At 74.2% G+C, this 42,548-nt stretch carries 35 protein-coding genes and 1 pseudogene; 21 read left to right on the top strand and 15 right to left on the bottom strand.

The window, feature by feature from the left end; genetic code table 11:
* The coding region (locus AB0N76_RS27960) for a serine/threonine-protein kinase (RefSeq protein ID WP_363561624.1) at positions 1 to 1,152 on the bottom strand (1,152 nt) is incomplete at its 3' end.
* A 286-nt stretch (positions 1,153 to 1,438) separates the two neighbouring features.
* Here AB0N76_RS27960 and AB0N76_RS27955 point away from each other — a divergent pair.
* The 3 genes from AB0N76_RS27955 to AB0N76_RS27945 all read left to right on the top strand — a co-directional run bounded on the left by AB0N76_RS27955 (position 1,439) and on the right by AB0N76_RS27945 (position 4,487).
* A complete protein-coding gene (locus AB0N76_RS27955; protein WP_363561622.1) occupies positions 1,439 to 2,017 on the top strand; it encodes a TetR/AcrR family transcriptional regulator in 579 nt (192 codons plus the stop codon).
* Positions 2,018 to 2,162: 145 nt separating this feature from the next.
* Entirely contained in the window at positions 2,163 to 3,197 is a 1,035-nt protein-coding gene (locus tag AB0N76_RS27950) for an agmatine deiminase family protein (protein ID WP_363561620.1), read from the top strand.
* A 99-nt stretch (positions 3,198 to 3,296) separates the two neighbouring features.
* Complete coding sequence (locus AB0N76_RS27945) at positions 3,297 to 4,487, top strand: agmatine deiminase family protein (RefSeq protein WP_363561618.1); 1,191 nt, start codon at positions 3,297 to 3,299, stop codon at positions 4,485 to 4,487.
* Between the two features lie 120 nt (positions 4,488 to 4,607).
* Here AB0N76_RS27945 and AB0N76_RS27940 read toward each other — a convergent pair whose 3' ends face one another.
* Positions 4,608 to 5,183: a helix-turn-helix domain-containing protein gene (locus AB0N76_RS27940; RefSeq protein WP_363561616.1), complete on the bottom strand. Its 576-nt coding sequence runs from the start codon at positions 5,181 to 5,183 to the stop codon at positions 4,608 to 4,610.
* A gap of 169 nt (positions 5,184 to 5,352) precedes the next feature.
* On the opposite strand from AB0N76_RS27940, the gene AB0N76_RS27935 reads away from it, so the two are divergent.
* The 11 genes from AB0N76_RS27935 (at position 5,353) to AB0N76_RS27885 (ending at position 18,713) form a co-directional block, all read left to right on the top strand.
* Positions 5,353 to 6,561 (top strand): agmatine deiminase family protein, encoded by a 1,209-nt coding sequence (locus AB0N76_RS27935; protein WP_363561614.1) that lies wholly within the window; start codon positions 5,353 to 5,355, stop codon positions 6,559 to 6,561.
* Positions 6,562 to 6,649: 88 nt separating this feature from the next.
* Positions 6,650 to 7,654: an agmatine deiminase family protein gene (locus tag AB0N76_RS27930; protein ID WP_363561612.1), complete on the top strand. Its 1,005-nt coding sequence runs from the start codon at positions 6,650 to 6,652 to the stop codon at positions 7,652 to 7,654.
* Between the two features lie 38 nt (positions 7,655 to 7,692).
* Entirely contained in the window at positions 7,693 to 9,324 is a 1,632-nt protein-coding gene (locus AB0N76_RS27925; protein WP_363561610.1) for an ABC transporter substrate-binding protein, read from the top strand.
* Positions 9,321 to 10,280 carry an ABC transporter permease gene (locus AB0N76_RS27920; protein ID WP_363561608.1) on the top strand — a complete coding sequence of 320 codons (960 nt, stop codon included), beginning with the start codon at positions 9,321 to 9,323 and terminating at the stop codon, positions 10,278 to 10,280. The genes AB0N76_RS27925 and AB0N76_RS27920 overlap by 4 nt, the downstream gene beginning before the upstream one ends.
* On the top strand, positions 10,277 to 11,131 hold the full coding sequence (locus tag AB0N76_RS27915; RefSeq protein ID WP_363561606.1) for an ABC transporter permease: 855 nt from the start codon (positions 10,277 to 10,279) through the stop codon (positions 11,129 to 11,131). Before AB0N76_RS27920 ends, AB0N76_RS27915 begins: the two co-directional genes overlap by 4 nt.
* Positions 11,128 to 12,189 (top strand): ABC transporter ATP-binding protein, encoded by a 1,062-nt coding sequence (locus AB0N76_RS27910; protein WP_363561604.1) that lies wholly within the window; start codon positions 11,128 to 11,130, stop codon positions 12,187 to 12,189. The genes AB0N76_RS27915 and AB0N76_RS27910 overlap by 4 nt, the downstream gene beginning before the upstream one ends.
* Positions 12,182 to 12,994: an ABC transporter ATP-binding protein gene (locus AB0N76_RS27905; protein ID WP_363561602.1), complete on the top strand. Its 813-nt coding sequence runs from the start codon at positions 12,182 to 12,184 to the stop codon at positions 12,992 to 12,994. Before AB0N76_RS27910 ends, AB0N76_RS27905 begins: the two co-directional genes overlap by 8 nt.
* A 106-nt stretch (positions 12,995 to 13,100) precedes the next feature.
* Positions 13,101 to 14,294, top strand: coding sequence for an agmatine deiminase family protein (locus AB0N76_RS27900; protein ID WP_363561600.1), 1,194 nt, complete (start codon positions 13,101 to 13,103; stop codon positions 14,292 to 14,294).
* Positions 14,295 to 14,429: 135 nt separating this feature from the next.
* Positions 14,430 to 15,125, top strand: coding sequence for an RDD family protein (locus AB0N76_RS27895; protein ID WP_363561598.1), 696 nt, complete (start codon positions 14,430 to 14,432; stop codon positions 15,123 to 15,125).
* A gap of 194 nt (positions 15,126 to 15,319) precedes the next feature.
* Positions 15,320 to 17,407 carry an AAA family ATPase gene (locus tag AB0N76_RS27890; RefSeq protein ID WP_363561596.1) on the top strand — a complete coding sequence of 696 codons (2,088 nt, stop codon included), beginning with the start codon at positions 15,320 to 15,322 and terminating at the stop codon, positions 17,405 to 17,407.
* A gap of 133 nt (positions 17,408 to 17,540) precedes the next feature.
* Positions 17,541 to 18,713 (top strand): serine hydrolase domain-containing protein, encoded by a 1,173-nt coding sequence (locus AB0N76_RS27885; RefSeq protein WP_363561594.1) that lies wholly within the window; start codon positions 17,541 to 17,543, stop codon positions 18,711 to 18,713.
* 54 nt (positions 18,714 to 18,767) lie between these two features.
* Here AB0N76_RS27885 and AB0N76_RS27880 read toward each other — a convergent pair whose 3' ends face one another.
* The 4 genes from AB0N76_RS27880 to AB0N76_RS27865 form a co-directional block, all read right to left on the bottom strand.
* Positions 18,768 to 20,333, bottom strand: a complete 1,566-nt coding sequence (locus tag AB0N76_RS27880; protein WP_363561592.1) for a multicopper oxidase family protein — start codon at positions 20,331 to 20,333, stop codon at positions 18,768 to 18,770.
* A gap of 105 nt (positions 20,334 to 20,438) precedes the next feature.
* Positions 20,439 to 20,939, bottom strand: a complete 501-nt coding sequence (locus tag AB0N76_RS27875; protein WP_363561590.1) for a hypothetical protein — start codon at positions 20,937 to 20,939, stop codon at positions 20,439 to 20,441.
* Positions 20,940 to 20,947: 8 nt separating this feature from the next.
* Positions 20,948 to 22,585 carry an apolipoprotein N-acyltransferase gene (lnt, locus tag AB0N76_RS27870; RefSeq protein WP_363561588.1) on the bottom strand — a complete coding sequence of 546 codons (1,638 nt, stop codon included), beginning with the start codon at positions 22,583 to 22,585 and terminating at the stop codon, positions 20,948 to 20,950.
* Between the two features lie 72 nt (positions 22,586 to 22,657).
* On the bottom strand, positions 22,658 to 23,050 hold the full coding sequence (locus AB0N76_RS27865; RefSeq protein WP_363561586.1) for a hypothetical protein: 393 nt from the start codon (positions 23,048 to 23,050) through the stop codon (positions 22,658 to 22,660).
* Positions 23,051 to 23,172: 122 nt separating this feature from the next.
* Between AB0N76_RS27865 and AB0N76_RS27860 the strand changes: the two genes are divergently transcribed.
* Positions 23,173 to 23,976: a DUF2182 domain-containing protein gene (locus AB0N76_RS27860; RefSeq protein WP_363561585.1), complete on the top strand. Its 804-nt coding sequence runs from the start codon at positions 23,173 to 23,175 to the stop codon at positions 23,974 to 23,976.
* A 43-nt stretch (positions 23,977 to 24,019) separates the two neighbouring features.
* Here the strand turns inward: AB0N76_RS27860 and AB0N76_RS27855 are convergent.
* Both AB0N76_RS27855 and AB0N76_RS27850 read right to left on the bottom strand, forming a co-directional pair.
* Positions 24,020 to 24,686, bottom strand: a pseudogene (locus AB0N76_RS27855) (DUF1326 domain-containing protein).
* Between the two features lie 194 nt (positions 24,687 to 24,880).
* Positions 24,881 to 25,342, bottom strand: coding sequence for a DUF5990 family protein (locus tag AB0N76_RS27850; RefSeq protein ID WP_363561583.1), 462 nt, complete (start codon positions 25,340 to 25,342; stop codon positions 24,881 to 24,883).
* Between the two features lie 199 nt (positions 25,343 to 25,541).
* On the opposite strand from AB0N76_RS27850, the gene AB0N76_RS27845 reads away from it, so the two are divergent.
* The 4 genes from AB0N76_RS27845 (at position 25,542) to AB0N76_RS27830 (ending at position 30,906) form a co-directional block, all read left to right on the top strand.
* On the top strand, positions 25,542 to 26,414 hold the full coding sequence (locus tag AB0N76_RS27845; RefSeq protein WP_363561581.1) for a nuclease: 873 nt from the start codon (positions 25,542 to 25,544) through the stop codon (positions 26,412 to 26,414).
* A gap of 35 nt (positions 26,415 to 26,449) precedes the next feature.
* A complete protein-coding gene (locus AB0N76_RS27840) occupies positions 26,450 to 27,370 on the top strand; it encodes a carbohydrate kinase family protein (RefSeq protein WP_363561579.1) in 921 nt (306 codons plus the stop codon).
* An 86-nt stretch (positions 27,371 to 27,456) separates the two neighbouring features.
* Complete coding sequence (locus tag AB0N76_RS27835; protein ID WP_363561577.1) at positions 27,457 to 29,604, top strand: trehalose-6-phosphate synthase; 2,148 nt, start codon at positions 27,457 to 27,459, stop codon at positions 29,602 to 29,604.
* A 42-nt stretch (positions 29,605 to 29,646) separates the two neighbouring features.
* Positions 29,647 to 30,906 carry a phospholipase D-like domain-containing protein gene (locus tag AB0N76_RS27830; protein WP_363561575.1) on the top strand — a complete coding sequence of 420 codons (1,260 nt, stop codon included), beginning with the start codon at positions 29,647 to 29,649 and terminating at the stop codon, positions 30,904 to 30,906.
* A 37-nt stretch (positions 30,907 to 30,943) separates the two neighbouring features.
* Here AB0N76_RS27830 and AB0N76_RS27825 read toward each other — a convergent pair whose 3' ends face one another.
* The 3 genes from AB0N76_RS27825 to AB0N76_RS27815 all read right to left on the bottom strand — a co-directional run bounded on the left by AB0N76_RS27825 (position 30,944) and on the right by AB0N76_RS27815 (position 36,526).
* A complete protein-coding gene (locus AB0N76_RS27825) occupies positions 30,944 to 32,506 on the bottom strand; it encodes a hypothetical protein (protein WP_363561573.1) in 1,563 nt (520 codons plus the stop codon).
* Positions 32,507 to 32,604: 98 nt separating this feature from the next.
* On the bottom strand, positions 32,605 to 32,907 hold the full coding sequence (locus AB0N76_RS27820; protein WP_363561571.1) for a hypothetical protein: 303 nt from the start codon (positions 32,905 to 32,907) through the stop codon (positions 32,605 to 32,607).
* A gap of 184 nt (positions 32,908 to 33,091) precedes the next feature.
* Positions 33,092 to 36,526 carry a sialidase family protein gene (locus tag AB0N76_RS27815; RefSeq protein WP_363561569.1) on the bottom strand — a complete coding sequence of 1,145 codons (3,435 nt, stop codon included), beginning with the start codon at positions 36,524 to 36,526 and terminating at the stop codon, positions 33,092 to 33,094.
* Positions 36,527 to 36,706: 180 nt separating this feature from the next.
* On the opposite strand from AB0N76_RS27815, the gene fabV reads away from it, so the two are divergent.
* Positions 36,707 to 37,933 (top strand): enoyl-[acyl-carrier-protein] reductase FabV, encoded by a 1,227-nt coding sequence (fabV, locus tag AB0N76_RS27810; protein ID WP_363561567.1) that lies wholly within the window; start codon positions 36,707 to 36,709, stop codon positions 37,931 to 37,933.
* Between the two features lie 31 nt (positions 37,934 to 37,964).
* Here the strand turns inward: fabV and AB0N76_RS27805 are convergent, their stop codons facing one another.
* A complete protein-coding gene (locus AB0N76_RS27805) occupies positions 37,965 to 38,993 on the bottom strand; it encodes a hypothetical protein (RefSeq protein ID WP_363561565.1) in 1,029 nt (342 codons plus the stop codon).
* A 26-nt stretch (positions 38,994 to 39,019) separates the two neighbouring features.
* A complete protein-coding gene (locus AB0N76_RS27800; RefSeq protein ID WP_363561563.1) occupies positions 39,020 to 40,120 on the bottom strand; it encodes a hypothetical protein in 1,101 nt (366 codons plus the stop codon).
* A 163-nt stretch (positions 40,121 to 40,283) separates the two neighbouring features.
* Between AB0N76_RS27800 and AB0N76_RS27795 the strand changes: the two genes are divergently transcribed.
* Positions 40,284 to 41,513: a benzoate/H(+) symporter BenE family transporter gene (locus AB0N76_RS27795; protein ID WP_363561561.1), complete on the top strand. Its 1,230-nt coding sequence runs from the start codon at positions 40,284 to 40,286 to the stop codon at positions 41,511 to 41,513.
* Positions 41,514 to 41,535: 22 nt separating this feature from the next.
* On the opposite strand, the gene AB0N76_RS27790 is transcribed toward AB0N76_RS27795, so the two are convergent.
* Together AB0N76_RS27790 and AB0N76_RS27785 are read right to left on the bottom strand one after the other, a co-directional pair.
* Positions 41,536 to 41,829: a putative quinol monooxygenase gene (locus AB0N76_RS27790; protein ID WP_363561559.1), complete on the bottom strand. Its 294-nt coding sequence runs from the start codon at positions 41,827 to 41,829 to the stop codon at positions 41,536 to 41,538.
* A 69-nt stretch (positions 41,830 to 41,898) separates the two neighbouring features.
* A partial coding sequence (locus AB0N76_RS27785; protein ID WP_363561557.1) for a DUF5937 family protein occupies positions 41,899 to 42,548 on the bottom strand: 650 nt, incomplete at its 5' end.

The raw sequence follows: 42,548 nt of genomic DNA, 5'->3' as shown, positions 1-42,548 counted from the left end.
CGGGGCGGCGGTGGGGGCGGGCGTCGGCAGGGGTGTGGGCAGGGGCGTGGCGGCGACGACCGCGGTCGGGGCCTCCAGCCGCGCGGTCGCGGCCGGCACCAGGAGCGTCCGGGCCTCGCCGGTCTGCGTCCACGCCTGTGCCTGTGCCTGCGACGGCGACGGCGACGGCGACGGCGACGGCGTGGGGAAGCCGGACGGGTCCGCGAGGTCCGCGAGGTCCACGTGGCCGGCGAGCTCGGCGTGCCGGGCCAGGTCGGCGCCGATCTGCCGGGGCAGCCAGTCGTCGCTGAACCGCAGCCGCCCGCCGACCGCGGGGTGCCGGTGGACCGCCTCGATCAGCTGGGCGGTGCTGGGCCGCGCCTCGGGCTGCTTGGCGAGGCAGTACCCGACGAGCTCGGCGACCCCCGGCGGCAGCAGGTCGAGGTCCGGCTCGGTGTGGACGGCCCGGTACAGCGCACCCGCCTCCGGCCCGTCGCCGAACGGCGGGTTGCCGCCGGCGATGTAGGTGGCGAGCGCGCCGAGCGCGAAGATGTCGGTGGCGGCGGTGGCGGGCAGGCCGAGCGCCTGCTCCGGGGCCATGAAGCCGGGCGAGCCGACCCGCAGCCCGGTGCCGGTCAGGGCGACCGCGTCGGCGGCCCGGGCGATCCCGAAGTCGATCACGCGCGGGCCGTCGGGGGCGAGCAGGACGTTGGCCGGCTTCAGGTCGCGGTGGACCACCCCGGCGGCGTGGATCGCCTGGAGCGCCTCGGCGATGCCGGCGATCAGCAGCAGCACGGTGCGCTCCGGCAGCGGGCCGTACTGCCGCACCACCTGCTGGAGCGAGGGACCGGCCACGTACGCGGTGGCGAGCCAGGGCACGGCGGCGTCCACCCCGGCGTCGACCACCTGGGCGGTGTACAGCCCGTGGATCAGCCGGGCGCTGGCCACCTCCTGGGCGAAGCGGTCGCGGAACTCGGGGTCCTCGGCGAGTTCCGGGCGGACCACCTTGAGCGCGACGGGCCGGCCGCCCGGGGTGTAGGAGAGGTAGACCCGCCCCATGCCGCCCGCGCCCAGCCGCGCGTGCAGGCGGTAGCCGCCGACCTCGGTGGGGTCGTCGGCGGTGAGCGGCTGGAGGCTCTGCGGCGGCACGGTGCCGGCCTGGTCCGGGGACATGAGGTGCTCTTTCGGCGGAGGGTGGTGCGCGCCGACTGCGGCACCCGACACGGGACGCGTTCCCGACCGAGGGCGCCTTCCGGGCGACTGGGTACCGGGTAGTTTATAGAGAGCGTCAGGCTCTGCCCACCGCCGCCTCCCCTACGGAGCGTGACGAACGCCGGATCCGGGGCCGTTCCCGGGCGGTGCGACCACGGAGCAGTGGGACGCGGACGCGGCCGGGCTGAGGGTCGGATCAGGAGGGCGGCCTGATCTTGGTGGCGGTACCCGGGTAGGGTGATGCCTTGTGGCCAGTCGTAAAACGTCAATTCTGGAAGCGTCCGCGCGGGTGATCGCCCGGCGCGGGGTCCGCGGGCTGCGGGTCGAGGAACTCGCCGCCGAGGCGGGGGTGTCCACCGCGCTGATCTACTACCACTTCAAGGACCGCACCGGGATCCTGCGGCAGACGCTGGAGTTCATCAACGACCGCGCCGAACGGTACACCACCGAGCGTGACCCGGACGCCGATCCGCTCACCCCGGGTGAGGAACTGGAGCAGACGCTGCTGCTGGAGCTCCAGGACACCGTGGAGGTGCGGGAGAACAGCACGGCCTGGGGCGAGCTGCGGGCGAGCGCCGTCTTCGACGAGACGCTCCGCGAGGACCTGGCCCGGGCCACCCTGGTCTGGGTACAGGAGGTCGCCGATCTGCTGGGCCAGGTCCGGCCGATGTCCTCGGCGGTGGCCCTGGCCGGCGCGGCCGAGCGGCTCACGGCGCTGCTGGAGGGCCTGAGCACCCGCTGGCTCAGCGGCACCCTGCCGCTCACCCACGCCCGCGCGCTGATGGCCGAGGCGATCGAGGGCGAAGTGGCGCGGCTCGGCCGCTGACCCGGGCCGCCGCACGGCGGCCCGGACCCCCTCCCCCGACGGAGGGGGTTCGTGTCGTCTCAGATCTTGACTGAATATTCAGTTAGTGTGACTCTTGGCCCCGGCGGAAGGAACCGCATTCCGCCGCTCGATCTGGAGACGCACCATGAGCCACCACCTTCACCCGAGCCACGACGACGGCCCCTGGGTCCCCGCGGACGACGTCCCGCACGCACGCACCTGGATGTCCTGGCCCACCCGCCGGTCGGTCTGGGGCCTGAAGCTCGGCGGCGTGCAGGAGGACATCGCGCTGATCGCGCAGACGATCGCCCGCTACGAGCCGGTGGTGATGTGCGCGCCGGACGACCACACCGCGAAGAAGGCCCGGTCCTGGTGCGGCCCGCAGGTGGAGGTGATCACCGCGATCCCGACCGACGACCTGTGGATGCGCGACATCGCCCCGGTGTTCCGCCGTGACGGCCGCGGCGGCCTGGAGGCCGTCGTCCTCAACTTCAACGGCTGGGGCAACAAGCAGGTCCACGACGACGACGCGCTCGCCGCCGAGCGGATCGCGGTCCGCCGCGGCCTGCGCTACAGCTACGCGGACTTCGTCGGCGAGGGCGGCGCGGTGGAGACCGACGGCGACGGCACGGTGATGGCCACCGAGAGCAGCCTGGTCAACAAGAACCGCAACAAGGGCATGAGCCGCGACGAGATCGAGGACGCCGTCCTGGAGGCGTACGGCGCCGACAAGATGATCTGGCTGCCCGGGATCAAGGGCGAGGACATCACCGACGACCACGTGGACGTCACCTCGCGGTTCATCCGGCCGGGCGTGGTGATGGTCCAGCTGCCGCCGCCGGACCGCAACGACGTCTGGGCCCGCGACGCCCGCGAGCAGTTCGCGATCCTGGCCGCCGCCACCGACGCGCACGGCCGCCGGCTCCAGGTCATCGCGGTGCACGGACCGGACACCGTCCGCTCCCGCAGCTCGACCTTCGTCGACTCCTACCTCAACTTCCACGTCGTCAACGGCGCGGTGATCACCGCCCAGTTCGGCGACCACGCCAAGGACGAGGCCGCCCGGCAGACCCTCGCCGCCGCCTTCCCGGGGCGCGAGGTCGTCCAGCTCGACGTCGACCGCCTGATGGGCGGGGGCGGCGGCATCCACTGCTCCACCATGCACGAACCGCTGCCCTAGCGACACCGCCGCCCCGGCGGCACCGCCGTCCCGCGACCGCACCGCCGGGCGGCCCCGAACCACCCGCTCCACCCGCACCACGTCAGGAGAACCACCCTCGTGCTCACCCCTGCCACCTCCCGCCGGACCGTCCTGCGCTCGCTCGCCGGCGCGGGCGTCCTCGCGCTCGGTCTGACCGCCTGCACGGAACTCGACGAGGTCCTCGACGATCCCGCCCAGCCCTCGCAGCAGCCCGGCACCCCGGGCACCCCGGGCGCCACCGGCAACCCGGCCCCGTCCGGCGCCCGCCGGTTCGGCGCCGAGTGGGACCAGCACGCCCGGACCTTCATGTGCTGGCCCGCCTCGGAGAACGTCTGGGGCGAGATGCTCGGCGACGTCCGCAAGGACATCGCGGGGCTGGCCGCGGCCATCGCGGCCCGCGAGCCGGTCACCCTGCTGGCCCGGCCCGAGCAGAAGGACGCGGCCCAGAAGGCCTGCGGCTCGGCGGTCGAGGTCGTCCCGGTCCCGGTGGACGACCTGTGGGCCCGCGACACCCTGCCGGTCTTCGTCGAGGAGGGCGGCAAGGTCAAGGGCGTCGACTTCAACTTCAACGGGTGGGGCAAGAAGCAGCAGCACGGCAACGACGGCAAGCTGGCCCGCGCGGTGCTGGCCAGGACCGGCGCCGAGCGGATCGAGACCCGGCTGACCGGCGAGGGCGGCTCCTTCGAGACCGACGGGCTGGGCACGCTGCTGGTCACCGAGAGCTCGGTGGTCAACGACAACCGCAACCCCGGGATGACCCGCGACCAAGTCGAGGCCGAGCTGAAGCAGGCGCTCGGCGTCACCAAGGTGATCTGGCTGGCGGGCGTCAAGGGCAAGGACATCACCGACGCGCACGTCGACTGCCTGACCCGCTTCGTCGCCCCCGGTGTCGTCCTGCTCGACCAGGCCTTCCCCGACTCGCCGGCCGACGTCTGGTCCCGCTCGGCCGACCAGGCGCGCGGCGTCTTCAAGAACGCCACCGACGCGCGCGGCAAGAAGCTGGAGGTCATCGAGCTCCAGCAGCCCGACCCGGACAAGATCACCGGGCGCGGCGACGCCTTCGTCTCCTCCTACATGAACTTCTACATCGGCTCGAAGGGCGTCTACCTGCCCAAGTTCGGTGACGCCAGGGCCGACGACCGCGCCCAGCAGATCATGAAGGAGCACTTCCCCGACCGGGAGATCGTCCCGGTCCGGATCGACGCGATCGCCGCCGGCGGTGGCGGCATCCACTGCGCGACCCACGATCTCCCCGCGACGGCGGGGTGAAACCACCGGGAGGGGGTCGACTCCGCTGCCCTGAGCCGACCCCCTCCCGGTGTCGACCATGACGTCGAGCACGGCGTCGGCCGACGTGCCGGCCCGGGCCGCGACGTACCGGCCCGGGCCTCAACGCGGCGTCAACTCGGCCTCGACCGCCTCCCGCAGGACCCGTTGCGCCTGCTCCAACGGGAGCGAACCACTCAGCCAGCGCACGCTGAGGCCTTCGAGCAGCGTGGTCAGCCGTTCGGCGGCGGCCGCGTGCGCCGGGGCGGTGCCGGCCGGGTCCGCCTGGCCGAGGAGCATCGCGATCTCGTGCACCCAGGCGTGGGTGGCCCGGGCCAGGTCCTCGCGCAGGTCCCCGTCGAACACCGCGCTGGCCCGCAACTCCCCCCAGGCGGTGCTGTTCTCGCGCACCTCCGGGGTGTCCTGGAGTTCCAGCAGCAGGGCCTGCACCAGGTCGTCCCGGGGGTCGTCCGGACGGCACTCGGCGGCGCCGCGCTCGGTGGTGTAGCGCTCGGCGCGGTCGCCGATGAATCCGAGGGTCTCGCGCAACAGCGCGGCCCGGTCGGCGAAGTGGTAGTAGATCAGCGCGGCGGAGACGCCCGCCTCCGCCGCGAGTTCGCCGACCCGGAGCCCGCGCACACCGCGCCGGGCGATCACGCGGGTCGCCGCCGTGAGTATCTCTGTTCGTCGATCCGACACGAGCGACCACCCTACCTCGGATTCTGACCGAAAAGTCAGCAAGCTCTCCACTTCCTCGCTGCGACCTCCAGCTCTTCAACACATCCAGTCCGATCTATTGACTGAATTTTCAGTTCGGTGGAGGATGCGGGCTACCCCCCACGCCTCCCACCCGATCCAGGGAGACCACATGACCACCCCGAACACCCCCACCGGCTCCACCAGCTCCACCAGCCCCACCCGGCGCCGGATCCTCCAGGTCGGTGCCGCCGCGGTCCCCGCGCTCGCCCTCGGCGCGGCCCTGCCCGGCACCGCCCGCGCGGCCACCGGGCAGAGCGCCGACGCGGCCGCCGCCCCGGCGACGCTGCGGATGCCCGTCGAGCACGACCGGCACGTGCGCACCTTCATGGCCTGGCCGGCCCTCTCCAGCGTCTGGCGCGACGGCCTGCGCGCCGTGCGCAACGACATCGCCCGGGTCGCCTATGAGATCTCCCGCTACGAGCCGGTCGTCATGCTCGCCCGGCCCGGCCAGGCGGCCGACGCCCGCTACCGGCTCGGCGGCGGCGCCTACCACCGGATCAGCGTCGTCGAGATCCCCAACGACGACCTGTGGATCCGCGACTTCGGCCCGACCTTCCTGGTCGCCCCCGGCCGGATCGCCGGCCTGGACACCAACTTCAACGGCTGGGGCAAGAGCGGCACGGACTACTACCAGCCCTACCGCAACGACGCCGCGGCCGCCGCCTCCCTGCTCTACGACTACGGCGTCGACCGGATCCGGGCCCCGTTCGTCGGCGAGGGCGGCTCCCTGGAGACCGACGGCCAGGGCACCCTGCTGGCCACCGTCAGCTCGCTGGTCAACCCCAACCGCAACCCGGGGATGAGCCAGGACGACGTCGAGTGCGCCCTCAAGCAGTCCCTCGGCGTCGACAAGGTGATCTGGGTGCCCGGGCTGGCCGGCAAGGACATCACCGACTGCCACATCGACTGCCTGGCCCGCTTCATCGCCCCCGGCCGGGTCATGCTCGACCAGCCCGGCCCCGGCGCCAAGGCCCCGTGGACCGACGTCTACGAGGAGACCAAGCGCATCCTGCGCTCGGCGACCGACGCGCGGGGCCGCCGGCTCACCATCACCGAGCTCCCCGGCCCCGACCGTGCGGAGATCCGCGGCCGCGGCAAGGAGTTCCTCTCCAGCTACACCAACTACTACACCCCCAACGGCGCCGTCCTGGTGCCCCAGTTCGGCGACTACTACGCCGACGCGAAGGCCTACTCGATCCTCCAGGCCGCCTACCCGGACCGCGACATCGTCCAGGTCAACATCGACACCATCGCGAGCGGCGGCGGCGGCATCCACTGCGCCACCCAGTCCCAGCCCGCCGTTCCGCCGGCCGTCTGACCTCCCGCCGGCCGGGCGGCCGACCGTCCGGCCGGCCCCTCGGCCGACACCCCCTCCCGAACCCTCCCGAACCAGGAAGAGAACCACCATGACCTACCGCATGCCCGCCGAGTGGACCGAGCACCAGGGCTGCCTGATGGCCTGGCCCACCCGCCCGGAACTGTGGGGCGCCGTCCTCGCCGAGGCCAAGCAGGAGTACGCCGCCGTGGCCCGGGCCATCGCCGCGTTCGAGCCGGTGACCATGGTCGCCCCGCCCGGCCACGGCGAGGAGGCCCGCGAGCTGTGCGGCCCCGGCGACATCACCGTGCTGGAACTGCCGATCGACGACTCCTGGTTCCGCGACTCCGCGCCGATCTTCGTGCTCGACGAGACCGGCCGCCGGGCCGGCGTCGACTTCCGCTTCAACGCCTGGGGCGGCAAGCACCACCCGTGGGACGCCGACGACCGGATCAGCTCGCTGCTGCTGGAGCAGCTCGACGTCCCCGCCGTCCGCTCCGAGATGATCCTCGAAGGCGGCGCGATCACCGTCGACGGCGAGGGCACCCTCATCACCACCGAGCAGTGCCTGCTCCACCCCAACCGCAACCCGGGGATGAGCCGCGAGGAGATCGAGGCCGAGCTCAAGGCCCGGCTCGGCGTCAGCAAGGTGATCTGGCTGCCCTACGGCGGCCTGCTGGACACCGAGACCGACGGCCACGTGGACGGCGTCTGCGCGTTCGCCGCCCCCGGCCGGGTCGTGGTGCAGCTCCCGGCCGACCCCGCCCACCCCGACTACGCCCGGATGCGGGCCAACCGCGCCGTGCTGGAGGCGAGCACCGACGCGAAGGGCCGCCCGTTCGAGATCGTCGAGGTGCCGCAGGCGGCGTTCGTCGAGATCGGCGGCCAGGAGGTCGAGGTCGGGTACCTCAACCACTACCTGGCCAACGGCGCGGTCATCGTCCCGGTCGCCGACCACCCGGAGGACGAGGGCGCCCTCGCCGTCCTCACCGCGGCGTACCCCGACCGCAAGGTGGTCGGCGTCCGGGCCCGCGCGCTCGCCTGGGGCGGCGGCGGCGTCCACTGCATCACCCAGCAGCTCCCCAGCGCACGCTGAGCCCACGCCGGTCCCGTCGAAACGGAACTCCCACCCTCATGCACCGCACCCCCACCCGCAGACGGCGGCTCCTCGCCACCGCGCTGCTCGCCACCGCCGCGCTGGTGGCCGCCTGTTCGGGCCCACCACGCGGCGGCTCGGACACCGCCACCGTCGAGCTGTCGCCGGGCACCCCGCCGGCCAAGGGCGAGCTCGACTCCTTCAGCTGGGCCCTGTACGCGGAGCCGCCCACGCTGGACTACACCGCCGCCTTCGACTACCCGCAGAACACGGTCCTCTCCAACGTCTGCGAGAGCCTGATGCGCTGGACGCCCCAGCTCACCCTGGCCCCCGGGCTGGCCGAGAAGGCGAGCAGCCCCGACCCGACCACCTGGGTCTACGACCTGCGCTCCGGCGTGCGCTTCCACGACGGCTCGGTGATGACCGCCGACGACGTGGTGTACAGCCTGGGCCGGCAGACCAACCCGGACAACGCGGCCGCCTGGGCGCAGGTGTTCCAGAACGTCGACACGATCACCAAGACCGGCCCGCTCCAGGTCACCGTCAAGCTCAAGCAGCCCGACTCCCAGTTCCCGCAGTACATGGCGACCGCCGCCGGGGTGGTCGCCGCCAAGGCGGGCGTCGAGGCGGCCGGCCGGGACTACGGCACCAGCGGCGGCCTGGACTGCACCGGACCGTTCAAGCTCGGCGCCTGGAACAAGGGCCAGTCGATCGAGCTCCAGCGCTTCGACGGCTACTGGGGCGCCAAGGCGAAGTCCGCCAAGGTCGTGTTCAACTTCCTCACCGACCCGTCCGCGCGCACCAACGCCCTGCTCAGCGGCGAGGTCGACGGCGGCTACCTGATCCCCACCGAGAGCTACGAGCGGCTGCGCCGAAGCGGCGTCGGCACGCTCTACTTCGGCGAGGGCCTGAGCACCGTCAACGTCAACGTCACCAACCTGCAGGGCCCGCTCGGCGACGTCCGGGTCCGGCGCGCGCTGTCGCTCGCTCTCGACCGCTCCGGCTTCGTGCGCACCGGCCTCGGCGGCGCGGGCACCGTCACCGGCTCGCTCACCACCCGGGCCGCCTGGGCCGGCGCCCCCGAGCACGTCCGCTCCGACGCCTTCACGCACCTGACGCCGACCGCCCAGGACATCGACCAGGCCAAGGCCCTGGTCCAGGAGGCCGGCGCGACCGGGCGCACCCTCACCATCGCCACCAGCACCATCGGCCAGGACGTCGCGCTGCTCGCCACCGCCGTGCAGGCCGCGGGCGCCAAGATCGGCCTGGACGTCCGGCTGAAGACGATCGCCCCGAACGCCTTCACCTCGCTGTTCACCGACCCCAAGGCGCGCGAGGGCCTGGACATGTTCCCGGAGACGTACTACGACTCCATCACCGACCCGCTCGACCTGCTGGCCAACTTCAAGACCGGCGCGTACCAGAACTTCGGCGGCTACAGCGACCCGGCCTACGACGAGCTGGTCGACCACGCCATCGCCGCCACCGACTCGACGGAGCGCGCCGTCGTCGAGGCCAAGCTGCAGCGGACCGCGTCCGAGCAGCTGCTGTGGATCCCGGTCGCCGAGTGGCCCACCGCCGTCTTCCTCGGCAAGCGGATCACCGGTGCCCCGACCACCATCTCCTACCTGTACCACCCGTGGGCGGCCGATGTGGGGGCCGCCCGGTGAGCTTCCTCAGATTCGCCGGCCGACGGCTGCTGGAGATGGCCGTCACCCTGCTCGGCGCCTCGTTCGTGGTCTTCGGCGCGCTCTACCTGGCGCCGGGCAGTCCGGCGAGCTTCCTGCTCTCGGGGCGGTCCGCCTCCCCGGCCGCCCTGGCGGCGATCAACGAGCAGTACCACCTGGACGACCCGTTCCTGGTGCGCTACCTGCGCTGGCTCGGCCAGGTCGTCCAGGGCGACTTCGGCCGCTCGATCACCTACCGCACCGACGTCTCCCGGCTGCTCGCCGACCGGCTGCCGGCCACGCTGCTGCTGGTCACGATGGCCCTGGTCGTGGTCGCGGTGGTCGGCCTGCTGCTCGGCTGGATCGGCGCGGTGCGCGGCGGCGCGGTGGACTCCGCCATCCTGGTGTCCACCACGGTAGCGGTCGGCACCCCCTCCTTCGTCGCGGCGGTCCTGCTGCAGGGCCTGTTCGCGGTGAAGCTGGGCTGGTTCCCCAGCGGCGGCGCCGGGGACGGCCTGCTCGACATGGTCTGGCACCTCGCGCTGCCCTCGGTCGCGCTCGCGCTCTACCTGATCGGCATGCTGGCCCGGGTCACCCGGGCCGCCATGCTGGAGGCGCTCGACGGCGAGCACGTCACGGTGGCACTCAGCCGGGGCGTCCCGGAGCGGGAGGTGATCCGGCGGCACGTGTTCCGCAACTCGCTGGGCACCGTGCTGACCGCCGGCGGCCTGATCGTCTCCACCCTGCTGGTCTGCACGATCCTGGTGGAGTCCGCGTTCAGCGTCGGCGGGATCGGCCAGCTCCTCGAACTGGCCACCACGACCAAGGACTTCCCGACCGTCCAGGCCGTCTCGCTGCTGATCGTCGCCCTCTTCATGGTGGTGAACCTCATCGTGGACCTGCTCCACCCGCTGGTCGACCCCCGGGTCACCCTCGGTGAGCGGAGGGCGGACGCATGAGCGCCGTCCTCACCCGCCGGCCCGGCCTCGGCCGGATCCGCACCGCCCGCGCCCCGCTGTACGCCGCCTGCCTCGGCTTCGCCGTCCTGGTGGTGCTCGGCGCGCTGCTCGCCCCCTGGCTCACGCCCGCCGACCCGAACGCCGTCGACCTCGGCAACGCCCTGGCCGGCCCCTCGGCGGAGCACCTGTTCGGCGCGGACGCGGCCGGCCGGGACACCCTGGCCCGGCTGCTGACCGGCGCCCGCACCTCGCTGCTCGGCCCGCTCGGCGTCGTGGTCTTCTCCACCGTCGCCGGGGTGGCCGTCGGCCTCGCCGCCGGCTGGCGGGGCGGTCGGCTGGACGCGGTGCTCTCCCGGGGCACCGAGCTGGTCTTCGCCTTCCCCGGCATGCTGCTGGCCATCCTGATCGTCTCGGTGTACGGCGAGGGCCTGCTCGCGCCGGTGCTCGCCCTCGCGGTCGCCTACCTGCCCTACGTCAGCCGGCTCACCCGCTCGCTGGTGCTGGCCGAACGCCGCCGGCCGTACGTCAGCGCGTACCAGGTCCAGGGGCACTCCGGGCTGCAGATCTGCCTGCGGCACGTACTGCCGAACATCGCCCCGATCGTCCTCGCCCAGTCCACCGTCAACTTCGGCTACGCGCTGATGGACCTGGCCGGCCTCTCCTTCCTCGGCCTCGGCGTCCCGGCGCTGACCCCGGACTGGGGCCGGATGGTCTTCGACGGCCAGACCGCCGTCCAGGCCGGCTACCCGCTGTCGGCGATCCTGCCCTGCGTGGCCATCGTGCTGACCGTGGTCGCCTTCAACGTCGTCGGCGAGCGCTGGGCCGACCGGGTCGCCGGGAGGAACCAATGACCGAACCCACGGGTGCCCCGTCCACCGACGCGTCCACGGACGTGTCCACCGCCCTGGAGATCCGCGGCCTGCGGCTGCGGCTCCCCGGCGCGGCCCGCCCGGTGCTCGACGGGGTCGACCTCGACGTCGCGCCCGGCGAGACCGTCGCCCTGGTCGGCGAGTCCGGCTCGGGCAAGAGCCTCACCTCGCGCAGCGCCCTCGGTCTGCTGCCGCCCGGCGCCGCCACCGAGGGCACCGTCCGGGTGGCCGGCGAGTCCGTCCTCACCATGAACGGCGAGCAGTTGCGCGCGCTGCGCACCGGCCGGGCCGCGATGATCTTCCAGGACCCGCGCGCCGCCATCAATCCGCTGCGCCGGATCGGCGACTTCCTCACCGAGAGCGTCCGCCTCACCGGCGCGATGAGCCGCCCGGACGCGGAGCGGCGCGCCGCCGAGCTCCTGACGGCCGTCGGCCTGGACCCGAAGGTGATGCGCAGCTACCCCGGCAAGCTCTCCGGCGGCATGCTGCAGCGCGTGATGATCGCCGCCGCCCTGATGGGCGACCCGGTCCTGCTGCTCGCCGACGAGCCCACCACCGCGCTCGACGTCACCAGCCAGGCCGAGGTGATCGCCCTGCTGGACCGGCTGCGCGAACGCTTCGGCACCGGCCTGCTGTTCGTGACGCACGACCTCGGGCTGGCCGCCGCGATCAGCGACCGGGTCTGCGTGATGTACGCCGGCCGGATCGTCGAGACCGGGCCCGCCGCCGAGCTCTTCGAGCGCCCCCGCCACCCGTACACGGCGGCCCTGCTGGACTCCACCCCGCGGCTGGACTCGCAGCCCGGCCGGCTCGCCGCGATCGACGGCCAGCCGCCGGACGTCCGGGTCGAGCTGACCGGGTGCGCGTTCGCCGAGCGGTGCCGGTTCGCCACCGACCGGTGCCGGACCGAGGCCCCCGCGCCGCGGCCCGCCCCCGGCCGGCCCGGGCACCTGGCCGCCTGCCACCACAGCGAACTGCTCGAAGGGAGCGCCGCCGATGCCGCCGATGAACCCGACGCACCCGACGCCCGCGATGTCTGAGGCCCCGGCCGCGAGTCCGGTCCTGGAGGTGGCCGGGCTCTGCCGGTCCTTCGGCGCCGTCCGGGCGGTGGACGACGTGTCGTTCACGCTGGCGGCGGGCGGTTCGCTCGGCATCGTCGGCGAGTCCGGCTCCGGCAAGACCACCACCGCCCGGATCGTCGTCGGTCTGGAGCAGGCCGACGAGGGGCGGGTGCTGTTCCGGGGCCAGGCGCGCACCGGCCGGGTCCGGGGGCGCGCCGAACGGCTGGCCCGGGCCCGCGAGGTGCAGATGGTCTTCCAGGACCCGTACCTCTCGCTCGACCCGCGGACCAGCGTGGCGACGGTGCTGCGGGAGACGCTGCGGCTGCACTTCCCGGGCGGCGACCACGCCCGCCGGATCAAGGAACTGCTGGACCAGGTCGGTCTCGGCACCCGGGCCGCGGAGGCGCTGCCCCGGGAGCTGTCCGGCGGCCAGCGCCAGCGCGTCGCGATCGCCCGGGCGCTCGCGGTCGAGCCGGCCGTGATGGTGCTGGACGAGGCCGTGGCCGCGCTGGACGTCTCGGTCCAGGCACAGGTGCTCAACCTGCTGGACGGGATCCGCGCGGAGACCGGTATCGGCTACCTGTTCATCACCCACGACCTCGGTGTGGTGCGCTGCGTCACCGACCGGGTGGTGGTGATGCGGCACGGCCGGATCGTCGAGGCGGGCGCGACGGCCGAGGTCCTCGCCGCGCCGCAGCACCCGTACACCCGGCTGCTGCTGGAGTCGGTGCCGCGCCCGGGCTGGGACCCGGAGCGGATCGCGGCCGCACGGCGCGCGCTGTAGGACGCGGTTTTTTCACCCGGACGGCGGCGTGCGCCACGCCGCCGTCCGGGCGTTTTGTCCGTATCGTGCGGACTCGTCCCTCACCAGCTCCCGGGAACGAGGTCCCATGACGAACCGTCCGCTGCCGTCCCGCCGCTCCCTCCTGCGCTCCGGGGCCGGCCTCGCCGCGCTGGCCCTGGCCGCCGGCTGCTCCTCCGCCGACGATTCCGGCTCCGGCGAGCCCGAGCCCGGTCCGAGCACGGCCGCCGGCACCGCCCCCGCGAGCCCCGCCGGCACCCCGTCGGCCGCCGCCCGGGCGGCCATGCCGGCCGAGTCCCGCCCGCACACCCGGACCTTCATGGCCTGGCCGGCCCTGGAGGAGGTGTGGGGCGACCAACTCCCCGGCGTCCGCCAGGACATCGCCGGCCTCGCCCAGGCCATCGCCGGCTACGAGCCGGTCGTCCTGCTGGCCCGCCCCGACCAGGCCGAGCAGGCCCGGCAGCTGTGCGGCTCCACCGTCGAGGTGCTCGACCTGATGGTGGACGACCTGTGGGCCCGCGACACCGGCCCGACCTTCGTCCTCGGCCCGCAGGGCCTGGCCGGGGTCGACTTCAACTTCAACGGCTGGGGCAACAAGCAGACCCACGCCAACGACAGCCAGGTCGCCCGCAAGCTCCTGGAGCACTACGGCATCCCGCGCGTCCAGGCCCCCGTCACCGGCGAGGGCGGCGGCATCGAGGTGGACGGCGAGGGCACCCTGATGGCCACCGAGAGCTCGTGGGTGAACGACAACCGCAACCCCGGGAAGACCCGCGACCAGATCGAGGCCGCGTTCAAGGAACTCCTCGGTGTGGAGAAGGTCCTGTGGATCAAGGGCGTGGCCGGCCAGGACATCACCGACTGCCACATCGACGCCCTCGCCCGCTTCGCCGAACCCGGCACCGTCGTCCTGCACCGGCCCTTCCCCGGCACCCCGACGGACGTCTGGACCACCGCCGCCGACCAGGCCCGCGGCGTCCTCGACGCCGCCACCGACGCCAAGGGCCGCAAGCTGCGGATCGTCGAGCTGACCGAGCCCGACCCCGATCAGATCGAGGGCTACGGCAAGGACTTCCTCGCCACCTACCTCAACTACTACGTCGTCAACGGCGGCGTGATCGTGCCCCGGTTCGGCGACCGGGCGGCCGACGACCGCGCGGCCGGGGTCCTCGGCGAGCTCCACCCCGGCCGGAAGGTCACCCAGGTGAGCATCAATCACATCGCCGCCGGCGGGGGCGGCATCCACTGCGCCACCCAGCAGCAGCCCGCCGTCCCGTCCTGACCCCCGCCGCCGCCGCTGCCGTCGCCGATTGTTGCCGCTGCTGATCGATAACGATTGCCCCCTCGCCTTCCGGCGGTCGGTGCCGTCTCGGTAGAACAGCAGTATCACCATCGCCGAGGCAGGGAACCACTCACGATGAGCACCAACGACCCGTCCGGATACGGCCAGAACCCGTACGGCCAGCCCAACCAGCCCAACCCCTACGGCCAGCAGCCGTACGGCGGCCAGCAGCCCCCGCCCCCGTACGGCCAGCAGCAGCCGCAGTACGGGCAGCAGGACCCCTACGCCCAGCAGCAGCCGGGCCAGCCCGGGCAGCCCGGCTACGGCACTCCCCCGCCGCCCTACGGCCAGCAGCCCCAGGGCCCGTGGCCGCACTGGCTCCCCCAGCCCGGCCCGTACGCCGGCCCGCCGGTGCCCGGCAGCCGGCAGCTGGCCCCGATCGGGGAGCGCCTGCTGGCCCGGCTGATCGACGTCGGCGTCCTGATCATCCCGACCATCCTGGTCTTCGCCGTCCTCGGCGCCTCGCTGCTGTACTACGTCGTGGCCGGTCTGCTCGCCTTCGGCTACGAGGCGGCGATGCTGCTCACCCAGAACGGCCAGACCGTCGGCAAGAAGGTGATGAAGCTCCGCGTCGTCGACCTCGCGCACGGCGGCAAGCCGGCCGACAACTCGCTGCTGATCCGCGCGGCGATCTACACCCTGCCGAACGCGGTCTACTGCATCGGCTCGCTGTTCGCCCTGCTCAACGTCCTGTGGCCGCTGTGGGACAAGCCCCTCCAGCAGTGCCTGCACGACAAGCCCGCCCGCACCATCGTCGTCAAGGAGTCCTGACCGGCCGCCCCGCGCTTCCTGACCGGCCGCCGCCGGACGTCCGCCCGCCGTCAGGACGCCGCGCGGACACCGATCCGGCGGCCGACGTCCGGTCAGGAAGCGGGGCGGGGACACGATTCGGGCCCGAACGTCAACATTTACATTCCGCGCGCACCCTCGCATAGTGGCAGGCCGAACCAGGAGGAGGGCATCCCTTGCCGCAGGCCGAGGACAACGTGGTACGCCAGATCGAGCTGGAGCGGACGGAGGTCGACGCCGTCGTCGCGCTCTTCGACGACCGGCTGGCCGACACCCGGGCCCAGCTCGCCGAGACGCTCGCCACGCGGGCGGACGGCGCCGCCGAGGCGTACGAGCGCGAGCTGGCCGCCGAACGGCTCGCCCGGGAGGTGCGGCGCCTCGAAGGGGCCGAGGGCGGCCTGGTGTTCGGCCGGATCGACCGGTCCGACGGGACGGCGCTGCGGATCGGCCGGCTCGGCCTCCAGCGCGACGAGGAGGAGCTGCCCGCGCTGGTGGACTGGCGGGCCGACGCGGCCCGGTCGTTCTACGAGGCGACGCCGGTCCACCCGATGGGCCTGCGCCGGCGCCGCCACCTGCGGCTGACCGGGCGCACCGTGGTCGGGCTGAGCGACGAACTGCTCGACGGCTCCGCGCCCACCGCCGAGGACGTGATCGGCGACGGCCCGCTGACGGCGGCCCTGCAGGCCCGGCGGACCGGGCGGATGGGCACCGCGGTCGCCACCCTGCAGACCGAGCAGGACGCCATCGTCCGCTCCCGGCACCGCGGCGTCACCGTCGTCCAGGGCGGCCCCGGCACCGGGAAGACGGTGGTCGCGCTGCACCGGGCCGCCTACGTGCTCTACGCCTTCCCCAAGGCCGCCGAGCGGGGTGTGCTGGTGCTCGGGCCGAACGCCCGGTTCCTGGACTACATCTCGCAGGTGCTGCCCTCGCTCGGCGAGAACGACGTGCTGCTCGCCACCTGCGCCGAACTGTCCGGGGTGGTCGCGGAGGCGGTCGACGCCCGGCCCGGCCTGGCCCGGCTCAAGGGTGACGCCGCGCTCGCCGGGGCGCTGGCCGCCCTGGTGCGCGAACGGCAGGCCCCGTACGGCGACTTCGAGGTCCGGGTCGGCAAGGAGGACGTCCGGCTGGCCGAGCCGGAGGTCGCCCGGGCCCGGGAGGCCGCCCGGGCCGGGGGCCTCGCGCACCACCGGGCCCGCCGGCTGTTCAAGGAGCTGCTGGTCGACGCGGTGACCGCCGCCCTGGCCCGGGGCGCCGTCGAGACGCTGGAGCGGATCGACGCCGAGGTCACCGAGCTGACCGGCGTCGACCTGGACCGGGTCGTCGCCCGGGACCTGCGCAACCTCGGCCTCGACGCGCCGTCGGTTCCCGCCGCCCCCGGGTTCGACACCGACGCGATGCGCGCCGAACTGCTCGACGACCCGCACGTCGACCGCGTGGTCGAGGACCTCTGGCCGCACCTGACGCCCGACGGGCTCGTCGACGCCCTGCTCACCGACCCGGACGCGCTCGCCGTCCACCTGCCCGGGTTCGCCGCCGCCGACCGGGCGCTGCTGCTGCGCACCCCCGGCGCCCCCTGGACCGACCTCGACCTGCCGCTGCTCGACGAGGCCGCCGGGCTGCTCGACGGCCCGCCGAAGCGGACCTTCGGCCACGTCGTGGTGGACGAGGCGCAGGAACTCACCGCCCTGCAGTGGCGGATGGTGCTGCGCCGCTGCCCGGCCCGGTCGATGACCCTGGTCGGCGACTTCGCCCAGGCCGGCCCGGCGACCACCGCGCGCGGCTGGCACGAGGCCCTGGACCCGCACCTCGGCACCCGCTTCGACCTGCGCACCCTGACCGTCAGCTACCGCACCACCGAGGAGATCCTCGCCGCCACCCGCGAGCTGCTCGCCCGGATCGCCCCGGACCAGCCGCCGATCGGCTCGATCCGGCACGGCGAACCGCCGCGCGCCCTCAGCGCGCCGGCCGCCGACCTCACCGGCGCCCTGCTCCGCGAGCTCCGCGCGCAGGCGGCGGCCCACCCGGGCGAGCTGATCGGCGTCCTCTGCCCCGACGCCGCCCTCGCCGACCTCACCGCCGCCGGCGTCCCCGACCACGCCCGCCTGGTCCCGGCCTCCGAGGCGCGCGGCCTGGAGTTCGACACCGCCGTCGTGGTCGACCCCACCGCCATCACCGGCGCCCACCCCGCCGGCCCCCGCGACCTCTACGTCGCCCTCACCCGCGCGACCAAGCGCCTCACCACCCTCAGCCCCACCGTCGACTGACCGTCCGTCACCTCTGCCCCGGAGGGCGCGCTCGGGGATGTCCCCCACCTCGTCTGGGGGACATCCCCCAACCGCCCCCGGACTGCGCCGGCTCCCGGCCCGTTCGGGGGCGAAGCTGGTTAGCGTCCGGGCCATGACCACCACTCTTCGCAAACGCCTGGCAGTCGCGGCCGGCGTCGCCGCCCTGCTCGCCGCCAACGCCGCCACCGCCGTCGCCCGGCCCGCCGGTCCCTCCCCCGCCGAGCGGCTGCGCCGGGACACCGAGGCGATCCACGCCCTCGGCATCAGCGGCGTGCAGGCCCGCATGGTCACGCCGGACGGGCGGCAGTCGGTCGCCACCAGCGGCACCGCCGACCTGGACACCGGCCTCCCGGTCCCGGCCGACGGCTACTTCCGGATGGCCAGCACCTCCAAGACGCTGATCGCCACCGTGGTCCTCCAGTTGGAGGCCGAGGGCCGGCTCTCGCTGCGCGACACGGTCGAGCGGTGGCTGCCGGGCACGGTGCACGGCGAGCACCACGACGGCCGCCGGATCACCGTCCGCGACCTGCTCCAGCACACCGGCGGCCTCACCGACGACGGCATGCCCGGGTACACCACGCCGGAGGAGTACCCGGAGCAGCGCGACGACCTGCACTCCGACCGGGAACTGGTCGAGCTCGCGATGGCCTACCCCGCCCCGAAGGAGAAGTGGCGCTACTCCAACACCGGGTACGTCCTGCTCGGCATGATCATCCAGCAGGTCACCGGCCGGCCGGCCCACCGGGAGGTCGAGGACCGCGTGCTGCGTCCGCTCGGCCTCGACCGGACCCGGTGGACCGGCGCATCGCCCACCCTGCCCCAACCGCACGCCCGGGCCTACCAGTACTTCGGACCCGAGGCCCGGGTGGACGTGACCGAGCAGATCCCGGTCGGCCACGAGAACCTCTCCTGGGTCACCACCACACGGGACGAGAACACCCTCTTCCGGGCACTGCTCGGCGGGCGCCTGCTGCCCGCCCGGCAGCTGGCGGCGATGAAGCGGACCGTCCCGGTGAGCGCGGCGGCGCAGAAGTTCTGGCCCCGCGGCCGGTACGGGCTCGGCCTGGTCGAGCGCCCGCTGACCTGCGGGGGCACGTACTGGAGCCACGAGGGCGGGGACGGCGGCTACATCACCCTCAACGGCGTCACCGAGGACGGCCGGCGCAGCGTCGTGGTCTCCATGTCCGAGGCGCGCGGGGACTCCGAGGCACACGTGCTGGCCCAGGTGCAGGCGGCCGGCGACCTGGTCGACCACGCGCTCTGCGCCGGGGGTGGCGGCCGCTGAGGGGCGGGCCCCCGGGGCGGCGGGCCGAGCGCCCGCCGCCCCGGGGGTGCCGGCTCAGGCGCGGTAGGCGAGCAGGCCCATCATGCCGACCTCGCCGTGGTAGGCGTTGTGGCAGTGCGTCATCCACCGGCCGGGGTTGTCGGCGTCGAAGTCGCAGGTCACCGTGGTGCCGGGGAGCACGATCACGGTGTCCTTGCGCGGGCCCCGGTCGCCGACCTGGAAGGTGTGGCCGTGCAGGTGCATCGGGTGCCACATCGCGGTCTTGTTGACGAACTCCAGCCGGACCCGCTCGCCGTCGGCGACCAGGAAGGGGTTCGCGGTCGGGTCGGTCATGTCGAAGGGCCGGCCGTTGAGCGCCCAGTCGTACTTGGCCATGCCGCCGGTCAGCTCGATCCGGTGGGTGCGGTCGGGCGTGCGAGCCGGCAGCCGGACCTCGTCCGCGGCCCGCAGGTCGGCGGCCCCGAGGATCCGGCCGTTCAGTTCGGCCGGGCGGATCGCGGCGGACGGCGCCTCGCCCCCGCCGGTGCGGACCAGCGCCCTGCCGGTGGCGTCCTTGCCCTCGGCGAGCGCGGTCAGCGGGAAGACGCCGTCCCGGAGGGTGACCAGCACGTCGTAGCGTTCGCCCATGCCGATCAGCAGGGCGTCCACCTCCTCCGGCCGGACCGGGAAGCCGTCGGTGTGGGTGACGGTCAGCCGGTGGCCGCCGAGGGCGAGCCGGTAGGCCGTGTCGCCGCCGGCGTTGACGATCCGCAGGCGCACCCGGCGGCCGGGCTTGGAGCTGTAGACCTCGGGGTCGGTGGCGATCCGGCCGTTCACCAGGTGGTGCGGGTACGCGACGTCGCCGGCGTCGCCGCCGAGCAGCTCGCTGGTGGCGCCCATGAGCATGAACGAGGCCGGACCGGACGGGGCCGGGCCGGACGGGGTCGGCATCGCCATCCCCGGCATGTCGTGCCCGCCCATGCCGCCCATGTCGCCCATGCCCTTGCGGAGCTCGGCGAGGGCTTGGTCCGGGGTGCCGGTGACCCCGTCCAGCCAGTCGTCCAGGACGACCACCCACTCCTCGTCGTAGCCGAGCGGCTCGTTCGGATCCTCGACGATCAGCGGCGCGTACAGGCCCCGGTCGAGCTGGACGCCGACGTGCGGGTGGAACCAGTAGGTGCCCGGCCGGTCGGTGACGAAGCGGTAGGTGAAGCTGCCGCCCGGCTTGACCGGCTCCATGGTGACGGGCGGCACGCCGTCCATGTCGTTGCGCAGCGCCAGTCCGTGCCAGTGCGCGGAGGTCGGGACGGGCAGGTTGTTGGTGAGCGTGGCGACCAGGGTGTCACCGGCGGTGGTGCGGACGGCCTTGCCCGGCAGGGCGCCGCCGAAGGTCCAGGTCCGGGCGGTGGTGCCGCCACCCAGGTCGACGGTGTCGGCGGTCGCGGTGATGGTCGCGGCGCGCTCCCGGCCGGTGCCGCCGCGCCGGGCCTCGGCCTGCGCGACGGGCGTGCCGGAGGGGTCGGCGAGCAGCGGGGCCGCGGGCTTCCCGGACCCGCCGGAACAGGCGGCGAGCAGGCCGGTGCCGGCGGCTCCGAGGCCGGCGAGCAGGACGGAGCGACGGTTGATGCTGAACTCGGACATGGTGGTCCCTCGTGGTGTGCGCGCGTCGGCACGGTGTCGGCCGTGCCGGTGGACATGGCGGGCCCGACGACGGGAGCGGGGACGCTCCGCGCCGCCGTGGGGCGGCTATGTGCGCGCGATCGAGAGGACGGTGAGGTCGGGGGGCGGCGCGGTCGGCCAGGGGCCGCCGGGGTGGACGGCCGAGGCCGGACCGGCCCGGAGGGGTCCGCCGTCCGCCAGGGCCGCCGGGGGCGGCGCGGCGAGTGCGACGGTCCGCGCGGGCACGGTCGAGGAGCAGGTCGGGTGCTCGGCGCAGGCCTGGGCGGGATGGTTCGCCACCGGCGCCGCGCGGTGGTCGGACTCGGCGGGCCGGTGGTGCGTCACCGCCGGTGTCGGGGCCGCTGTCGCTGTCGCGGCGTGCCGGGTGGTCGTCAGCGGGCTCGGCAGGGAGTGGTGTCCGATCAGGCCGAGCAGCGTCAGGAGGAGGACCGTCAGGCCCGCCCGCGCAAGCGCCTCGACCGCCCGGCGTGAGCCGACCAAGCCGCCCGGGCCGCCGAGGCCGCTCAGGCCGCCGGTCCGCAGCCGGGCGGCGAGCCCGTGGGCGGGGAGGGCGGCGGGCGGACACATGGCGGTCACTATACCCGGGTCGGGTATGTGTTTCCGGTAAGCGCGGGCACGCTCTCCGGCACCTCCGCGGGCCGTCCGGGCCGTGGTCGGGGCCGTCGTCCGGGGTGGCCCTTGAGCAGGCTCCCGAGCAGCAGGGCGAGCGTCGCCGCCACCGCCGCTGCCTCCGGCCAGGAGCCGACCCGGTTCGCCGGCGTCACCGTGGTGCGCAGCGGCACCTCGGCCGTCAGGGTCTCCTGGGTCCACTGCCCGGTGCGCTGGGCCACCGTGCCGTCCGGCCGGATGACGGCGCTCACGCCGCTGGTCGCCGCCACCACGAGGGCGCGGTCGTGCTCGACGGCGCGCAGCCGGGCCATGGCGAGTTGCTGCTCGGTCTCGGCGGTGGAGCCGTCGCGCATGTAGGTGGCGTTGTTGGTCTGCTCGACCAGCAGGTTCGCCCCGGCGCGGACGCCCTCGCGGACGGTGGCGTCGTACCCGACCTCGAAGCAGATCACGTCGGCCATCCGGACCTGCCCGGCGGTCAGCAGGGTGGCGCCGGTCCCGGGGCTGAAGTCGCGCGGGATCAGCTGGAGGTTGCCGAGCCCGCCGAGCAGGCCGCGGGCGGGGATGTACTCGCCGAAGGGCACCAGGTTGCGCTTGGCGTACCAGGCGCCGGGGCCGGTGCCGGGGTGCCAGAGCTGGCCGGCGTTGACCATGCCGCCGCCCGGGCGGTCGAGGATGGCGCCGACCAGGATCGGACGGTCGACGGCGGCGACGGCCTCGGCGACCAGCCGGCCGAGTTCCGGATCGCCGGAGGGGTCGTCGTCGAGCGCGTTCTCCGGCCAGATCACCACGTCGGGGGCGGGCAGTTCGCCGCGCCGGATCCGGTCGGCGAGCGCCTTGGTGGCCTCGGCGTGGTTGGCGGCGACGGTGCCGACCCGGGCCTGTTCGGCGAGGGTCCGCTCCCGGGGGACGTTGCCCTGGACGATCGCGACGGTCGCCCGGTCCGGGCCGCCGCCCGCCGGATCGGGCAGGGGGATGACGAGCGCGGCGGCGCTCGTCGCCGCCAGCCAGCCGGCGGCGCGCAGCCGGGCCGTCCGACCGCGGTTCAGGACGAGGGCGGCGAGGACGGCGCCCACCAGAGCGGTGGCGAAGGTGACGGCGGGGGCACCCGCCCAGCGGGCCCAGACCAGCAGCGGCGAGTCCGCCTGGCTGAACGCCAGCCGCCCCCACGGAAAGCCGCCCAGCGGCACCCGGCCGCGCAGGGCCTCCCCGGCCGTCCACCAGAGGGCGACCGCGAGCGGCCACAGCCACGACCGCAGGCGGAGCAGCGCGGGCAGGGCGGCCGCGGTGGCGGCGAGGATCGCCGATTCGGCCAGGACGAGGGCGAGCCAGGGCAGGAACCCGATCGAGGCGACCAGCCACCACAGCAGCGGGCCGAAGAAGGCGAGCCCGAAGCCCAGCCCCCGCACCGCGGCCCGGCGCGCGCTCACCCCGCTGACCGCCACGACCAGCGCGGCGACCCCGACCGGGGCCAGCGGCCACAGCCCGTAGGGCGGGAACGCCAGGGCGAGCAGCAGGCCGCCGACGGGCGCGAGCGCCTGCCGCGGACGGCGGGCGAACCGGGCGAAGGGCCCGCCACCCTGGCTACGAATTTTCTTGGGAGACACCCGGCCGAGTCTGCCACCCGCCCCCGGGCGGCCCGGCGGCGGCCCCGGCCGGGGGGCTCACGGCCGGGAGGCTCACGGCCAGCCGGTCGGTCGCTCGGTCATGGCGGCCCGGGCGGCGACGATCGCGACGCAGGCCCGCCGGACCTCGGTGGCGGCCCAGCCGGACGGCAGCGGCCCGCGCGCCCTGAGCTCGGCGGCCTGCCGCTGCAACTCGCGCAGCGCACCGCCCTGGGCGCTGGACAGGCCCATCTCCTGGTAGTCGCCGAGGTCGGTGCCCCCGTCCAGGTACGTCTGGAGCCAGGGCGTGATGCTCAGGACACAGTCCGTCAGCCGGTCCTCCCAGGACGGCGACGAGGGTGGCGGCGGCGGGGCCAACGACCCGGGCGCTCCGGCCGACCCGCCGCACCCCGACGACAGCACCACCGTCACCACCGCGGCCAGACCGACCACGAGCCGTATCCGCATGCCGCCCATGGTGACCGCCCCCGGCCCACCCCGCCAGAGGCCCGGAGTCGATTTCCGACGCCCGCCGGGTGTTCCCGACGGCCCGGCTGTGCTGTGCTGGAAGGGCCAGTCAGGAGAGCACCATGCGTACCGTCACCGTCGAGAAGCAGCCGCTGCGCACCGGGGTGCTGATGCCCACCAGGGAACTGGCGCTCGCCTGGTCCCTGATCCTGCTGATCGCCGCCCTGGCCTGGGTGTTCACCGTCGGGCAGGCCCGCGACATGGGGATCGGGCCCGGCACGATGGGCATGGCGCTGCCGCTGTTCCTGGTCCTGTGGCTGGCCATGATGGCCGCGATGATGCTGCCCTCGGTGGCCCCGGTCGCCGTCACCTGGGCGCGCGGCATCGCCCGGCAGTCCGGCGGCGGCGAACGGGCGGCCCGGACCGCCGAGTTCCTGGGCGGCTACCTGCTGGTGTGGACGGCGTTCGGGCTGCTGGCGTACGGCGGCCTCGCGTTCACCGGCGACCTGGTCGAGCGCGATCCGGCGGCCGGGAAGTGGATCGGCGCGGCGGCCTTCGCGCTGGCCGGGCTCTACCAGCTGGGCCCGCTGAAGTACGTGTGCCTACGGCACTGCCGCAGTCCGATGGCCCAGCTGATGCGGTACGCGGACTACCGCCCGCCGCTGCGGGACCTGCGGGTCGGCCTGCACCACGGCGGCTACTGCCTGGGCTGCTGCTGGGCGCTGATGGTGGTGCTGGTCCCGCTCGGCGTGATGAACGTGGCGGCCATGGCGGCGATCGCGGTGGTGGTCTTCCTGGAGAAGCTCTGGCGGCACGGGCCGCGGCTCGCCCGGGTCACGGCGGTGGCGTTCCTGGTGCTGGCCGTGCTGGCGCCGTTCCAGAGCTGGCTGCTCCCGGGGCTGACGCCCGACTCCATGATGATGTGACGGCGCGGGGCAGCGTCCCCCCGCGTACCCGCCGGCCGTCCCCTCAGCCCTCGGGGCCGTTCCAGTCGAACGGGAAGTGCTTGCTCGACCGTCCGCTGCGGTCCCAGTGGAAGCCGAACGCGTCCGCCCGGTCGATGGTCGCCCGGCCCCAGGTGGCGACCTGCCCGGGACCGACCTCCGCGCCCGGCGCGTTGTGGACCCGGACCCGGGTCCCCTCGGGCGTGGTCGGCCCGGTCAGCGCCTCGGCGACCGCCGTGACGCGCCCGGGGATCTCCGCGCTCCAGCCGCCGAGGTCCTCGTCGACGGTCACCCGGATCGGCGCGAACTCCATCCCCCGCATCTCGGCGCCGAACATCTCCCCGAACTCGGCCGGCCACCCGCCCGCCTGCCTGCCCGCCGAAGATCGCCCCCAGCGCGGCCCGCTGCGGCTCGTCGGCGCGCTCGTCGAAGAAGACGGCGGCGTACGGGTCGGTGTGCTCGCCCGTCCACACGTTGCCGACGAAGGACCCCAGCATCATGACGTTGAGGCCGTCGAGCCGCACGTCACCGTAGTTGCCCTCCCGGATGCGCCACGCCAGGACGCCCTCGCAGTCGCCGTAGGTCGGCGGCTGGGCGAAGGTGCAGGGGCAGGGGATGGCGCACTTGCAGGTGTCGAACCAGTCGCCGGCGAGGTGCCAGCGCGTCTGCGTGGTGGCGGCCTGTCCAGTCATCTCGCTTCCTCCCGTCCCGTCGCCCGGCGGGCGTCGGTCCGGCGAGGCCGCTGTCCCGAGTCCGCTCCCGGGATCGCGGGGCGGCCTCCCCTCCAGCCTGCCCCTCCCGGACCGGGATGGGAAGACGCTCCCGCACTCGGCGACCGCCGGCATCGCGCGCCGCACCCGGGACGGGACTCCCCGTCACCACGGCGTCAGCCCGCGCCGCCCGCCGACCACTCCACGAGCGGTGGGCGCACGGCCGCGCACAGCGGGTGCCCCTTCACATCCGTCAGCCCGAGCCGCGCCACCAGCACTCCGGAGCGGACGGCGGCCGCGCCCACCTGCTCGTCGACGGAGTCGAGCATCAGCTTCGCGCGGCGGAACATGCCGAAGGCGCCCTCGTCGTCGACACCGCTCCAGACCAGGTAGACGAACCGCCGCCCCGGCCCGCCCTGGATCCACGGCCCGGTGAGGTCGAGGCCGCCGTCCACCGGCTTCGCCCGGCACTCCAGCACCCACCCCGCCGCGGCCGCGTCCCCGGGCTGCGGATCGAGCAGGACCTCGGGCCTGCCCCGCCCCTGCACGGCCACCTGGACACCGGCGTACCCCGGAAAGCCCGGCCCGCCGACACAGGTGCTCCCCGGCAGGTCGACGGCCTGGATGTGAATCTGCACGGCCCCAGTCTGCCCGGCGGAGCCCCGTGGACCCCAGTGGGGCGCGGCGGTCGTTGAAGTCGATCGGGGACGAACGTACAGTGGCGACGCCTTCGCCGCCCGTGTGACGAGGGCGTCACCCGCGGTGAGATCTCACCGGCGCGAACCGGCGTGCGCCGACGGAGTACGCGGCGTCCGCCCTCCCATCCGAGGGGCTGCCATGGATAGCGTGAAGATGCTGCTGGTGCACGGCCAGTACCGGATCATCGGAACCGAGCCGGACGGCGACACCATCCGTTTCATCCCCACCAATCCGCTGGTCTTCAAGGATTTCCAGGGGCCGCCCATCGAAGTCGACAAGAAGGGCGAGATCAAGGTCCGGCTGCAAGGCGTCGACGCGCTGGAGACCCACTACGACAGCACCGGGCCGAGGGTCCGTCAGCCCGCTGAGTTCGGCGACAAGGCCGCACAGGAGCTGCTGACCTTCCTCGGCTTCGGCAACGTCCGGCGCAGCGGGCAGCGGGTGGTCTCCGCCGAACCGGCGCAGACGCCCGGGTGGATCCTCACCACGGGCGGGGACCCGTTCCAGCGCTGCGTCGCCTTCGTCGGCACCGGCATCCCGCCCGAGGGCGACGACGGCGCCCTGGTCGACGTGGACGTGGACCGGCTGCGCACCACCGCCAACCACTTCCTGCTCCGGACCGGCCTGGTCTACCCGGGGTTCTACAAGGGGCTGTTCGAGAAGTTCCAGTGGGAGCTGTCCGCCGTCACCCGGCAGGCCCGGGAGTCGAACCTCGGCCTGTGGCCGCTGGACGCCACCACGGCCCCGGGCGGGGCGGTGGTCACCGGGATGGCCTCGCTCACCGAGGTGGTGATCCTCCCGAAGCTGTTCCGTCGCCTGGTCGACCACTTCAACCTGGTCGAGCAGTCCCTGACCACCTTTCCGGCCTACCTGGCGGGCAAGGCGGACGCCGTGAAGATCCTCTCGCCGGACTCCAAGCAGCTGAGCCTGCTGCCCGTGGTCCAGATCATCGACGGCCTGGCGGTGCGGATGACCGTTCAGCCCGAGGACACCATCTTCCTGGAGAACTGAGCCCGGGCCGCCGGGCCAGGCCCTAAGCTCGCCGGATGACGAACGACAGCGGGCGACGGTGTGAAGTCCTGGTGGCGGGGGCCTACTTCGCGGATCTGGTGTTCCGCGGACTGGCGGAGCCGCTCCGGCCGGGGGGCGAGGTGTTCGCCGCGGGGTTCGACCTGGTGCCGGGCGGGGCCTACAACGCGGCGATGGCGCTGCACCGGCTCGGCCGGGCCGTGGTGTGGGCGACCGACTTCGGCACCGACCCGTTCAGCGCGCAGGTGCTGGCCGCCGCCCGCCGGGAGGGGCTGGACGAGCGCGGCTTCCGGCACCACCCGGGGGCGGTGCGCAGCGTCACCGCGGCACTGTCCGGGCCGGACGGGCGGACCATGATCAGCTACCAGGACGCGGTGGACGAGCAGCCGCTCGTCCCGCTGGTGCGCGCGCACCGCCCCCGGGTGCTGCTGCTGCCGCAACTTCGGTACGACGCAACGGCGCTGGCCGCGCTGCGCGTCGCCCGGGAGCTCGGCACGCTGGTGGTAATGGACTGCCAGGACGTCCCGGTCACCCTCGACAGCCCGGGGGTGCGCGAGACGCTCACGCTGGTCGACGTCTTCGCACCCAACGAGGTCGAGGCGCTGCGGCTGACCGGCGCCGCCACCGTGGACGAGGCGCTGGCCGAGCTGGGCGGCCTCGCCGGGACGGTGGTCGTCAAGCGCGGCGCCGAGGGTGCGGCCGCCGTCCGGGACGGGAAGCGCCAGGACCGGCCGGCGCCGTCCGTCGACGCCCTGGACACCACCGGCGCGGGCGACTGCTTCAACGCCGGCCTGGTGCACGGACTGCTCGCGGGGCGGGAGTTGACGCACTGCCTCGCCCTCGCGGTGGCCTGCGGCGCGATCGCCACCACCGGCCCGGGATCGAGCGCGGCGCCCACTGCGGACGAACTCTCCGGCTGGGTCGGCGAATTCGTCTGAGCCATAGTCAGAGAGCTTTGATTCGGCGCGCCTTGACGTGAAGTGAACACTTCACTCCGCTGGGTTGTCGTGTTAGCGTCCGGCGGATGCTGAGGATTCTGGTCACCGATCTCGACGGCACGCTGCTGGGCGGCGACTCCGAGGAGCGGCGCCGGCTGCGCGACGCGCTGGCCCGCCACCCCGAGGTGACGGTGGTGTTCGCCACCGGCCGGGGCCTGCCGTCGGTGCGCGAGGTCCTCACCGACCCGCTGGTGCCGAGACCGCGCTGGATCATCGCCGACGTCGGCGCGACCGTCGCCGACGGGGTCGACCTGTCCCCGGTCGAGACCCTCCAGGAGCAGTTACGGGAGGGCTGGCCGGGCCCGGCGGCCGTTCGCGCGGCGCTGGCCCGGTTCCCCGGGCTCGTGTACCAGCACGGCGTGGCGCAGGACGGCCGCTGCTCCTACCACCTGCCGCCCGACCGGCTCACCGAGGAGCTCACCGGCGCGGTCCGGGCGCTCGGCTGCGGCTGGCAGTACTCGGCGGACCGGTACTTCGACGTGCTTCCGCCGGCCGCCTCCAAGGGCGCCGCGCTGCGCGTGCTGGCCGGAAAGTTCGACTGGCCGGCCGGGTCGATCCTGGTCGCCGGGGACTCCCTCAACGACCTGTCCCTGTACGGGCTCGGCACCCACGGGGTGATCGTCGCCGGTGCCGAGCCCGCGCTGCTCGCCGCCGTCCCCGAGGACTCCCGGGTCCACCGGCCGGACCGGCCCGGCGCGGGGGGCATCCTGGCCGCCCTCACCGCACTGGGCTGGGTGTCGCCGGCCGACGAGCAGCAGGGCGACGTCCAGCCCCCGGTGAACGCCGACCCTCCGCGGCACGGCCACGCGCTGGTGGTCGGCTACCACCGGCCGCCGGGCAGCTGGACCCCGGCCGGCTGGCGGCCGCCGGCCAGCCCCAACGGCATCCTCCCCACCCTCAACAGCCTGTTCGCCGACGGCCTGCCGGGCGTGTGGGTCGCCGCCGCCGTCGACCAGCCCGCCGTCCCGCCCGCCGGCGGCCTGCCGCTCTCCCTCCTCCCGCTGAGCGCCGCCCAGTGGACCGGCTACTTCCACCGGGCCTGCAAGGAGACCCTCTGGCCGGTGCTGATGTCCGAGCCGGACCGCCAGCGCTTCGACGCCGCCGCCTGGCGCGACTACCGCGCCGTCAACACCCGCTTCGCCGCGCACATCGCCGAGCGGGCCGCCCCCGGCGCCACCGTCTGGCTGCACGACTACAACCTGTGGCTGGTGCCCGGTCTGCTCGGCCGGACCCGGCCGGACCTGCGCCTCGGACTGTTCCACCACACGCCGTTCCCACCGCCGGAGGTCTTCGCCACCCTGCCGGTCGCCGGCGAACTGCGCCGCTCACTCGCCCACCTCGACTGGGCCGGGTTCCACACCGCCGCCTTCGCCGCGCACTTCCGCCGCACCCTGGCCGGCCTGCCCCGGCTCCCCCGGACCGGCGTCCACCCGCTCGGCATCGACCGTCCGGCCGTCGAGGCGCTCGCCCGCGAGCGCGCGGCCGCACGCCGTCCGGCCCGCGGCCCGCTGGTGCTCTCCGTCGAACGCCTCGACTACGTCAAGGCCCCCGTCCAGAAGGTCGAGGCCGTCGCCCGGCTGCTCGCCCGGCGGCCGGAGCTGCGCGGACGGCTGACCTTCCGGCTGGTCTGCCCGCCGCCCGAGAGCGGCATCGCCGCGTACGACGGCACCCGCCGCCGGCTGGAGCGGCTGGTCGCCGAGGTCAACCGCACCTGGGGCGAGCATTCCTGGCAGCCGGTCGAGTACCTGCCGCACAGCCTCTCCCCCGCCGAGGTGGTCGACCAGTACCTGGCGGCCGACGTGTTCTGGGTGACCTCGCTGCAGGACGGGATGAACCTGACCGCCAAGGAGTTCATCGCCGCCCAGGCCGCCGCCGTCGCCACCGGACCGACCGCCCGGGCCGGTGTGCTGGTGCTCTCCCGGCACGCCGGCGCCGCCGCCGAACTCGGCAGCGCGGCCCTGCTCACCGACCCGCGCTCACCGGACGGCCTGGCCCGCACCCTGGACCGCGCGCTGGCCCTCACCCCGGCGGAACGCCGCAGCCGACTGGACCGGCTCTCCACCCTGCTCGGCCACGACCGCCCGGCCGACTGGGCCACCCGCATCGTCCACGCGATAGGCCAGGTCCGCCCCACCCGCGCCCCCGACACCGAGTTCCATGATCATTTGACGTAGAGTTCCGTCCCACGTCGAAAAGCCGTCGAGGGGGACGAAGACATGAGGATCCGTTACATCGCCTGGCCGGCCGCCCTGCTGGTGGGCGCCTCACTGCTGGGCGCGCCGGCGGCGAACGCCGACAGCACCCCGGTGGCGCTCACCGCCACGTTCAACAATCCGGCCGGGCCCGCCGCCGCCCAGGACGCCATCCGCAACCAGCTGATCTCACTGATCAACCGCACCCCGGCCGGGGCGGAGATCAACGGCTCGATCTACCTGTTCACCGACGGCGGCGTCAGCGGCGCGCTGATCTCGGCGCGGAAGCGCGGGGTGAAGGTCAAGCTCATCGTCGACGGGGACGCCGTGCCCGCCTACGAGCCCGGCAGCAATCCGCCCAAGGCGACCGGGTCCGAGTACCAGACCCTGGCCGCGCCCACCGGCCTGGGCACCGACCCGACCGCCGACTCCTGGGTACTGGCCTGCCCCGCCGACCGCGGCTGCATCGGCAACCGGGTACTGGGCCCCGACGACGACGGCGCCATCAACCACAACAAGTTCTTCCTGTTCTCCAAGGTCGGCGGCACCGAGAACGTGGTGTTCCAGACCTCCGCCAACCTGACCGGCAGCCAGCGCAAGAACCTGTTCAACAACGCCGTCACGATCCCCGACGCCGGCACCGGCCTGTACGCCGCCTACCGCTCGTACTGGCAGGACCTCGCCGCCTACGGCGCCTCCGGCCCGGGCCTGGCGGGCTACTACCGGACCCGGCAGTCCGGCCCGTACGAGACGTACTTCTTCCCTCGCCCGGAGAGCGCGAACACCGGCTACGCCGACGACGCCTCCACCGACACCGTCGTCGCGGCGCTGGACGGCGTGGACTGCGCGGGCGGCGCCACCCGGATCCGGATCGGGATGTACGCCTTCACCCGCGTCCAGGTCGCCGACAAGCTGGTCCGGCTGAAGCAGGCCGGCTGCCGGGTCGAGCTGCTGCACAACGGCGAGAGCGGCAACCTCGGCGGTGCGGTGAAGAACGCGATCTCCGGCCGGTTCGACCTGACCGCCCGCTGCGCGGGCAGCGCGCCGAACGGCGACGGCACCAGCCGCACGATCGGCATCCACTCCAAGTACCTGCTGATCGAGGGCGGCTACCAGGGCGCCGTCAACCGCAAGGTCGTGTTCACCGGGAGCCACAACTACACCTACCCGAACCTGCGCTCCCATGACGAGACCCTGCTGAAGATCGACGACGCGGCGGTCCACGACGCCTTCGTCGCCAACTTCGAGGCGATCAAGGCCGGCGGGTACTGCACCGCCTGGTGAGCCGAACGGCGCGCGGGGCCGGTCAGGCGGCTTCCGGTCAGGCGTGGATCCGGACGGGTGGGGCGAGGGATGGCGGCGAGCACCGGGGGGTCGTGGCGCAGACGGTGAGCGTCCGGGGGACCGCGCCGTCCACCACCTGGATCTGCCACAGGGCCGGGTAGCTCCAGCCGCAGATCGCGCAGGCCCCGGGCGGTGAGCCCGGGGTCGACCAGGTCGGTGGCGGCGGGCCGAACTGCCCCGTCGCCGGACCGCTCGCCGGGTGGTTCACCGTGGCCGCGCCCGGCACCGGGGGCGGCGGCATGGGCGGGGCGGCGGGCGCGGGCGGCGCCGGCGGCACGGTCAGCGGGGGCGGGGGCGTCGGCAGGTGCGGGGCGACGGGGGGTTCCGGCTTGGACAGGGGTATCGGGGGCACCGCCTGCGCCAGGGGCGCCGGCTGGGCCGGCGGGACCTCCCGGGCCGCCTCCCAGATCGCCAGGCCGCGCACCGGATCCCGGTAGTCGCCACCGCACTTGCCGCAGGTGAGCAGCACGGAGTCCTTGCACAGCTCGCCGCACTTCGGGCAGAAGGTGACCGGCTGCTCGTCCGCCTCCGTGCTCTCGCAGCGCGCGCAGACGAAGTCCGGCTCCAGCTTGGCCTGCCGGAAGACGGTCCCGAACACGGTGAACGCGTTGGGCTCGCCGTGCCCGGTCAGGGTGACCAGGGAGGCCAGGGTCTTGAGGTTGCGGTTCCGCCGGCGCAGCCGCTGCAGGTCCAGGTTGACCACCTTGGGGTGCAGGCAGTCGCTGCACACGCAGAGGGTCCGCACCGGGAGCCCGGAGCGGATGCCGAACTGCTGGTGCAGGAACTCGAAGGTCTTGCGCTGCGCCTCCGGCACCTCGATCAGCAGGCTGCCCTGACCGCGCACGCCGAGCCGGCCCTCCACGGAGGCCCCGAACTCCTGGACCTGGCCGGCCAGTTGCGGCGGCAGGTTACCCGGACGGGCGCCGATCATCACCGGGATGGTCAGCAGCGCGTGCACGGCGGCCATCTCCAGCACGGCGACCCCGGCCGGGGAGGTGAACACCACCCGCTCGTAGCCGCCCCACTCGGCGGGCGCGGCGGTCTGCGACCCGCCGCCCAGCCGGCTGGAGATCATCGCGGCCGCGCCGCCGACGATCCGCTGCCCCACCGCGTGGCCGCGTTCGGCGGCCTGGACGTTCTGGTTGCGGAACCACCAGCGCGGCGCCGGGAACCCGGTCGCGGCGGCCTGCGGATCGAGCCCGCCGAGCGCCCGGTCCAGCTCCGTCAGCAGTGCCTCGAACGCCAGCCGGTAGGGCTCCTGGACGCCGACCACGATCATCGACACCGCCCGGTCGGACACCCGCATGGTGAGGGTGCAGCCGTCGGCGCCGCCCGCGAGGTCGATCCGCACCGCCACCGGGACCTCGTCCGGCACCAGCAGGACGGAGCGCATCGCCGAACCGCGCTGGGCCTCCAGCACGGTGGCCCACTCGGCGCCGAGCCGGAACCCCTGCCGCCGCAGCACCTCGGCGGCGGCCACCCGCACCCGCGCCGGGTCGGCTCCGACGCGCCGTTCCGCGTCCAGGATGATCGAGGGCATCACACCTCCACGAAGCGCCGACCGGAACGGGCTTCCACGGGAAAGAACTTCGGTACGGGTCTCGGTGACGATCGGTACGATCGGTGTGATCGGTGTGATCAGTACGAGTCGTCGTCGGAGACCAGGTCGAGGGCGGCTTCCATCCCCTGCTCCTGGAGCTCCGCCGAGATCTCGGCCGCGTACAGCGCGGAGGTCTCGTCGCTCTCGGCCGCGATCAGGGAGTCGAAGTCGGTGTACTGCACCGGCTCGGCGCCCGATTCCCCGTCGATGAGCTCCAGCGCGGTCTCCTGGGCTTCGAGTTCGAGCGCCGCCTCCACCGCCACGGCTTCGATGGCGGCCAGCGCCTCGGCCGCCGCGTCCGTGTCCCCGCTCGACGCGAGGAAGTCGTCCCAGTCGCTCATCGCCGTACCCCCCAGACAAGGCCGTCCCCCGGCCTCACGATCACTCAACTCGCTGGTCACGGCCAGACTAATGGATGCACCGCCTCCGTGTGGAGGTTCCGTGGACTGCCCGAACCGGACATCCCGGCCGGGGGTCCGGCCCGGAGGTCGCCCCCCGGGCCGGGCCCCCGCGCCGGCACCCGTGTCAGCCCTTGGCGAAGGCGGTCGGGCTGAGGGAGTCGAAGCCGAGCCGGACGGCGGTGACCGGGCCGAGGTCGGCGTTGGTGGTGTGCACCGCGGCCAGCTCCTGGTCGGTCAGGGCCCGGCGGTGGATCCGGAACTCGTCCAGGGAGCCGGTGAACCGGCCCGTGCCGTCCGGCTTGGCGCCGAGTTCGAAGCCGCTCACCGCGAAGGCGTCGGTCACCGTGACCGAGCCCGCCGGGACGGCCGTCGAGCCCGCCACCACGCCGTCCACCAGGATCTGGAGCTGCCCGCCGGAGCGGCGCAGCGCCAGCTGGTGCCAGAGCCCGTCGCCGAAGGCCGTGCCCGCCGAGGTGTCCACGGCGGTGACCATGGTGGTCGCGGTGTCGGTCTCGAAGGCCGCGTAGAGCCGGTCCTGCGCGGGTTGGATCCGCAGCCAGATCTGCCGTTCGGCGGCGCCCGTCCCGTACGCCCAGAGCAGCACCTGGTCCGGGTCGGTGGGCTCGGCCTGGTAGCGGGCCTCGGTGCTGACGGTGAAGTCGCCGGCGCCGAGCGCCGTCGCGGCGCGATAGGGCAGCCGGACGTCGTCGTCGGCGCCGTCCAGGGTGAGCGCGCCGCCGAAGGCGCCGGCCGAGGTCAGGGCGGCTCCGCCGTCGACGCGGGCGTTGACGCAGTGGGCGGAGCCGTCCGGGGTGGACGGCCCGTCGTCGAGGCGGACCACGTCGTGCTGCTGGGTCCACTGGTTCTCGAAGCTCCACCAGAGCGCGGGCAGGTCGGCCGGGTAGTAGCCGCTGCTGCCGACCGGCGAGCCGGCGACCGTCGCGAGCTCGGCAGCGCTCAGCGCCCGGTGGTAGAGCCGGACCTCGTCCAGCGAGCCGGTCAGCACGTCGGTGCCGGTGGGCTTGGCGCCCACCCGCAGGCCCTCGATGCCCTGTTCCGGACCGGCCGTCAGCGAGCCGGTGAGCCCGTCGACGGAGGCGCCGGGGCCGCCGTCGACGCTGAGCCGGACGGTGCCGCCGCTGCGGGTGAGCGCCATCAGGTGCCAGGTGTCGTTGCCGAAGGCGGTGGCCGGGGACGGGTCCGGCAGGGCGACCGAGACGGTGTCGGTGGTGGTCTGCACCCAGGCGAGGAGCCGGTCCTGGGAGGGCTGTGCGCGCACCCACAGCGAGCGCTTGCCGGAGGTGGAGCCGTAGGCCCAGAGCAGGGCCTGGTCGCCGGTGCCGGCCTGGTACTTGAACCAGAGGGTGTAGCTGAAGTCGCCCGCGCCGACGTCGAGGGCCGGCGTGTACGGCAGCTGGACGCCGGGGCGGTCGCCGCCGACGTCGATGCCGCTCGCGCCGACCCGGCCGCCCACCAGCGCGGGCTTGCCGCCGAGCAGGGTGCCGTCGGCGCAGTGCCCGGAGACGTCCTCCTCGATCGCGACCGGGGTGCGGGCGGGCACGGCCGCGCCGTCCAGGACCTGGAAGGGCAGCCGCACCCCGAGTGCCGTGTCGACCTCGGGCGCCAGGGCCGCCGCGTTGGTGTCGCGCACCGCGGCGATCTGGGCGGGCGTCAGCGCGGTGCGGTACAGCCGGAACTCGTCCAGCGAGCCGGTGAAGCGGTCGCCGGCGCCGGTGTCGGCCTTGGCGCCCAGCCGCAGTCCGGTGGACCGGTCGCCCGGGCCCGGGGTGACGGCGCCGGTGACGCCGGTGGCGGTGGCGGGGGTGCCGCCGTCGACGGCGAGGGCGACGGTCCCGCCGGTGCGCGACAGCGTCACCAGGTGCCAGGCGCCGTCGCCGAAGGCGGTCGCCGGGGACGGGTCGGGCAGGGCGACGGGGGTGCCGGCGTCGGTGCCCTGGACCCAGGCCTGGAGCCGGTCCTGGCCGGGCTGCGCGCGCAGCCACACCTGGGGGGCGGTGGCGCCGACGCCGTAGCCCCAGAACAGGACCTGCTGGGCGGTGGCGGCGGTGGCCTGGTACTTGAACCAGAGGGTGTAGGTGAAGTCGCCCGCGCCGGGGTCGATCGGCCGCGACCAGGGCAGTTCGGCGTACTGCGCGGCGGCCGCGGCGCCGTCCAGCACCAGGCCCTGGTTGTAGCGGCCGGCGCCGAGCACCGCGCCGCCGCGCGGGTAGGCGTCGCCGTGCTCCGGGCCCGCGTCGGGGGTGGTGACCGCGGCGGGGACCTGCTGCTGGTCGGAGCCGGTGCCGTGGAAGCCGCCGGGCAGTCCGAGCGCGGCCGGGGTGAGGGCGCGGAACCGGATCCGGTCCGCGGAGAAGGCCGTGCCGGTCTCGTAGAGCAGCCCGATCTCGCCGGTCGCGGCCTCGACCAGGTCGGAGTAGCCGGAGGCGTCGCCGGTGATCAGGCCGTTCGCCGGGGTCTTCCAGGTGCTGCCGTTGTCCAGGGAGTAGCGGACCGTCATCTTCTTGCGGCTGACCGGGTCAGCCGGGCCGGAGAACAGCAGGGTGTCGCCCGGCGCGCTCTGCCAGGTCTGCTTCAGGGCCAGGACGGAGCCCTGGACGTCCGGGGTGACCAGCCCGGGGAGGACGGTGGCGGCGGGCGTCGTCGTCCCGCCGTCGGTGCTGACCGCGCGGGTGCGGTGGTCGGCGCTGCCGCCGATCTGGTTGCGGGCCATGGCGTAGACGCCGCCGCCGCGCAGCTCGGTGACGGAGACCTCGCCGGGGTTGACCAGCGCCTGGCCGGGGTCGGCCGGGTCCGGCACGTAGGAGTTCGGGGTCGAGCCGGCCTGCCAGCTGGCGCCGTGGTCGTCGCTGTACAGCACGCCGGCGTAGACCACGCCCTTGGACGGGACCTGGTGCGCCCCGACGACCAGCCGTCCGGCGTGGGCACCCTGGGTGAGCTGGACGCCGTGCCCGGGGCCGGTGGCGAACCAGCCGTCGGTGGCGCCGGAGAACGTCGAGGTCAGCTGCTCGGCGGCGGACCAGGTCCGGCCGTCGTCGTCGCTGTGCTGGATCCAGGGCAGCCGCTTGCCGGTCGGCGTGGCGGGGTTGGAGGTGGAGAGCAGGAAGATCCGGCCGGTGGCGGTGTCCACCACGGGCGCCGCGTTGCCCCGGGTGTAGGGCTGGTCGGGGTCGCCCGGGCCGCCGGAGAGCACGACCTCGACCGGGCCCCAGGTGCGGCCGTCGTTGGTGGAACGGCGCACCACGAGGTCGATGTCCTGGCGGTCGGCGCAGCTGGGCGACTTGCGGGCCTCGGCGAAGGCGAGCAGGGTGCCGGCCGCCGTCCGGGCCAGAGCGGGGATGCGGTAGCACCCGTAGCCGCCGGTGCCGCCGGCGAAGAGCACCTGGTCGGTGGTGCCGGTGACCCCGCTCGCGAAGGACCGTCCGGCCGGCGGGCCCGCCAGCGCGCAGACGATCGCCGTGCAGAGCACCGCCGCCCAGAGCGGCCAGACCCGCTGTAACGCGCGCGGCCGGAGTGTCTTCCGATGTGATGATCGATCCATGACAGCGGACTGTAGGTCGATCGCGTGTACGACACATGTCCGGGGCGTGGTGGAAACTCTCCAAGATCGGTTCATGATCGTTGTCGTGGGCCGTCACTCCGGTCCGTCGCCGTGCCGTCGGAGACTGGACCGGACGCGGCGGACGGTCGCCGTACCCCTCTCCCCCCAAGGACTGCCAGCGTGACCGAGCGCGTTCTCACCCCCCGCAACCGGGGCTTCCTCTTCCTGGACTCCCACCCGGCGGGTTGCCGGCAGCTGGTGGCCGACATGTGGGAGGCCTGCCCCGCGCCCGCCTCCGTTCCCGCCGAGGAGCCGGCGGGCACCGGGCCGGTGGCGCTGGTCATCGGCTCCTCCGCCGGGTACGGCCTGGCGGCCACGCTCGCCGGGCTCAAGCGGGCCGGCATCCGCGGGATCGCGGTCTCCTTCGAGAAGGCGCCCACCGAGCGCCGCACCGCCACGGCCGGCTGGTACCGCACCGCCGCGACCGCCGACCTCGCCCGCGGCGCCGGGCGGGACCTGGTCTTCCTCAACGGCGACGCGTTCTCCGACGCCATGAAGCAGCAGGTGGCCGACCTGATCGAGGAGCGGTTCGGCGGCCGGCTCGACTACCTGGTCTACTCGGTCGCCGCGCCCCGGCGCACCGACCCGGACACCGGCGCCGCGTACGCCTCCGTCCTCAAGCCGATCGGCCGGGCCAACCGCACCAAGACCCTGGTCTTCGACGACCAGGGCGTCCCCGAGGTCCGGGAGGTCGAGACCGCGCCGGCCGAGGGCGACGACGTCGAGCAGACCGTGGCCGTGATGGGCGGCGCCGACTGGGAGCGCTGGATCGACCACCTCTCCGGCCGGGGCCTGCTCGCCGAGGGCTTCGCCACCGTCGCGCTGTCGTACATCGGCTCGCCGCTGACCGCCGCGCTCTACCGGCAGGGCACCATCGGCGCGGCCAAGGCCCACCTGGAGGCCACCGCCCGCACGCTGGACGAGCGGCTCGCCAAGACGGTCGGCGGGCGGGCCGTGACCTCCGTCAACGGCGCCGCCGTCACCCAGTCCTCCACCGCCATCCCCGGCATCGCGCTCTACACCGGGCTGCTGCGCGGCGTCCTCGGCGCGGACCTCGTCCCGCCGATCCGTCAGCTCGCCACCCTGTGGGACCAGCTCACCGGCGCGGCCCCGCTCGCCCTCGACGAGGAGGGCCGGATCCGGCTGGACACCTGGGAGCTCACCGAGGCCGTCCAGTCGGCGGTCGGCGAGCGCTGGGCGGCGGTCACCACCGACACCGTCGCGGAGCTCGCCGACGTCGAGTGGTTCCACGCCGAGGTCCGGCGGCTGTACGGCTTCTCCGCCCCGGGCGTCGACTACACCGCCCCGGTGGCCACCGACGTCCCGTGGCCCGACCACACCCGCTGACCTCGGATCTGACCCCGGGTCAGACCTCGGATCAGACCTCGATCTGGGCCAGCCCGGGGTAGACGTCCTGCCACCGGTAGCGACGGCAGTGGAAGTGCCAGTAGGCGAAGCCGGTCATGTAGCGGTCGAGGTGCGGGCGCTGCTCCTCGGTCGCGAGCTCCAGGACGCGGCGGTAGGCGCCGACGCCGCCGTCCAGGCTCCGGCGGTAGGCGGCGAGGTAGGGGATGCCCTCGCTCACCGCGCGGCGGTGGATCCGGCTGACGGTGAAGTCCTCGCCGTGCACCGCCTCCTTGTAGAAGGACAGCACGTCGTTGGCGTCGTTGAGGAAGGCGACGCAGGAGTTCAGCGCCGCCGCCCAGAACGCCCGGGCGCGGCGGGCGTCCAGGCAGGGGTCGGTGAACTGGAGTGAGGTGAACCAGAACTGGCTGAAGCCGTTGAAGACCCGGACGAAGTCGCTGTCGACGTCGTCGGTGGCCTCCGGGGTGAACTCCGCCTCCATGAGGACGCCGGCGATCGCGTTGTGGAAGAAGGTCTTGAAGACGGCGAGGAAGGTCGGATCGCAGAACGGCGCGATCTCGTCGAACATGTGCCGGATGTACCGGGTGTTCGGCGAGGACGCGCCCTGCTCGGGCGACGTCCCGGCCCGCAGGATGGCGGCGGCCTCCGCCGGGTCGTGGCAGCACACGTCGTCGGTGTGGGTGGTGAACACCCAGACGCGATCGAGGGCGAACGCGAGTTCGTCGTCGGCGACGGGCACCATGAGGGCGCGCATCAGCGCGATGTTGCGGGTGGTCGCGGCGGGGACGGTGACGCCCCACGCCGCGAACTCGCCGGTGAGCAGATCCGCGGTGGCGCGGACCCGCGCGAGGTCCACGGGCGGGTCGAAGCCCTCGGTGCGGGCGATCAGCTCGTCCACCAGGCCGGCGGCCAGGACACCGGCCACCATGGCACGGTGGCGTGGATCGGGGACGGCCTCCAGTCCGCTCCGCGCGGTGTAGCGGAGGGTGTCCACGCCCGGCGGTCGCGGATGCCGGATCGTGCGGCGGTCGGTCGAGTCCACACCGCGTCCTTTCAGTCGGCCAGGGGTCAGTTGGCCAGGGTGAAGTCGCCGCCGAGCGCGGCGGCGAGCTTGTCCACGCCGGTCAGCGCGGTGAGGCTGGTCACCGGGGTGCTGCTGTCGGTGGTGGTGCCGTTGCCCAGCTGGCCGGAGCCGTTGTTGCCCCAGGAGCGCACCGTGCTGTCGCCCAGCAGGACGGCGGTGTGCTCACGGCCGGCCACGACCAGCTGGACGCCGGTCAGAGCCGGGACCGGGACGGGGGTGACCCGGAAGTCGGTCGTCCCGTCGCCGATCTGACCCGAGGTGTTCTGGCCCCACGCGCTGAGCTTGTGGTCGCCGTCGCTGACGGCCAGGCTGTGGAAGGCGCCGGCCGCGATCAGCGAGACGCCACCCGACCAGCCGCCCAGGGTGTCGACCGGGGTGAAGCGGTTGATGGTGGTGTTGTCGCCGAGCTGGCCGGTGGCGTTGTAGCCCCAGGCCTTCACGACCGTACTGCTCGCCGAGCCGGCCAGGGCGAGGTTGTGGCGGGCGCCGGCCGCGATCCGGGTCACGCCGGCCAGGCCGGTGACCGGGGCCGGGACGTTGCGGCTGGTGGAGGTGCCGTCGCCGAGCTGGCCGTTGATGTTGTAGCCCCACGCCCACACGGTGCCGTCCTCGCGCAGCGCGAGGCTGTGGTGGAGGCCGGCGGCGATGGCGATCACCTTGTTCAGGCCCTCCACCCGGACCGGGACGCTGCTGTCCGTGGTGGTGCCGTTGCCGAGCTGGCCGTAGTCGTTCCTGCCCCACGCGACCACGGTCTGATCCGCGAGCAGCGCCAGGCTGTGCACACCGCCGGCCGCGATGTCGGTGGCGTCGGACAGGTTGACGACCTGGCCCGGCGCGTTGTGGCTGAACACCGAGCCGTCGCCGAGCTGGCCCGAGCCGTTGGCGCCCCAGGACTGGACGGTCCGGTCCGTCAGCAGGGCCAGGCCGTGGCCGCTGCGCGGGTCACCGCCACCGGCGGCGATCTTCACCACCTCGGCGCTGGTGAGCCCCAGGACGGTGGTGGCGGTCGTCCGGAAGTCGGTCCAGGTACCGTCGCCGAGCTGGCCGGCGCGATTGTTGCCCCAGGACTTCAGTCGCTTCTCCATCTGCCTGCTTCTCCTCGTCATCGGGTGTCGGCCGCCCAGCGGTGGCGGCTCGTACGACCACGTGCCTGACGCATCATCAGCGATGGGTGACCGGCCCGAGGGTCCCGATTTTCGATCTTCACTCGAAGAGGTGAAGATCAGCGCACTCCGGGATACTGCCGGAATGACCGATGATCTGATGAGCCGACCTGAGGCGCTGCCGGACGGTAACGGGGAACGACGGACGCTGCGGCGCGACGTGTCCGGGTCCGCACTGGTGGCGGGTCTGGTCTGCGTCGCGGTGTCGTTCTCCGGACCGCTGGTGGTGGTGCTCGCGGCAGCGGCCGCCGGGCACCTGGACCCCGCACACACGGCGTCCTGGATCTGGGCGGTGGCGATCGGCAGCGGGGTCAGCGGCTTCGCCCTGAGCTGGTGGACCCGGACGCCGGTGATCACCGCCTGGTCCACCCCGGGCGCCGCGCTGCTGGTGACCAGCCTGGGCGACTACCCGTACCGGGAGGCGATCGGGGCGTTCCTGGTGAGCGGGCTCGTGGTGACGGTGTTCGGGGTGACCGGTTGGTTCGGCAAGCTGATCGCCGCGGTGCCGGAGGGCATCGTGAACGCGATGCTGGCGGGCATCCTGTTCTCCTTCGGCGCCGGGATCTTCGGCGCCGTGCACAGCGCGCCGGTGCTGGTGGTGGGCAGCTTCGCGGCCTTCCTGCTGGCCAAGCGGTTCGTCCCCCGGTACGCCGTGCTGCTGGCGCTGCTGGTCGGCGGCGTCCTCGCGGCGCTGACCGTCGGACTGCCACTGCACCCGGGCGCGGGCGGGCCGACGGTGCCCGTGATGACGACGCCCGCGTTCTCCTGGTCGGCGCTGGTCGGGCTGGCGCTCCCGCTCTCGATCGTCGCCCTGGCCTCCCAGAACGCGCCCGGCCTCGGCGTGCTGCGGGCCTTCGGCTACCGCGCCGACGACCGGCTGCTGATCGGCTCCACCGGCGCGGTCTCGGCGCTGCTCGCCCCGTTCGGCTCCCCCGGCGTGAACCTGGCCGCGATCACGGCCGCCATCTGCTCGGGCCCCGAGGCCCACCCGGACCCGCGCCGCCGCTACGTGGCGGGGATGTCCTCCGGTGTGCTGTACGTCCTGGTGGGCAGCTTCGGCGGCATCCTGGTGAGCCTGTTCACCGGCCTGCCGAAGGAACTCGTCGCGGTCATCGCCGGGGTCGCGCTGCTCGCCTCCCTGCAGACCAGCCTCGCCGCGGCCGTCACGGCGGAACGCGGCCGCGACTCCGCCGTGGTCACCTTCCTCGCCAGCGCCTCCGGCATGAGCCTCTTCGGCATCGGCTCGGCCTTCTGGGGCCTGCTCTTCGGCCTCGCCACCCACGTCCTGCTGGACTACCGCCGGAAGCCCGCGTAGCTCCGTAGCGGCGGAGCGGCGGTCACTCCGCGGCGGTGAACACGTGCTCGGCGGGCGGGCCGACCAGCAGGCCCGGGCCGGCCGCGAGCGCCTCGGTCAGGTGCGGGCTCGTCAGGTGCGCCTCGAACGCGGCGCGGTCCGCCCACTCCTCGAACACCAGCCACGCGCTCGGGTCCTCGGGGTGGACGTACGCCTGGTAGCTGATGTTGCCCGGCTCGGCCCGGGACGGCGCGACCAGGGACAGGGCCTGCGCGCGCACCTTGTCCTCGGCGCCGGGGGCCGCCTTGAGCAGGGCGATCGCGGTGACCTTGGGCATGGTGCGCTCCGTTCGACGCTTGCTTACGGGAGTAGCGAGTCTAGGTTTGCGCGTCGGCCCCGACAATGTTCAGCCGTCTCGATCACCACAGTGGTCCCGGGGTCCGTCGAGGAGCACCGTGCCGGTGTCGGTGCGGAGGTGGAGGGCGGTGCGGCCGGTGCGGCGGGTGGTGACCAGGCCGGCACCGCGGAGGGCGCCGAGGTGCTGGGAGACGGCGCTCGGGGTGACGCCCAGGCGGTCGGCGAGTTCGGGGGTGCTCAGCGGTTCGCCGAGGACGTCCAGCAGCGCCGCGCGGGTCCGGCCCAGGACGGCGACGAGGCCGTCCGAGGAGGGCCTCGGCCGTTCCCAGAGCAGCCCGACCCCGGCCGCCGGGTAGCGGATCGAGGCGGCGGCGCGCGGGGAGTGGTCGACGAGGACGTCCGGCCAGACGAACACGGACGGCATCAGCACCAGACCGTGCCCACCTGCCTCGACCGTCCAGGCGGAACCCGTCCGGCGCCGGCCGTGCACCAGCAGCTCCCCCTCCCGCCACACCACGTCCTCGTGCAGCTGGGCGAACAGGCCCTCCACCCCGCCGTCCACCAGCGCCACCGCCCGCCGCCCCAGGTCCGCCTCCAGCAGCGCCCGCATCCGCCCCCAGCGCGGCGCGATCAGCCGGGCGTGGCAGCGCTCCAGCGCCTCGGTCACCCGTGCCAGCAGCTCCCGCGGGCCGGGCAGCG

It is taken from the genome of Kitasatospora sp. NPDC093806, assembly GCF_040683335.1.
In the GTDB taxonomy this organism is placed as follows: domain Bacteria; phylum Actinomycetota; class Actinomycetes; order Streptomycetales; family Streptomycetaceae; genus Kitasatospora.
Note: the sequence above shows the minus strand (reverse complement) of the source record. Positions and strands in the feature narration are given on the sequence as shown.

What these genes read in the sequence shown, in the direction of transcription:
- AB0N76_RS27950 (WP_363561620.1), top strand. Translation starts at nt 2,163, where the DNA reads ATGAGCCACCACCTTCACCCGAGCCACGACGACGGCCCCTGGGTCCCC.
- AB0N76_RS27935 (WP_363561614.1), top strand. Translation starts at nt 5,353, where the DNA reads ATGACCACCCCGAACACCCCCACCGGCTCCACCAGCTCCACCAGCCCC.
- AB0N76_RS27930 (WP_363561612.1), top strand. Translation starts at nt 6,650, where the DNA reads ATGACCTACCGCATGCCCGCCGAGTGGACCGAGCACCAGGGCTGCCTG.
- AB0N76_RS27925 (WP_363561610.1), top strand. Translation starts at nt 7,693, where the DNA reads ATGCACCGCACCCCCACCCGCAGACGGCGGCTCCTCGCCACCGCGCTG.
- AB0N76_RS27915 (WP_363561606.1), top strand. Translation starts at nt 10,277, where the DNA reads ATGAGCGCCGTCCTCACCCGCCGGCCCGGCCTCGGCCGGATCCGCACC.
- AB0N76_RS27910 (WP_363561604.1), top strand. Translation starts at nt 11,128, where the DNA reads ATGACCGAACCCACGGGTGCCCCGTCCACCGACGCGTCCACGGACGTG.
- AB0N76_RS27905 (WP_363561602.1), top strand. Translation starts at nt 12,182, where the DNA reads ATGTCTGAGGCCCCGGCCGCGAGTCCGGTCCTGGAGGTGGCCGGGCTC.
- AB0N76_RS27900 (WP_363561600.1), top strand. Translation starts at nt 13,101, where the DNA reads ATGACGAACCGTCCGCTGCCGTCCCGCCGCTCCCTCCTGCGCTCCGGG.
- AB0N76_RS27895 (WP_363561598.1), top strand. Translation starts at nt 14,430, where the DNA reads ATGAGCACCAACGACCCGTCCGGATACGGCCAGAACCCGTACGGCCAG.
- AB0N76_RS27885 (WP_363561594.1), top strand. Translation starts at nt 17,541, where the DNA reads ATGACCACCACTCTTCGCAAACGCCTGGCAGTCGCGGCCGGCGTCGCC.
- AB0N76_RS27880 (WP_363561592.1), bottom strand. Translation starts at nt 20,333, where the DNA reads ATGTCCGAGTTCAGCATCAACCGTCGCTCCGTCCTGCTCGCCGGCCTC.
- AB0N76_RS27875 (WP_363561590.1), bottom strand. Translation starts at nt 20,939, where the DNA reads ATGTGTCCGCCCGCCGCCCTCCCCGCCCACGGGCTCGCCGCCCGGCTG.
- AB0N76_RS27865 (WP_363561586.1), bottom strand. Translation starts at nt 23,050, where the DNA reads ATGCGGATACGGCTCGTGGTCGGTCTGGCCGCGGTGGTGACGGTGGTG.
- AB0N76_RS27860 (WP_363561585.1), top strand. Translation starts at nt 23,173, where the DNA reads ATGCGTACCGTCACCGTCGAGAAGCAGCCGCTGCGCACCGGGGTGCTG.
- AB0N76_RS27845 (WP_363561581.1), top strand. Translation starts at nt 25,542, where the DNA reads ATGGATAGCGTGAAGATGCTGCTGGTGCACGGCCAGTACCGGATCATC.
- AB0N76_RS27840 (WP_363561579.1), top strand. Translation starts at nt 26,450, where the DNA reads ATGACGAACGACAGCGGGCGACGGTGTGAAGTCCTGGTGGCGGGGGCC.
- AB0N76_RS27835 (WP_363561577.1), top strand. Translation starts at nt 27,457, where the DNA reads ATGCTGAGGATTCTGGTCACCGATCTCGACGGCACGCTGCTGGGCGGC.
- AB0N76_RS27830 (WP_363561575.1), top strand. Translation starts at nt 29,647, where the DNA reads ATGAGGATCCGTTACATCGCCTGGCCGGCCGCCCTGCTGGTGGGCGCC.
- AB0N76_RS27825 (WP_363561573.1), bottom strand. Translation starts at nt 32,506, where the DNA reads ATGCCCTCGATCATCCTGGACGCGGAACGGCGCGTCGGAGCCGACCCG.
- AB0N76_RS27820 (WP_363561571.1), bottom strand. Translation starts at nt 32,907, where the DNA reads ATGAGCGACTGGGACGACTTCCTCGCGTCGAGCGGGGACACGGACGCG.
- AB0N76_RS27815 (WP_363561569.1), bottom strand. Translation starts at nt 36,526, where the DNA reads ATGGATCGATCATCACATCGGAAGACACTCCGGCCGCGCGCGTTACAG.
- AB0N76_RS27800 (WP_363561563.1), bottom strand. Translation starts at nt 40,120, where the DNA reads ATGGAGAAGCGACTGAAGTCCTGGGGCAACAATCGCGCCGGCCAGCTC.
- AB0N76_RS27795 (WP_363561561.1), top strand. Translation starts at nt 40,284, where the DNA reads ATGACCGATGATCTGATGAGCCGACCTGAGGCGCTGCCGGACGGTAAC.
- AB0N76_RS27790 (WP_363561559.1), bottom strand. Translation starts at nt 41,829, where the DNA reads ATGCCCAAGGTCACCGCGATCGCCCTGCTCAAGGCGGCCCCCGGCGCC.